The sequence below is a fragment of the Pseudomonas sp. SZ40 genome, assembly GCF_052958135.1.
In genome coordinates, this window is record NZ_JBQWIF010000035.1 from 1 (window position 1) to 56079 (window position 56079).

The 56079-nt window shown below is 62.6% G+C and carries 53 protein-coding genes, 5 tRNA genes and 1 pseudogene (1 of these 59 only partly in view); 17 read left to right on the forward strand and 42 right to left on the reverse strand.

All coding sequences use genetic code 11. The features are described from left to right. The 13 genes from ACT9T4_RS21455 to ACT9T4_RS21515 form a co-directional block, all read right to left on the reverse strand. Window positions 1–73, reverse strand: a tRNA-Arg gene (locus ACT9T4_RS21455). Window positions 74–143: 70 nt separating this feature from the next. Then, window positions 144–234, reverse strand: a tRNA-Ser gene (locus ACT9T4_RS21460). 61 nt (window positions 235–295) lie between these two features. Further along, window positions 296–481: a carbon storage regulator CsrA gene (csrA, locus tag ACT9T4_RS21465; RefSeq protein WP_013792214.1), complete on the reverse strand. Its 186-nt coding sequence runs from the start codon at window positions 479–481 to the stop codon at window positions 296–298. Between the two features lie 181 nt (window positions 482–662). Continuing rightward, window positions 663–1901, reverse strand: coding sequence for an aspartate kinase (locus ACT9T4_RS21470; protein WP_042553122.1), 1239 nt, complete (start codon window positions 1899–1901; stop codon window positions 663–665). A gap of 111 nt (window positions 1902–2012) precedes the next feature. Then, complete coding sequence (alaS, locus tag ACT9T4_RS21475; protein ID WP_499118847.1) at window positions 2013–4637, reverse strand: alanine--tRNA ligase; 2625 nt, start codon at window positions 4635–4637, stop codon at window positions 2013–2015. A gap of 221 nt (window positions 4638–4858) precedes the next feature. Further along, the gene (gene ltaE, locus ACT9T4_RS21480) at window positions 4859–5860 is read right to left on the reverse strand and encodes a low-specificity L-threonine aldolase (RefSeq protein WP_499118849.1); all 1002 of its coding nucleotides are present in this window, start codon (window positions 5858–5860) and stop codon (window positions 4859–4861) included. Window positions 5861–5903: 43 nt separating this feature from the next. Continuing rightward, the gene (gene astE, locus ACT9T4_RS21485; protein ID WP_042553125.1) at window positions 5904–6914 is read right to left on the reverse strand and encodes a succinylglutamate desuccinylase; all 1011 of its coding nucleotides are present in this window, start codon (window positions 6912–6914) and stop codon (window positions 5904–5906) included. Between the two features lie 9 nt (window positions 6915–6923). After that, window positions 6924–7208 (reverse strand): hypothetical protein, encoded by a 285-nt coding sequence (locus ACT9T4_RS21490; RefSeq protein ID WP_042553126.1) that lies wholly within the window; start codon window positions 7206–7208, stop codon window positions 6924–6926. Window positions 7209–7249: 41 nt separating this feature from the next. Beyond that, window positions 7250–8611, reverse strand: coding sequence for an N-succinylarginine dihydrolase (gene astB, locus ACT9T4_RS21495; RefSeq protein WP_499118851.1), 1362 nt, complete (start codon window positions 8609–8611; stop codon window positions 7250–7252). Next, a complete protein-coding gene (gene astD, locus ACT9T4_RS21500) occupies window positions 8608–10062 on the reverse strand; it encodes a succinylglutamate-semialdehyde dehydrogenase (RefSeq protein ID WP_499118853.1) in 1455 nt (484 codons plus the stop codon). The genes astB and astD overlap by 4 nt, the downstream gene beginning before the upstream one ends. Before the next feature lie 139 nt (window positions 10063–10201). Then, a complete protein-coding gene (gene astA / locus ACT9T4_RS21505; protein ID WP_499118855.1) occupies window positions 10202–11218 on the reverse strand; it encodes an arginine N-succinyltransferase in 1017 nt (338 codons plus the stop codon). A 52-nt stretch (window positions 11219–11270) separates the two neighbouring features. Next, entirely contained in the window at window positions 11271–12287 is a 1017-nt protein-coding gene (gene aruF, locus ACT9T4_RS21510) for an arginine/ornithine succinyltransferase subunit alpha (RefSeq protein WP_179538709.1), read from the reverse strand. Window positions 12288–12413: 126 nt separating this feature from the next. Beyond that, on the reverse strand, window positions 12414–13637 hold the full coding sequence (locus tag ACT9T4_RS21515; protein ID WP_042553131.1) for an aspartate aminotransferase family protein: 1224 nt from the start codon (window positions 13635–13637) through the stop codon (window positions 12414–12416). Window positions 13638–14115: 478 nt separating this feature from the next. Between ACT9T4_RS21515 and plzR the strand changes: the two genes are divergently transcribed. Together plzR and ACT9T4_RS21525 are read left to right on the forward strand one after the other, a co-directional pair. Beyond that, complete coding sequence (gene plzR, locus ACT9T4_RS21520) at window positions 14116–14385, forward strand: PlzR type 4 pili assembly inhibitor (protein ID WP_042553132.1); 270 nt, start codon at window positions 14116–14118, stop codon at window positions 14383–14385. Between the two features lie 135 nt (window positions 14386–14520). Continuing rightward, entirely contained in the window at window positions 14521–14883 is a 363-nt protein-coding gene (locus ACT9T4_RS21525) for a VOC family protein (protein ID WP_042553133.1), read from the forward strand. A 6-nt stretch (window positions 14884–14889) separates the two neighbouring features. Here the strand turns inward: ACT9T4_RS21525 and ACT9T4_RS21530 are convergent, their stop codons facing one another. Then, window positions 14890–15945, reverse strand: a complete 1056-nt coding sequence (locus tag ACT9T4_RS21530; RefSeq protein WP_499118858.1) for an NAD(P)H-dependent flavin oxidoreductase — start codon at window positions 15943–15945, stop codon at window positions 14890–14892. A 50-nt stretch (window positions 15946–15995) separates the two neighbouring features. Further along, complete coding sequence (locus ACT9T4_RS21535; RefSeq protein WP_499118860.1) at window positions 15996–16862, reverse strand: LysR family transcriptional regulator; 867 nt, start codon at window positions 16860–16862, stop codon at window positions 15996–15998. Between the two features lie 110 nt (window positions 16863–16972). Here ACT9T4_RS21535 and ACT9T4_RS21540 point away from each other — a divergent pair, with 110 nt between their 5' ends. Beyond that, window positions 16973–17827, forward strand: coding sequence for a DMT family transporter (locus tag ACT9T4_RS21540; RefSeq protein ID WP_499118861.1), 855 nt, complete (start codon window positions 16973–16975; stop codon window positions 17825–17827). A 351-nt stretch (window positions 17828–18178) separates the two neighbouring features. Further along, on the forward strand, window positions 18179–18418 hold the full coding sequence (locus ACT9T4_RS21545; RefSeq protein WP_156152677.1) for a hypothetical protein: 240 nt from the start codon (window positions 18179–18181) through the stop codon (window positions 18416–18418). Window positions 18419–18433: 15 nt separating this feature from the next. Here the strand turns inward: ACT9T4_RS21545 and ACT9T4_RS21550 are convergent, their stop codons facing one another. From ACT9T4_RS21550 to ACT9T4_RS21560, 3 genes are all read right to left on the reverse strand, one after another. Continuing rightward, a complete protein-coding gene (locus ACT9T4_RS21550; protein WP_179538711.1) occupies window positions 18434–20245 on the reverse strand; it encodes a glycoside hydrolase family 15 protein in 1812 nt (603 codons plus the stop codon). Beyond that, window positions 20238–21038, reverse strand: a complete 801-nt coding sequence (locus ACT9T4_RS21555; protein WP_042553139.1) for a glucose 1-dehydrogenase — start codon at window positions 21036–21038, stop codon at window positions 20238–20240. The genes ACT9T4_RS21550 and ACT9T4_RS21555 overlap by 8 nt, the downstream gene beginning before the upstream one ends. 257 nt (window positions 21039–21295) lie before the next feature. Then, on the reverse strand, window positions 21296–23089 hold the full coding sequence (locus tag ACT9T4_RS21560; protein ID WP_499118863.1) for a thiamine pyrophosphate-requiring protein: 1794 nt from the start codon (window positions 23087–23089) through the stop codon (window positions 21296–21298). 285 nt (window positions 23090–23374) lie between these two features. Here ACT9T4_RS21560 and ACT9T4_RS21565 point away from each other — a divergent pair, with 285 nt between their 5' ends. Genes ACT9T4_RS21565 through ACT9T4_RS21585 form a run of 5 tightly spaced genes read left to right on the forward strand, consistent with a single transcriptional unit; the run spans window position 23375 to window position 25487 of the window. Next, on the forward strand, window positions 23375–23512 hold the full coding sequence (locus ACT9T4_RS21565; RefSeq protein ID WP_156152678.1) for a hypothetical protein: 138 nt from the start codon (window positions 23375–23377) through the stop codon (window positions 23510–23512). 45 nt (window positions 23513–23557) lie between these two features. Next, on the forward strand, window positions 23558–23983 hold the full coding sequence (locus ACT9T4_RS21570) for a YgaP-like transmembrane domain (RefSeq protein ID WP_052493766.1): 426 nt from the start codon (window positions 23558–23560) through the stop codon (window positions 23981–23983). 42 nt (window positions 23984–24025) lie between these two features. Further along, window positions 24026–24439: a transcriptional regulator gene (locus tag ACT9T4_RS21575; protein ID WP_042553141.1), complete on the forward strand. Its 414-nt coding sequence runs from the start codon at window positions 24026–24028 to the stop codon at window positions 24437–24439. Further along, complete coding sequence (locus ACT9T4_RS21580; RefSeq protein ID WP_042553142.1) at window positions 24436–24840, forward strand: phage holin family protein; 405 nt, start codon at window positions 24436–24438, stop codon at window positions 24838–24840. The genes ACT9T4_RS21575 and ACT9T4_RS21580 overlap by 4 nt, the downstream gene beginning before the upstream one ends. Beyond that, window positions 24837–25487: a DUF3618 domain-containing protein gene (locus ACT9T4_RS21585; protein ID WP_052493767.1), complete on the forward strand. Its 651-nt coding sequence runs from the start codon at window positions 24837–24839 to the stop codon at window positions 25485–25487. The genes ACT9T4_RS21580 and ACT9T4_RS21585 overlap by 4 nt, the downstream gene beginning before the upstream one ends. Before the next feature lie 144 nt (window positions 25488–25631). Here ACT9T4_RS21585 and ACT9T4_RS21590 read toward each other — a convergent pair. Then, a tRNA-Asp gene (locus ACT9T4_RS21590) sits at window positions 25632–25708 on the reverse strand. Between the two features lie 12 nt (window positions 25709–25720). After that, window positions 25721–25796 (reverse strand) — tRNA-Val (locus tag ACT9T4_RS21595). A 320-nt stretch (window positions 25797–26116) separates the two neighbouring features. Here ACT9T4_RS21595 and rdgC point away from each other — a divergent pair. From rdgC to sugE, 3 genes are all read left to right on the forward strand, one after another. Continuing rightward, entirely contained in the window at window positions 26117–27037 is a 921-nt protein-coding gene (gene rdgC / locus ACT9T4_RS21600; RefSeq protein ID WP_179538714.1) for a recombination-associated protein RdgC, read from the forward strand. Window positions 27038–27229: 192 nt separating this feature from the next. Further along, entirely contained in the window at window positions 27230–28168 is a 939-nt protein-coding gene (locus ACT9T4_RS21605; protein WP_042553144.1) for a bile acid:sodium symporter family protein, read from the forward strand. 223 nt (window positions 28169–28391) lie between these two features. Beyond that, entirely contained in the window at window positions 28392–28709 is a 318-nt protein-coding gene (gene sugE / locus ACT9T4_RS21610) for a quaternary ammonium compound efflux SMR transporter SugE (RefSeq protein ID WP_042553145.1), read from the forward strand. A 58-nt stretch (window positions 28710–28767) separates the two neighbouring features. On the opposite strand, the gene ACT9T4_RS21615 is transcribed toward sugE, so the two are convergent. The 5 genes from ACT9T4_RS21615 to putA form a co-directional block, all read right to left on the reverse strand. Continuing rightward, on the reverse strand, window positions 28768–30642 hold the full coding sequence (locus ACT9T4_RS21615) for an MFS transporter (protein ID WP_042553146.1): 1875 nt from the start codon (window positions 30640–30642) through the stop codon (window positions 28768–28770). Window positions 30643–30754: 112 nt separating this feature from the next. Further along, window positions 30755–31645: a LysR family transcriptional regulator gene (locus ACT9T4_RS21620; protein ID WP_042553147.1), complete on the reverse strand. Its 891-nt coding sequence runs from the start codon at window positions 31643–31645 to the stop codon at window positions 30755–30757. Between the two features lie 337 nt (window positions 31646–31982). Continuing rightward, window positions 31983–32195, reverse strand: coding sequence for a VF530 family protein (locus ACT9T4_RS21625; protein ID WP_042553148.1), 213 nt, complete (start codon window positions 32193–32195; stop codon window positions 31983–31985). A gap of 101 nt (window positions 32196–32296) precedes the next feature. After that, the gene (putP, locus tag ACT9T4_RS21630) at window positions 32297–33787 is read right to left on the reverse strand and encodes a sodium/proline symporter PutP (RefSeq protein WP_042553149.1); all 1491 of its coding nucleotides are present in this window, start codon (window positions 33785–33787) and stop codon (window positions 32297–32299) included. Window positions 33788–33978: 191 nt separating this feature from the next. Next, window positions 33979–37155 (reverse strand): bifunctional proline dehydrogenase/L-glutamate gamma-semialdehyde dehydrogenase PutA, encoded by a 3177-nt coding sequence (gene putA, locus ACT9T4_RS21635; protein ID WP_499118867.1) that lies wholly within the window; start codon window positions 37153–37155, stop codon window positions 33979–33981. A gap of 418 nt (window positions 37156–37573) precedes the next feature. Between putA and ACT9T4_RS21640 the strand changes: the two genes are divergently transcribed. Next, window positions 37574–38299, forward strand: a complete 726-nt coding sequence (locus ACT9T4_RS21640; protein WP_499118869.1) for a leucine-rich repeat domain-containing protein — start codon at window positions 37574–37576, stop codon at window positions 38297–38299. Window positions 38300–38342: 43 nt separating this feature from the next. Here the strand turns inward: ACT9T4_RS21640 and ACT9T4_RS21645 are convergent, their stop codons facing one another. From ACT9T4_RS21645 to dapA, 4 genes are all read right to left on the reverse strand, one after another. Continuing rightward, window positions 38343–38960 carry a recombinase family protein gene (locus tag ACT9T4_RS21645; protein ID WP_042553151.1) on the reverse strand — a complete coding sequence of 206 codons (618 nt, stop codon included), beginning with the start codon at window positions 38958–38960 and terminating at the stop codon, window positions 38343–38345. Between the two features lie 393 nt (window positions 38961–39353). Further along, complete coding sequence (locus ACT9T4_RS21650) at window positions 39354–40220, reverse strand: phosphoribosylaminoimidazolesuccinocarboxamide synthase (protein WP_499118872.1); 867 nt, start codon at window positions 40218–40220, stop codon at window positions 39354–39356. Window positions 40221–40521: 301 nt separating this feature from the next. Continuing rightward, complete coding sequence (gene bamC, locus ACT9T4_RS21655) at window positions 40522–41640, reverse strand: NlpB/DapX family lipoprotein (protein WP_042553153.1); 1119 nt, start codon at window positions 41638–41640, stop codon at window positions 40522–40524. A 17-nt stretch (window positions 41641–41657) separates the two neighbouring features. Further along, window positions 41658–42536, reverse strand: coding sequence for a 4-hydroxy-tetrahydrodipicolinate synthase (gene dapA, locus ACT9T4_RS21660; protein ID WP_042553154.1), 879 nt, complete (start codon window positions 42534–42536; stop codon window positions 41658–41660). A 226-nt stretch (window positions 42537–42762) separates the two neighbouring features. Here dapA and ACT9T4_RS21665 point away from each other — a divergent pair, with 226 nt between their 5' ends. After that, a complete protein-coding gene (locus ACT9T4_RS21665) occupies window positions 42763–43320 on the forward strand; it encodes a glycine cleavage system transcriptional repressor (RefSeq protein ID WP_042553155.1) in 558 nt (185 codons plus the stop codon). A gap of 10 nt (window positions 43321–43330) precedes the next feature. After that, a complete protein-coding gene (locus ACT9T4_RS21670; protein WP_042553156.1) occupies window positions 43331–43801 on the forward strand; it encodes a peroxiredoxin in 471 nt (156 codons plus the stop codon). A gap of 60 nt (window positions 43802–43861) precedes the next feature. Here ACT9T4_RS21670 and ACT9T4_RS21675 read toward each other — a convergent pair whose 3' ends face one another. Beyond that, on the reverse strand, window positions 43862–44113 hold the full coding sequence (locus ACT9T4_RS21675) for a sulfurtransferase TusA family protein (protein WP_179538717.1): 252 nt from the start codon (window positions 44111–44113) through the stop codon (window positions 43862–43864). Window positions 44114–44222: 109 nt separating this feature from the next. On the opposite strand from ACT9T4_RS21675, the gene ACT9T4_RS21680 reads away from it, so the two are divergent. Continuing rightward, window positions 44223–45656, forward strand: coding sequence for a M48 family metalloprotease (locus tag ACT9T4_RS21680; protein ID WP_042553158.1), 1434 nt, complete (start codon window positions 44223–44225; stop codon window positions 45654–45656). Between the two features lie 82 nt (window positions 45657–45738). On the opposite strand, the gene nadA is transcribed toward ACT9T4_RS21680, so the two are convergent. Beyond that, on the reverse strand, window positions 45739–46797 hold the full coding sequence (nadA, locus tag ACT9T4_RS21685; RefSeq protein WP_042553159.1) for a quinolinate synthase NadA: 1059 nt from the start codon (window positions 46795–46797) through the stop codon (window positions 45739–45741). A 403-nt stretch (window positions 46798–47200) separates the two neighbouring features. Between nadA and ACT9T4_RS21690 the strand changes: the two genes are divergently transcribed. Then, window positions 47201–48220 carry a branched-chain amino acid aminotransferase gene (locus tag ACT9T4_RS21690; protein ID WP_042553160.1) on the forward strand — a complete coding sequence of 340 codons (1020 nt, stop codon included), beginning with the start codon at window positions 47201–47203 and terminating at the stop codon, window positions 48218–48220. Between the two features lie 122 nt (window positions 48221–48342). On the opposite strand, the gene ACT9T4_RS21695 is transcribed toward ACT9T4_RS21690, so the two are convergent. The 11 genes and pseudogenes from ACT9T4_RS21695 to ruvB form a co-directional block, all read right to left on the reverse strand. Beyond that, window positions 48343–48418 (reverse strand) — tRNA-Lys (locus tag ACT9T4_RS21695). 60 nt (window positions 48419–48478) lie between these two features. Next, the gene (gene queC, locus ACT9T4_RS21700; protein ID WP_179538718.1) at window positions 48479–49153 is read right to left on the reverse strand and encodes a 7-cyano-7-deazaguanine synthase QueC; all 675 of its coding nucleotides are present in this window, start codon (window positions 49151–49153) and stop codon (window positions 48479–48481) included. A gap of 1 nt (window position 49154) precedes the next feature. Next, window positions 49155–49802: a 7-carboxy-7-deazaguanine synthase QueE gene (gene queE, locus ACT9T4_RS21705; protein WP_042553178.1), complete on the reverse strand. Its 648-nt coding sequence runs from the start codon at window positions 49800–49802 to the stop codon at window positions 49155–49157. A 187-nt stretch (window positions 49803–49989) separates the two neighbouring features. Continuing rightward, window positions 49990–50808 (reverse strand): tol-pal system protein YbgF, encoded by an 819-nt coding sequence (gene ybgF, locus ACT9T4_RS21710; protein WP_499118877.1) that lies wholly within the window; start codon window positions 50806–50808, stop codon window positions 49990–49992. Between the two features lie 6 nt (window positions 50809–50814). Beyond that, a complete protein-coding gene (gene pal, locus ACT9T4_RS21715; protein ID WP_042553163.1) occupies window positions 50815–51312 on the reverse strand; it encodes a peptidoglycan-associated lipoprotein Pal in 498 nt (165 codons plus the stop codon). Between the two features lie 58 nt (window positions 51313–51370). Further along, window positions 51371–52669, reverse strand: a complete 1299-nt coding sequence (gene tolB / locus ACT9T4_RS21720) for a Tol-Pal system beta propeller repeat protein TolB (RefSeq protein WP_179538720.1) — start codon at window positions 52667–52669, stop codon at window positions 51371–51373. Then, window positions 52666–53682, reverse strand: coding sequence for a cell envelope integrity protein TolA (gene tolA, locus ACT9T4_RS21725; protein WP_156152679.1), 1017 nt, complete (start codon window positions 53680–53682; stop codon window positions 52666–52668). Before tolA ends, tolB begins: the two co-directional genes overlap by 4 nt. Beyond that, window positions 53679–54131, reverse strand: coding sequence for a protein TolR (gene tolR, locus ACT9T4_RS21730; protein ID WP_042553166.1), 453 nt, complete (start codon window positions 54129–54131; stop codon window positions 53679–53681). The genes tolA and tolR overlap by 4 nt, the downstream gene beginning before the upstream one ends. A 34-nt stretch (window positions 54132–54165) precedes the next feature. Next, window positions 54166–54861 (reverse strand): protein TolQ, encoded by a 696-nt coding sequence (gene tolQ / locus ACT9T4_RS21735; RefSeq protein ID WP_042553167.1) that lies wholly within the window; start codon window positions 54859–54861, stop codon window positions 54166–54168. Further along, window positions 54842–55316: pseudogene (gene ybgC / locus ACT9T4_RS21740) on the reverse strand (tol-pal system-associated acyl-CoA thioesterase). Before ybgC ends, tolQ begins: the two are co-directional and overlap by 20 nt. Window positions 55317–55366: 50 nt before the next feature. Next, a protein-coding gene (ruvB, locus tag ACT9T4_RS21745; RefSeq protein ID WP_042553169.1) for a Holliday junction branch migration DNA helicase RuvB crosses the window boundary here: on the reverse strand, window positions 55367–56079 show its 3' portion. The gene runs 343 nt beyond the window's last position; the window shows 713 of its 1056 coding nt (coding positions 344–1056); the start codon falls outside the window, past its right edge; the stop codon is at window positions 55367–55369.

Genomic DNA, 56079 nt, shown 5'->3' on the forward strand with positions numbered 1-56079 from the left:
GGACTCAGGAGGATTCGAACCTCCGACCGCTCGGTTCGTAGCCGAGTACTCTATCCAGCTGAGCTATGAGTCCGTTGGTGTTTTTAGACCAGATCACCTCTGGTTTGTTTGCCAATCCGGCCTGAGCCCGATTTGCCAAATAATGGCGGAGAAGGGGGGATTCGAACCCCCGACACCCTTTTGAGGTGTACTCCCTTAGCAGGGGAGCGCCTTCGGCCACTCGGCCACCTCTCCGCAACACGGGGCGCATGATAAACATGTTTTCCCCGTTTGCAAACCAAAATTTCGATAAAAATTAGTGGTTTGGTTCTTCGCCCTTCTCTTTCTGGATGCGCTGGTAAATCTCTTCACGGTGAACGGCGACTTCCTTAGGCGCATTGACGCCAATCCGCACCTGATTACCTTTAACGCCCAACACGGTGACAGTGACTTCGTCACCCACCATCAGGGTCTCTCCGACCCGGCGAGTCAGAATCAGCATTCCTTTCTCCTTACGGATTCAATTTCGGACAACAAGTCTTTAAGCGGTTGCAAAGCACCGGCCAGAATCAAGACGAAACCGCCAGCACCCGAGTTTTGACCAGCGCGGACGGAAAGAAAGTTCCACCAACACCGACCAAAAGAGCAAAAGGCGCGGAATGACCGCGCCTCTTGCAGATGCCTCAGTCGCCTTGACGGGCCGGAGCATCGAGTTCGAACGCAGTGTGCAGGGCACGCACCGCCAATTCCAGATATTTCTCTTCGATGACCACCGAGACCTTGATCTCGGAGGTGGAGATCATCTGGATATTGATGTTTTCCTTGGCCAGCGCCTCGAACATACGGCTGGCCACACCGGCGTGGGAGCGCATGCCGACGCCGACGATGGACACCTTGGCGATGTTGACGTCACCGACCACCTCACGGGCCCCCAGCTCGCGCGCAGTGGCTTCCAGCACCTGTTGGGCGCTCTGGTAGTCGTTGCGGTGCACGGTGAAGGTGAAATCGGTGGTGTTATCGTGCGCGACATTCTGCACGATCATGTCCACTTCGATATTGGCGGAGCTGATCGGGCCAAGGATCTTGAACGCAACGCCCGGCAAATCAGGTACGCCACGGATGGTCAGCTTGGCTTCGTCGCGATTGAAAGCGATGCCGGAGATGATCGGCTGTTCCATGGATTCCTCTTCATCAAGGGTAATGAGGGTGCCCGGGCCCTCCTGGAAGCTGTGCAGAACGCGCAGCGGGACGTTGTATTTACCGGCGAATTCCACCGAGCGAATTTGCAAGACTTTCGAGCCCAGGCTGGCCATTTCCAGCATCTCTTCGAAGGTGATCTTCTCGAGGCGCTGGGCTTTCGGCACCACCCGCGGGTCGGTGGTGTAGACACCATCGACATCGGTGTAAATCTGGCACTCATCGGCCTTCAGGGCCGCCGCCAGAGCGACGCCAGTGGTGTCGGAACCACCACGCCCGAGGGTGGTGATGTTGCCCTGCTCGTCGACGCCCTGGAAGCCGGCCACCACCACCACGCGACCCGCTTTCAGGTCGGCACGGATATTGGTGTCGTCGATGCTCAGGATGCGCGCCTTGGTATGCGCGCTGTCGGTCAGGATGCGTACCTGGCTGCCGGTGTAGGACACCGCCGGCACGCCACGCTTGATCAGGGCCATGGCCAGCAGCGCGATGGTCACCTGCTCGCCGGTGGACACCATCACGTCCAGCTCGCGGGCTATCGGCTGGTCATCGCTGATCTGCCTGGCCAGTTCGATAAGGCGATTGGTCTCGCCGCTCATGGCCGATACCACGACGACGATGTCGTCACCCTTTTCGCGGAATTTCTTCACCTTCTCGGCGACCTGCGCGATACGCTCGACGGTGCCGACGGAAGTACCGCCGAATTTCTGTACGATCAAAGCCATTTCAAAGCTGCCTCAGCCCATGAAGGGCGCCCATTAAACAGACAACACCGCACACCACCAGACCGCTCGCCGGGCACGGCGGGCGATCTGGCCACGCTTGCGTTACGGGCCTTAGAGGCCCTGCTCGACGAACGGGCCGATCAGCGCCAGAGCGCCGTCCAGTGCGGCCGCATCGACCCCACCACCCTGCGCCATGTCCGGCCGACCACCACCTTTGCCGCCGACGGCAGCAGCGGCCTGTTTCATCAGGTCACCGGCCTTCAGCTTGCCAGTCAGATCCTGCGTCACACCGGCCACCAGAACGACCTTGTCGTCCTGCACGCCGCCGAGCAGGATCACTGCGCTGCCGAGCTTGTTCTTCAGTTGATCGACCAGCGCCAGCAAGCCCTTGCCATCCAGGCCATCGATGCGCGCGCTGAGCGTCTTGACGCCCTTGATCTCCACGGCCGAACCGGCCAGGTCGCTGCCTGCTGCACTGGCAGCCTTGGCCTTGAGCTGGTCCAGCTCCTTTTCCAGCTGGCGATTGCGATCGATCACCGCAGCGAGCTTGTCGAGAAGGTTGTCGCGACTGCCCTTGACCAGCGACGCGGCCTCCTTCAATTGCTCTTCCGCACCATTGAGGTAGGCGAACGCGGCAGCACCGGTAACCGCTTCGATACGCCGTACACCCGCCGCCACACCGCCTTCGCTGACGATTTTGAACACACCGATATCACCGGTGCGGTTGGCGTGGATGCCGCCACACAGCTCGACCGAGAAGCCATCGCCCATGGTCAGCACGCGCACGTTGTCGCCGTACTTCTCACCGAACAGCGCCATGGCACCCTTGGCCTTGGCACTTTCGATATCCATCTCTTCGGTCTGCACGGGCGTATTGCGGCGCACTTCGCGGTTGACGATTTCTTCCAGCTCCCTGAGCTGCTCCGGCTTGATCGCCTCGAAGTGACTGAAGTCGAAGCGCAGGCGCTGACTGTCCACCAGCGAGCCTTTCTGCTGCACGTGCTCACCAAGGACCTGACGCAACGCGGCATGCAACAGGTGAGTCGCCGAGTGATTGAGCCCGGTTGCAGTACGCACCGAGGCATCCACTTCGGCATTGATGGTGGCGCCCACGCTCAGGCTGCCCTTGCTGACCACGCCATGGTGCAACCAGGCACCACCGACCTTGGTGGTGTCGCGCACGTCGAAACGCACGCCCGGGCCTTCGAGGAAACCACAGTCACCGATCTGGCCACCGGATTCAGCATAGAACGGCGTCTGGTCGAGAACCACCACGCCCTCCTCGCCTTCGTTCAGGGTGTCGACGGATTGACCGTCGCGCAGCAGCACCAGCAGCTCGCCACTGGCAACGGTGGCGGTGTAACCGAGGAAGCGGGTATCGGCGTCGACCTTGACCAGGCTGTTGTAGTCCACCCCGAAGGAACTGGCGGAGCGCGCACGCACGCGCTGAGCTTCCATCTCGCGCTCGAAGCCGGCCTCGTCGAGGGTCAGCTCGCGCTCACGGGCGATGTCACCGGTCAGGTCCATCGGGAAGCCGTAGGTATCGTACAGTTTGAAGATCACTTCGCCCGGAATCACCGTGCCGCTGAGTTCGGCCAGGTCCTGCTCGAGGATTTTCAGGCCCTGCTCCAGGGTCTTGGCGAACTGCTCTTCTTCGGTTCTCAGCACGCGCTCGATATGCGCCTGCTGCTGCTTGAGCTCCGGGAAGGCTTCGCCCATCTCGCTGGCCAATGCCGCGACGATCTTGTGGAAGAAACTGCCCCTGGCGCCCAGCTTGTTGCCGTGACGGCAGGCGCGGCGGACGATGCGACGCAGCACGTAGCCGCGGCCCTCGTTGGACGGGGTGACGCCGTCGGCGATCAGGAAGCTGCAGGAGCGGATGTGGTCAGCCACCACTTTCAGCGACGCGTCGCCGTTGTTGGCGCAGCCGATAGCCTGGGCGCTGGAATCGAGCAGGCTCTGGAACAGGTCGATCTCGTAGTTCGAGTTGACATGTTGCAGGACGGCGCTGACGCGCTCCAGGCCCATGCCGGTGTCCACGCTCGGCGCCGGCAGCGGGTGCAGAACACCGTCAGCCGTGCGATTGAACTGCATGAACACGTTGTTCCAGATTTCGATGTAACGGTCGCCGTCTTCTTCCGCAGAGCCGGGTGGGCCGCCCCAGATGTGGTCGCCGTGGTCGAAGAAGATCTCGGTGCACGGGCCGCACGGGCCGGTGTCACCCATGGTCCAGAAGTTGTCGGACGCGTATGGCGCGCCCTTGTTGTCGCCGATGCGGATCATCCGCTCGGCCGGCACACCGACTTCCTTGTTCCAGATGTCGTAAGCCTCGTCATCGGTGGCGTAGACCGTTACCCAGAGTTTTTCCTTGGGCAGGTTCAGCCACTTCTCACCGGTGAGGAATTCCCAGGCGAAGTGGATGGCATCACGCTTGAAATAGTCGCCAAAGCTGAAATTGCCGAGCATTTCGAAGAAGGTGTGGTGACGCGCGGTATAGCCGACGTTTTCCAGGTCATTGTGCTTGCCACCGGCACGCACGCATTTCTGGCTGGTCGCGGCGCGGGTATAGGCGCGCTTTTCCAGGCCCAGGAAACAGTCCTTGAACTGGTTCATGCCTGCGTTGGTGAACAGCAACGTCGGGTCGTTGTTCGGAATCAGGGAGCTGGAAGCGACACGGGTGTGCCCCTTCTCTTCGAAGAAGCTCAGGAAAGCTTCACGGATTTCTGCGCTTTTCATTGGCATTTTCCAGGAAAACAGGCGGCCACGGCGAAGCCGGCAAAAGCCCGCATTATATCGGGCTTGTCCGTGGCGGCTAGGGCATAGCCTGAATTATTTCCCGCAGGCTCGATGGCCGGAAATCAGCGGCCTGCACCACTGGCCGGCAAACCGGAAGTGGGCTGCATGATACGGCCCGCAGGCCAGGTCGGCATGGCAGGAGCCTGGCCCATGGGGCAGCCTCAGGCGCGAAACGCGGCGAAGGCCTCGATCACCTGCCCCACAGCATCGGCCCCCACATCCAGATGGGTGACCATACGCAGACGTGGTGCAGCGCTGAGGCGAATGCCGCGCTCGGCGCAGAAGGCTTTCAGTTCGCCGGCACGCTCACCGATCTGCACGTAGACCATGTTGGTCTGCACCGGCTCGACCGAGTAACCCAGCTCACGCAGGCCTGCCGCCAGGCAATCGGCATTGGCGTGATCCTCGACCAGCCGCTCGACCTGATGATCCAGCGCGTACAGCCCAGCGGCCGCCAGCACGCCAGCCTGACGCATGCCGCCACCGACCATCTTGCGCAGGCGCCGGGCCTTGCCGATCAGCGCCTCACTGCCGCACAGCACGGACCCTACCGGCGCCCCCAGGCCCTTGGACAGGCACACGGAAACGGAGTCGAAATGCCGAGTGATTTCACTCGCCTCGACATTCTGCCTGACGGCCGCATTGAACAGGCGAGCACCGTCGAGGTGCAGCGCCAGGCCCTTGTCGCGGGTAAAGGCGCGGGCGGCAGCCAGATACTCCAGCGGCAGTACCTTGCCCTGCATGGTGTTCTCCAGCGCCAGCAGACGGGTGCGGGCGAAATGGAAGTCGTCCTGCTTGATCGCCGCTTCGACACGGGCCAGATCCAGCGAGCCATCGAGCTCCATGTCCAGCGGTTGGGGCTGAATCGAGCCGAGCACGGCAGCGCCGCCGCCCTCGTACTTGTAGGTATGCGCCTGCTGGCCGACGATGTATTCGTCGCCGCGCTCGCAGTGGGCCATCAGGCCCAGCAGGTTGCTCATGGTGCCGGTCGGTACGAACAGCGCCGCGGCGAACCCCAGTTGCTGCGCCAGGCGCTGTTCCAGGCGGTTGACGGTCGGATCCTCGCCATACACGTCGTCGCCCAGCTCGGCGGCCAGCATCGCTTCTCGCATGCCGGCGGTGGGCTGGGTGACGGTGTCGCTACGCAGATCGATGATAGGCATGGGCACTCCTGTGCGAGCAGGTGAACGGAGGATGGCAATGCCATCACCCCAGTAGAGAGGCGTCGGCCGGGACGATGAGGATGCCGGCGCGCTGGCCATTATGCACTTTGGGGTTGGGGAAAATGATGCGTGCGCCCTGCTCCTCCACCACCCAGCGGCTGCTGGCCAGGTCTTCCGCCAGCAGGTAACCGGGCGCCAGTTCGGTGAAATTCTCCACGTCGGCGGGCAGGTGCAAGGTAAAGGCGTCGCTGTGCTTGATCACCTCACGGGCGAAGGCGAACAGTTGAAGGTGCTCGGTAGCGGCCTCGTCCACCGGCGGTTCGCAGCCTTCGATGAGCGCTTGCAGACGGAGCTCCAGGCGGTCCAGATTGACCAGTTCGTTGTGCCCGAACGGTCTGGCCTTGCCCAGCTCGAGGGTGAATGCCTCGGCCCCCAGCCCGGCGTAGGTGTAGGCACTGAAGGTGGTAGATGGCTGACTTTGCAGGAGCACCGCGTCGATGCCGGCAGCCTGCAGGCGTGCACACTCGTGCCGCGACTGACGACGCCCCTCGACCCAGGGATACAGGGCGAACTGCTCGATCCGCGACGCGCGGATGGCCGTATGCAAGTCGTAATGCAGGCGGGTACGTCCGGCATCGGCGAAGAACGAAGCCGCCAGGTGCTCCAGCTCACAGGCGCGCATCGCCTCGGCACCACTGCTCAGCTCATGCCGACCACTGAACAGGCGATTGATGTCCTGCTCGATGAAGCGTTCACCACGACGCATCGCCGGTGGGTTGCCGAACAGCAGCAGCAAACGCGCGTGCGGCTGCAGCTCGTTACGGGCGATGCGCCGCAGCAACCTGTCGAGCAGCTCGATCGGCGCCGTCTCGTTGCCATGGATACCCGCCGAGAGCAGCAGGTCCATGCCATTGTCGCGACCACCAGCCGGTGTCACTTCGAGTGCCCCCTCGGCCAGCCATCGCAGGCGCGTACCCTCCGGCGTCAGCTGGATCTTCGAGGCCGGCTCGTGGCCGGCCAGGGTCAGTTCGAGCAGTTTGCCGAGGGCGAGCATGGGCGTTCCTCAGTGATTGCAATCCGGACCATGGACATGATCGTCATCGGCGCCGTCATCGGCCGGCTCCATCTCCAACTCCAGGCTCACCAGGTTGGTCGCCAGCGGGCGCAGCAGCAGGTTGGCGTATTCGGTATCACCCTCGGCGACATCCACGCCAATCATCAACTGGCCGTTGCCGACCTGCTGAATCCACACTTCCTTGCCCTGCCAGAGCACGGCGAAACGGGTGCACGACGTTTCCAGTTGGGTGCCGTCGCTGTCTTCGAGAATCAGTTGCAGGGCGTCGCTCATAGGTACTCCAGGGTCAATGGCGGCTCATGGTGCGAGCCGACTCAATTCAATTGAAAGGGATATACGGCGCCAAGTCCAAGAATTCGGGTCAACTCGTCCAGCGCGGTTCGGCATTCGTTCAGCAGCTGTGGATCGGCCAGATCACTTTCGCTCAGGCGATCCCGGTAATGGTGATCGACCCACTGCAACAGCCGTTCGTAAAGCCCCGAGGTGAGCATCACGCCGGGGTTCATCGCCGCCTGCTCCCGAGCGGTCAATGCCACCCGCAAGCGCAAACACGCCGGACCGCCACCGTTCTGCATGCTCTGTTTGAGGTCGAAGGCGCGCACTTCGGCAATCGGCCCATCGCTGCCCAGCAGCGTCTGCAGATAGGCCCAGACCCGCTGGTTGCCGCGGCATTCTTCCGGCACGACCAGCAGCATACGCCCGTCGGCGCGGGTCAACAGCTGGCTGTTGAACAGATAGGAGCGCACCGCATCCTCGACGCCCACCGCATGGCGCGGCACGCAAACCGTCTGCAATCGGCCGCCCTGACGCGCGAGCTTGTCACCGAGTTCGCCGATGACCCGTTCACTGTCGAGGAAGGCATCTTCATGGTGGAACAGCACCTCGCCATTACCCACCGCAATCACATCGTTGTGGAACACGCCCTGATCGACCACCGCAGGGTTCTGCTGAGCGAACACCACTGCAGCGTCACGCAGACCATGCAGACGCGCCACCGCCTGGGAAGCTTCCAGCGTCTGTCGCGCCGGATAGCGCTGCGGTGCCGGCAGGCGCAGGTCGAAGGCACTGCGGCCGAAGACGAAGAACTCCACACCCGGCTCGCCGTAGTCACGGCAGAAACGGGTGTGATTGGCCGCTCCCTCATCGCCGAACTGGCTGACCGCAGGCAAGGCGGCATGGTGGGCGAAGTAGCGCTCGTCGGCGAACATCGCCGCCAGCACACGGCTGGTGGTCGGGTGTTCGATGGAGCGATGGAACTTGCAGTTGAGATTGGCCGCGGTGAAATGCACGCGCCCGTCGGCGGTATCGGCACCCGGGCTGACGGTGGCGGCGTTGGCCGTCCACATGCTCGACGCCGAGCAACTGGCGACCAGCAGCGGCATGGCCTCGCGTGCCGCCCTCTCGATCACCTGAGCGTCGCTACCACTGAAACCGCAGCGCCTCAGCGCCTGCACATCGGGCCGTTCCTGAGGCGCCAGCACGGCCTGGGCAAAGCCCATGTCCATCAGCGCCTTCATCTTGGCCAGCCCCTGGCGGGCGGCTTCCCGAGGGTTGGAGGCGACCTGGCCGTTGTTCTGCGAGGCGACGTTGCCGTAGGACAGGCCACCATAGTTGTGCGTGGGGCCAACCAGCCCGTCGATGTTCAGCTCGCAGGCCGAAGCGCTTGGACGACTCATAGGCTGACTCCCGGCGCCAGGCTGTCGGGCAGCACCAGACGCTCGCTTTCCAGCGAGGCGACCGGATAGGCGCAGTAGTCCGCCGCATAGTAGGCGCTGGGGCGGTGGTTGCCCGAAGCGCCGATGCCGCCGAACGGCGCGCTGCTGGCGGCGCCGGTCAGCGGCTTGTTCCAGTTGACGATGCCGGCGCGGCTGCGCAGCCAGAACTGCTCGTAACGTTCGCGGGAATCGGATAGCAAACCGGCCGCGAGACCGAAACGGGTGGCATTGGCCTCCTCGATGGCGGAATCGAAGTCGGCATAGCGAATCACCTGCAGCAGCGGCCCGAAAATCTCCTCGTCGCTGCGCGGCTGCACGGCGGTCACGTCGATGATCCCGGGCGTCAGCAGGGCGGCGCCTTCCAGCGGCTGGCTCATGTCCAGCATCGGTCGCGCGCCCTTGTCGACCAGACGCATCTGCACCTTGAGCAGGTGTTGAGCCGCATCGAGGGAGATCACCGCCCCCATGAACGGCGCCGGCTGGGCGTTGAACGCACCGACCTTGAGGCTTGCCGCCACGCTGACCAGACGCGCCAACAGCGCGTCGCCCCAGGCCCCTTCCGGGACCAGCAGGCGCCTGGCGCAGGTACAGCGCTGACCGGCGGAGAGGAAAGCGGACTGGATGATGCAGTAAACCGCCGCGTCGATGTCGGCGACCTCTTCTACGATCAACGGATTGTTGCCGCCCATCTCCAGCGCCAGGATGGTCTCCGGGTGGCCGCCGAACTGAGCGTGCAACAGATTGCCGGTGCGACTGGAGCCGGTGAAGAACAGCCCGTCGATACCCGGATGAGCCGCCAGCGCGGCGCCGGTTTCCCGCGCCCCTTGCAGCAGATTCAGCACGCCCGCCGGCAAGCCCGCCTCGATCCAGCACTCGAGCGTCAACTCGGCCACTTTCGGCGTCTGCTCGCTGGGTTTGAATACCACGCAGTTACCAGCGAGCAAGGCCGGCACGATATGCCCATTGGGCAGGTGGCCTGGAAAATTGTAGGGGCCGAACACGGCGATCACGCCGTGTGGCTTGTGGCGCAGCACGCTGCCCTGCACGCCTTGTTTGTGCCCCGTGCGCTCTGCGTGGCTCTGAACCGAAATGGCCACTTTGCCGATCATGCTGGCGACTTCGGTAGCAGCCTCCCACAACGGTTTGCCGGTCTCTTCGCCGATAGCCTGCGCAAGCTCATCCTGCCGGGCCTGGAGGACCGCAGCAAAACGCTCGAGCAGCGCGATTCGCTCGTTCGATGGCACACGGGCCCATTCAGGAAATGCATCGCGAGCGGCCTGCACAGCAGCCTCGACCTGCTCGGCATCAGCTTCACGGCCGACCCAGAGCACCTGCTGGCTGACCGGGTCGAGGGATTCCAGGGTATTGCCCTGTCCTATCTGCCAGAGACCTGCAATGTAATGCGTGCTCATGGTCTATCACTCCAGGCTTCACGGTTCGACAGGCCACCGCAGGCGATGGCCTTGTACCTGTAACGGCTGCCGCTCTCATGGCGGCATCACCGGTCGGAGCAGACGGTACGTCGCCCCCGATCACATCGAAAACACGGCGTCAGGCCTGCGCGGCCAACATCACTGCGCGCACCTGATCCCCCACGCTCAGGCGCAGGCGCCTGGCGGTCAGCGGGTCGACCACCAGAGTGCCAGCGGCCATGCGCGCCCTTGCCGCGGTAATTCGGCAATCCTCGCGCTTGCGGTTGTGCACCAGATACACCGGCGCATCGTCCCCTGGCGTACCGATGGCGAGAACCAGCAACTGGCTGTCGCGAATCGCGCGTATCTTCGCGGTCTCCGCCTCTATGGCCGGGCCGGCATCGAAGATGTCGACGTACCCCTGATAGCTGAACCCTTCCGATTTGAGCATCGCCAGGGCCGGCTCGGTGTCCGGGTGCACGCGGCCGATCACGTCCCGTGCGGCCTCGGACAGGAAGCAGGTGTACAGCGGGAACCTGGGCATCAGCTCGGCGATGAACGCCTTGTTGCCGACGCCGGTGAGGTAGTCCGCCTGGGAGAACTCCATGCGGAAGAAGTGCCGGCCGAGGCATTCCCAGAACGGTGAACGGCCCTGCTCATCGGACACGCCGCGCATCTCGGCGATGATCTTTTCGCCGAACTGCTCGCGAAACTCGGCGATGAACAGCAGGCGCGACTTGGACAGCAGGCGCCCATTCAGGCCGTTGCGGTGATCGGCGTGCAGGAACAGCGAGCACAGCTCCGAATGACCGGTCAGGTCATTGGCCAGGAACAGGGTCGGCACCTGGCGGTGGATATTCAGTTCCTGAGAGGCGCAGACCGTGAGGCCGACCCGGTAGTTGTACCAAGACTCCCGCAAGCCGACGCCACCCGCGATCGCGGAAATACCCAGCACGCGGCCGTCGTCGTCCTCGAGCACGAACATGTAATCGCAATCGCCGCGCTCGGCTTCACCGCGAAAGGTCTTCTCGGCACGACCGACGCGGTAGGCCAGGCGTGCCTCGTTGGCCGGCAGGGTAGTCAACCCGGTGCCGGTACTGCGCGCCAGGTCAATCAGCGCCGGCAGGTCACCGGCACGTACGGAGCGAACGATCATGATGCCTCCGAAAAACTGCGAGCCAGCCAGGTGGCATTCATTGCTGACACCTTCATACCGCCACCAGCCTTACCTGACCGCCTTCGACGACGCCAAGCGTCTGCGCGGTGAGCGGGTCGAGCACAGCGGGCTGGCCGGGCGCCCAGTTCATCTCGGCGATCACCGCACGAAAGCCCTGCAACTGCTCGTTGCTGACCAGATAGGGGCGGCCGCTGCCGTCGGCTTCGCCGAACACCACAGGCGCCAGCACGCTCTGGGCGATGGAGCGAATGCCCGAGGTCCGCGCATGCAGGGTCGGCCCGCCATCGAAGATATCGATGTAGTGATCGGTCTCGAAACCGTCACGCATGAGGATGTCGAAGGACACCTGCGCACGCGGATGCACCAGGCCCATGGACTCCTGCGCGGTATCCGGCAGCAGTGGCACGTAGATCGGGTAGTGGGGCATCAGCTCGGCGAGGTAGGCCCGGCTGCGCAGGCCGCACAGTCGCTCGGCCTCGCCATAGCTCATGCCGAAGAAATGCCGCCCCACCGCATCCCAGAACGGCGACTCGCCCGCGTCGTCGCTCTCGCCGACGATCTCCACCACCATGGCATCGGCGAACCGCTCCGGGTGGCAGGCCGCGAACAACAGACGAGCACGGGAGTTGAGCTCGGACCAGACACTGTCGACCAGCGAGCGCTCGACGTAGAAACTGGTCAGCAGGCTGTTGCCGGTCAGATCGTGGCACAGCGAAAGCACGTGAATCTTGTTGTGGATCTTCAGCTCACGGGAGTTGTGAACGAAGGTCTCGTTGCGAAAGCTGTAGAACGGCTCGGAATAGCCTGCCGAGGCGACGATGCCGGAGCAGCCGACCAGGCGCCCGGACTCGCTGTCCTCGAGCACGAAGAAATAGCGTTCCTCGCCATTGAAGCTCACTTCGGCCGCGAACGAGGCCTCGGAGGCAGCGATCTTGTCGCGCAGCCGCTCGGCGTTGTCCGGCAGCGAGGTGACCCCTACCGGGCTGTCGGCAGCCAGGCGCTGCACTTCAGCGAGGTCGGTCATTCGCGCGGGGCGCATAACCAGCATGGTGTCACTCCTTAAGCAGAGCCCGGGCACAGCAGTCCCGGTAGCGAGAACCATCATCCATGGGGCCGGCCGGAACATCCGGGCGGACGGGCAAGAGCACTGGCGGCACTCGGGCCGCCAGGCAAATCAGGCAGCGGCAACCACCTTGGCCACCGCGCGCTCGAAGCGCTGCAGACCTTCGTCGATATCGGCGTCCTCGACCACCAGGCTCGGTGCGAAACGCACCACGTCCGGCCCGGCCTGAAGGATCATCAGATTCTCTTCGGCCGCGGCGTCGAAGAACGCGCGCGCCTTGCCCTTCCAGGCCTCGGACAACACAGCACCAATCAACAGGCCCATGCCGCGCACACCGGAGAACACCCCGTACTGCTCGCCGATCTGCTCGAGGCGCGCCTTGAAGCGCTGGTGCTTGGCTTTCACGCCGTCCAGCACCTCGGGGGTATTGATCACGTCGAGGACCGCGCCGGCCACCGCACACCCGAGCGGGTTGCCGCCATAGGTGGTGCCGTGGGTGCCGACCGCCAGATGGCTGGCGAGCGCCTCGGTGGTCAGCATCGCGGCGATCGGGAAGCCGCCGCCCAGGCTCTTGGCGCTGGACAGCACATCTGGCGTCACGCCGTAGTGCTGGTAGGCGAACAGATGACCGCTGCGGCCCAGGCCGCTCTGTACCTCGTCGAACACCAGCAGCGCATTGTGCTGATCGCACAGCTCGCGGGCGCCCTGCAGGTAGGCCTGATCGGCTGGCAGTACGCCGCCCTCGCCCTGAATGGGCTCCAGCACTACGGCGCAGGTCTTGTCGCTGATCGCCGCCTTGAGCGCGTCGAGATCGTTGTACGGCACATGGGTGATGCCCTGGATCTTCGGTCCGAAGCCATCGGAGTACTTCGGCTGGCCACCCACGCTCACGGTGAACAGGGTGCGCCCGTGAAAGCTGTTGGTGGCGGCGATGATTTCGTACTTGTCAGCGCCAAACCGGTCATGAGCCACACGACGCGCCAGCTTGAAGGCCGCCTCGTTGGCTTCCGCGCCCGAGTTGCAGAGGAACACGCGCTCGGCGAAGGTGGCATCGACCAGCTTCTTGGCCAGGCGCAGCGCCGGCTCGTTGGTGAATACGTTGGACACGTGCCACAGGGTGTTGGCCTGCTCGGTCAGCGCCTTGACCAGCGCCGGGTGCGCATGGCCCAGCACGTTGACGGCGATGCCGCCCGAGAAGTCGATCAGCTCACGACCACTCTGATCCCAGACGCGCGAACCGGCACCACGCACCGGCACGAAGGCCGCGGGCGCGTAGCTGGGCACCATCACCTGGTCGAAATCGGCGCGTTGCACCGGGTCGTGCTGAACGGACATCGGAACTCTCCTGACGAGACACGCAAGCCCCGGCGGGCCAGCGATGCGAAAGATTGTAGGGGGTGCTCGAGGGGCAGCATTGCCGGCATGCGACAACTTCTTACAGCGCCAACCCAGGCTCCAGACGCTCGCGACAAGAGCCGCACGACGCGTCGGTGAGGCGCAGTTTAAACGCTGCCGCTATCCAGACGCACGGGGTGGCAGCTATTTAACCTTTCAAGGGCTGCGAACGGCCACTGCCAGTTGCGTCAGAGCGCATGAAAAAGCGGTCCGGGTTTAAAACGCACATATGAAAATTATTTGCATCCAACCCTCTGCAGCATATTGCCAGCGCCAGGTGTGACGGTGATATCATTTTGCTCGCATCACGACGCTCGTTCGTGAACGGCGTCCTGCAATGTGCTGATCAAGGATATGACAGCCAAGTGCAGTTCAACCCAACGCAATGCATCGACTCGTCCAGTCAAGGAAGCGCGAGATGACCGCTAAAGAACAACAACTCACCGAACTGCTCACCCTCACTTCACGCACGATCACTCACATGACAGCCGCGATGACCGCGTTGTCGTTCGATCTGCTGCGCAGCGATGACAGCGGTGTTCGCTCCGCCGCCTCGAAGATGATCACCCGCCTTGGTGCGGTCAGCCAGGAACTCGATCAGCAATGGGCGCTGATCAGTGAACTGACCGGCGTGGAAGCCCCTGACCGACACGACACCATCGAAGAAGTCCAGCTGCATACCGCCTGAATCAGGCCGCTTCGCCCTGGCCGACCGCTTGGCACTGTCGGCCCGTGAGCGTCTTGGCCCATACTCAGCGCTCATGTGCGCCGTATGCAGGTCATCGCGGCTGCGTCTGCCCACCCCGTTACAGGAACACCGCCGATGAGCGCCCCCAGCACCCGAGTCATGTTGTATGCCAGTGATCCGGGCAGGACCTGCGCCTTTTACGAGCGCCATTTCGGCTTCGTGAGCAGCGCGCAAGATCAGGGCGTGATCGAGCTGCACCACCCTCGTGGCGGCCTCATTCTGCTGATACACCGCGCCGCGGTATCGCTGAAAGGCAACCAGGCCCGCGTCAAGCTGGTGTTCGACGTGGAGAACCTGGAGGCCTTCCGCGGCCGCGCGCTGAGCAATGGCCTGGAGTTCGGCCCGATCCATCAGGGCGAGGGCTACGGCTTCGCCAACAGCAAGGACCCGGATGGCAATGGCGTGAGCATCTCCAGCCGGGCGTTCCGCTCGCGTTAACCTGCCTCAGGTACGCGCAGCCAGGTACTCACGCTGCAGGACCGCCACCAGCTCGGCTGCCGGCATGGCCCGTGCCAGGGCGGCACCCTGCCCCGCCCAATGAGCAGCGAACTCGGCATTACCGGCTTTCGCCGCTGCGGCGATGAGCTGCTTGCCGGCATCGTAGGCGATACCGAAACCCGGCACCGGCGGATGCCCGGCCGCGCCCACCTCGGCCATGAAGCGGTTGAGAATGCCGCGCGCCGGACGCCCGGAGATCACCGTGGTCACCTGCGTGACCTGCGCGCGCGCGCTGCCCAGCATGGCTCGGTAAGCATCGTTGGCCGCCGACTCCGGACAGAGTATGAATGCCGTACCCAACTGGGCCGCGCAGGCGCCCAGGGTCATGGCAGCGGCGATACCGGCGCCGTCCATGATGCCGCCTGCGGCGATCACCGGTCGCGACAGATGGCGCACCAGCACACGCACCAGCGCCAGGGTGCCGATCCCCTGATCGCCACGCAGCGGGTCGAAGACGCCACGGTGGCCACCCGCCTCGATACCCTGGGCGACGATCACATCGATACCGGCCTCTTCCAGCTGGTACCCCTCCTCCAGCGTGGTCGCCGACGCCAGCAGCGTAATGCCGGCCTTCTTCAACGCATCGATACGATCCTGGGCAGGTAGCCCAAGGTGAAAGCTGACGATCGGCGGGCGCTCTTCCAGCAGTACCTCGAGCTGACCGTCATCGTTCTGAAAGCTGCTGTAGATGTCACCGATGGCTCGTGGAGTCGGCACATCGAACTCGGCGAAGTAAGGCTGCAGGTGATCCAGCCAGGCTTGCTCCGCGGCCCGATCGACAACGCTGGGGCGATGACAGAAGACGTTGACGTTGAACGGCCTGCGGCTGCCGGCACGGGTCTCGATGATCATCTGCCGCCCGGCCTCGGCCTTTACCGCAGCGATGGAGATGGAACCCAGGCCACCGGCATTGCTGACCGCTGCGGCCAATGCCGGTGTGGCGGTGCCAGCCATCGGCGCCTGAATGATCGGATACTCGATACCCAGTGCTGCACAGTTCATACGGTCCTCGGTGATGTCCGTTGCAGAGGCCTGCGACTATAGCCCACCGATCATTCGAAATCCCGACGCAGGGTCTGCAGCACCTGCTCATGCAGGGCATCGACCAGTGCCGGCAGTGCAGGCGCACGGCTGCGTATCACCACCACATCGAGCAATGGCAGGCCCGGCAGCCCCTGGGCAGCGCCAAGCACCTGCAAGCTGGACGGTACGCAACACCGGGTCAATACACCGAGCGCTGCGCCGCTTTGCGCCACCGCCAGTTGCCCGGCCACGCTGGGGCTGTTGTAGACCACCCGGTAATCGCGCCCCAGCACCTCGAGGCTCTTGAGCACGCGGCTGCGCGCCTGGCTGCCCAACTCGTACACGGCAATGGGCAGCGGGGTTAGCCGCCAGGTTTCCTGTCGCGCATTGCCGACCCACACCAGCTCCTCGCGAAACAGCAGCTCGCCGCGCTGCGGCTTGTCACGCGTGACAATGGCCACATCCAGCTCGCCGCTTTCGACCTTGGGAATCAGCTGCGTGGAAGGCTCGCACACCAGATTCACCTGCACAGCGGGCTGAGCGCTGGCGAAGTCGTTGAGCAACGGGGTCAGATAACCCAGCGCGTAGTCATCGGGGATACCAAGCGAGATCCTGCCCTCCAGCCGCACGCCACCCAAGGCCAGCAGCGCTTCACGGTGCACCCGCAGCAGCTTGCGGGCATACCCGAGCAACTCTTCGCCTGCCGGCGTCAGGCTCAGGTGCCGTGGCCCACGCAGTAGCAAGGGACGCCCCACCGCTGCTTCGAGTTTCTTGATCTGCATGCTTACCGCCGACTGCGAACGTGCCAGCCCCGCGGCCGCGGCCGTCAGCGAACCACTGCCGACCACGGCGACGAATGCCTGCAACCAATCGATCTGCAAATCCTGTCTGGCCATGGCTTACCATTCGATTATCGAATAACAAGCCACACTATAATCCGTTTTACGGGATCATCCGCTCTTGGCACCCTGCTCGCTATCCGACGAACAGACCTGCAAGGCACACCATGAGTCAGCGCATCGCCCACCTTCAATTGCATTGCGCCGCCCTGCTGGTGGGCGTATCCGCGCTGTTCGGCGAATCGCTGAACGTCAGCGCGAGCATGATCGTGCTCGGCCGTGCCGCGTTCGCCCTGCTGGCCTTGAGCATGCTCTGCCTGTGCTTGAATCTGCGACCCTGGCGCGGCATCAGCGGTGGCACCATCGCCAGGCTGCTGACCACCGGGGTGGCGCTGGGTGGCCACTGGATTCTGTTTTTCCTGGCGGTAAAGACCGGTGGCGTGGCGGTGGCCACCCTGGGCTTCGCGTCGTTTCCGGCCTTTACAGCACTGCTCGAGCGCCTGCTGTTCGGTCAGCGCCTGGGACGTAGCGACCGGCTGATTCTGTTGCTGGTATCGGCAGGCCTGGTTCTGGTCACACCCTCCTTCGACCTGCGCGATGGTGCTACCGAGGGCCTGCTCTGGGGCGTGCTGTCCGGCGCCAGCTATGCTGCCATCGCGGTCGCCAACAAACACGTTTCCAGCAAGGTCGATGGTTTGTCGTCGTGCTGGTGGCAATGCCTGGCCATCAGCGTGGCGCTGCTGCCCTGGTGCTTGTGGGAGCTCCCCGCGATCGGCCGCCACGACTGGTGGCAACTGGCGGCCCTGGGCGTGCTCTGCACGGCGCTGGCCTACAGCCTGTTCATCGCCTCGCTGCGCCATGTCCATACGCATACCGCAGCGGTGGTGATCGCCATGGAGCCGATCTACGCCATCGCCGGGGCCTGGCTGCTCTTCGGCTCGGTACCGAGCGTCGGCATGGTGCTGGGCGGCCTGCTGATTCTCGGCGCAGTCGCCTGGGCGGGGCTGAAGAGCAAAACCTGACTTACCGGCCAACATCTGTGCGCCTGCAACGGGTCATACGAAACCCAGGCAGGACCTGGGCATCGGTCGAGCCATTCGTCGTTCGCCGAGTCGAGCTCATGCCCTCACGCTAGCTTTCGCCCAGGGGTTTTATCGCCTATGCTGCGGCTTCGGGCATCAGACCCGTACCGCGCAGACCTGCATTCCCGCGCGGAACAACATTCACTGCCCTGCGCAGTGAAACCGGCATCCGGCCTGATCGCATGATCATCGACACGACGGCCATGACCGGTGCCCGCCTTGCCTTCTGGGGCAGCCACATAGCCTGCACTGCATATCAACGGACTTCAGGGCATTGTGACCATGGATTGTTTGATCATCTATTCGCGCGACGGCGAAAGGCGATTCCAGACCCTCACCACCCGCTTCATCCCCAACATGAAAGCGGTGGAATTCACCGTACTCAGCGCCGAGCTGCCTGCCGGCCATCTCTCGCAAGGTGCGAACCAGGCGAGCGGCTCGGTGCGAGAGCTGATTCGGCAGCTAGGCATCGAGATCATCGACGTGCTGCCGGTGCGCAAATCCGTGCCGCCGGATGAGAAACGAGCGTGACCCGGCGCACGTCGCTCAGGGCTGCCAGGTGGTACGTTCGCCACTGAGCTTGTGGTCGAGAAAGCTGGCAGCACTGATCAGCGCCAGATGACTCAGCGCCTGCGGCGTATTGCCCAGATGATGGGCTCGCCGATCGAGCTCCTCGGCGTACAGCCCCACCGGGTTGGCGTAGCGCAGTAGCTGCTCGAACTCCAGATGCGCCTGATCGACACGCCCGGCGCGTGCCAGACACTCCACGTACCAGAACGAGCAGGCGACGAACGAGCCCTCCTCGCCTTTCAGGCCGTCGTCGGTGCGGTAGCGATAGACCATGCCGTCGCGCACCAGTTGCTGCTCGATGGCTTCCAGCGTCGCCAGCCAGCGTGGGTCGCTGGCGCCGACGAAACGCATGAGCGGCATCAACAGCATCGAACCGTCGACGTCCTGACAGCCGATGCGCTGAATGAAGTGCCCGCAGTCCTCATCCCAGAAGTTGCTCCAGATGTCGTCATGAATGGCCTGACGCTGGTCGTTCCAGCGCGCGAAAGGCGCCGGCAGCGAGCGCTTCTCCGCCAGACGGATGGCTCGATCCAGCGCTACCCAGCACATCAGCCGCGAATGCAGAAAGTGCTGCTCCTCGCCGCGTATCTCCCAGATGCCGACATCCTTCTGCTGCCAGCTGTCGCAGACCTGATCGACGATGCCCACCACATGGTGCCAGCCGTCGTGGGAGATCGCCTCACCGTACTTGTTGGCGAGGTACACCGCGTCCAGCAACTCGCCGAAGATATCCAGCTGAACCTGATCATGGGCCTCGTTGCCGATCCGTACCGGCTGCGCCCCACCATGCCCGGAAAGATGATCGAGAGAGGTCTCCGGCAATTCGTGCTGGCCACGAAGGCTGTAGAGGATACGCAGGTGAGCCGGGGTTTCCGAGCAGTCGTCGACGCGCTCGCGCACCCAGCGCATGAAGGCATTGGCCTCCTCGGTAAAGCCCAGGCGCATGAATGCGTAGACGGTGAACGAGGCATCGCGAATCCAGGTGTAGCGGTAATCCCAGTTGCGCTCGCCCCCCGCTGCCTCGGGCAGTCCGTAGGTGGCCGCAGCGAGAATGCCACCGTGCTTGCGTGAGGTCAGCAGCTTCAGTGCCAGGGCCGAGCGGTGCACCATCTCGCGCCAACGCCCGCGGTAGTTGGACTGCTTGATCCAGCGCCGCCAGTAGGCAACGGTGGCCTCCAGACAATGCTCGCAGGCACCGGCAGCGACCAGCGGATCGTCTGGCGCACCCAGCACGAACTCGGCATGTTCGCCTTCCTGCAACTCGAACTCGGCAACCCCACAATGCCGATCGATCTTCAGTGACTGGCTGGCGGAGAGGCGCAGGCTCGGCTGATCGGGTGCGTGGAAGAGCACATCGTCGCCCGCCATCTCCGCGACCGTGTCAGCGCGGCTGTAATCGTGACGAACACGGCAGCGCATGCGGATTCGTGCATGGCCGGAAACCACCTGAATCCGGCGAATCAGCCGCGGATGGTCGTCCACATCGGCATTGATCGGCATGACATCGGTGCACTCGACCACGGCAGACTCGGCCAGCCAGCGTGTCTGCAGCACGTTGGTGTCGGGCAGATAAAGCTGCTGCCGACGCGCGCCGGGCAGATCCGGCGCCAGCTGAAAAACTCCAGCCTCGGGGCTGTCGAGCAAGGCGCTGAAGATCGACGGGCTGTCGAAATCCGGCCAGCAGAAAAAGTCCACGCAACCGCTGTCAGCGACCAGTGCTGCACTGCGCATGTCACCAATGATGCCGTGGGCTTCGATGGGCATCTGACGCCCCTGAATCTCAACCATTGTCGCGAAACTCCGGGTAAAGGCTCATACCACCGTCGATGAACAGGGTCGTGCCGTGGACATAATCGGCCGCATCGGAAGCCAGCCAGACCACCGCATTGGCGATATCTTCGGCATCGCCGATACGGCCGTAGGGAATCAGCTCGAGCAACGACTTGGCGGCTTCGCCTTCGGTGGCCTCGCGGTTGATCGCGGTGCGGATCGCCCCAGGCGCGATGGCATTGACGCGAATGCGCTGCTCGCCCACCTCCTGGGCCACGCTGCGCATCAACAGATCGAGGCCACCCTTGGACGCCGCGTAGTTGGCGCGCCCTGCCCACGGGATCAATTGATGTACCGAACTCATCTGAATGATCTTGCCAGCCGCCCGCGACACCGCCTCGCGAATCTCCTGCTGACGGAACTGCCGCAGGGCCGCACGCACGCAGAGAAACTGACCGGTGAGGTTGACCTGCAGCACCTGGTTCCAGTCCTCCAGGCTCATGTCCACCGTTGGCGCATCACGCTGCATGCCCGAGTTGGCCAGCAGAATGTCCAGCCGCCCAAAAGCCGAGACGGTCTCGGCGAACAATGCCTCGACCTCCTTCTCACTGGACACGTCCGCACCCACGGCAATCGCCTCGCCGCCGGCGCTACGTATCTCCTCGACCAGTCGCTGCGCCGCCTCGCGCCCGGATCGATAATTCACCACCACCGCGGCACCGGCCTGCGCCAGCGCTTTCGCCGATGCCGCGCCAATGCCTGAACTGCCACCGGTAACCAGTGCGACCTGCTTGTGCAGAGAAATGAGCATGGGTTTTCACTCCTGAACCTGTAACACCTGACTGACCGGCAAGCGGCAGAGTTCAGGGAAAAGCCCGGCGCCGTCGATCCGATCACCAGCACCTGGCCGTCCCCTTGCGTAGCGAATGCCGGCAAGGTGAAACCACGCAAAACCACCATTGGGCGACATCGAATCGCTGCCTGATCAGCTGACGCGTCAGCGGCTGTAGCTGAATACTGCCGACTCCTGCCGCACTGACACGCGCAACTGCTGGCCGAAGCCAGCCGTTAGCGCCGCCCCTTGCCCGGCAGGATCGAACCCAGCACCTGCTTGGTGGCCTGTCGAATGATCCCGCCCTGATTCGGGTCGCCTTGCCACAGCGCGGAAGCGAACGCCTTGGCCTGAGCCAGGGTGATGTGCGGCGGCAGCGGCGGTACGTCTGGATCGGTCTTGAATTCGATCAGCACCGGCCGGTCCGAAGCGAAGGCTTGCTCCCAGGCCTGGGCGACATCCTCTTCGCGGTCGACGTAGATACCTTTCAGGCCGATGGATTCGGCGAACTGGTAATAGGGCACGTTGGGAATGTCCTGAGACGCTGAAAACTTCGCATCCCCCTCCATCGCCCGCTGCTCCCAGGTCACCTGGTTGAGGTCTTCATTGTTGAAAACCGCGCAGATCCAGCGTTTGTCCTGCCACTGCTGCCAATACTTGGCGACGGTGATCAACTCGGCCATGTTGTTCATCTGCATCGCGCCGTCGCCCACCAGCGCGACAACCGGTCGATCCGGGTGGGCGAACTTGGCGGCGATCGCATAGGGCACCGCCGCCCCCATCGACGCCAGGCCGCCGGACAGGGAACAGAGCATGTCTTCGCGGATCTTCACGTCACGGGCGAACCAGTTGGCACAGGAGCCAGAGTCGCAGGTGACCACCGCGCGATCCGGCAGGCACGGCGACAACTCGTAGGCGACCCGCTGCGGGTTGATCGGCGATGCAGAAGCCATGGCGCGGCGCTGCAGGGTGGTTTCCCACTGCGCCGTCCAGCGCTCGATGCGCTTGCGCCAGGTGCGCAGTTTCTTGCGCTCGAGTAACGGCAACAGAGCCCGTAGGGTATCGGCTGAATCCCCCTGCAGGTTGACCTCCATGGGGTAACGCAAGCCGAGCATGTCCGCCTGAATATCGATCTGCACCCCTCGGGCCTGGCCTTCCTTGGGCAGGAACTCGGCGTAGGGAAAGCCGGAGCCGATCATCAGCAGGGTGTCGCACTCGTTCATCATCTGGTAGCTGGGCTTGGTGCCCAGCAGGCCGATGGAGCCAGTCACCCAGGGCAGTTCATCGGGCAGCACCGCCTTGCCCAGCAGTGCCTTGGCGACACCGGCACCGAGCAATTCAGCGATCTGCGCCACTTCCCTGCTCGCCCCCAACGCGCCAGCACCGACCAGAATGGCCACTTTCTTGCCCGCGTTGAGCACCTCGGCGGCACGCTGCAAGTCAGCGTCGTAAGGCACCACCCGTGGACGGCTGTAGCCAACCCCGGAATGCAGGGTGCCATGCTCGCGAGCCGGCTCCTCGTAGGGCAGCGTTTGCAGGTCGTTGGGCAGGATGATAGCGGTTACCCGACGATCGCCCAGCGCCGTGCGGATGCTGCGGTCCACCAGATGACGGACCTGCGCCGGCGAGCTGGCCTGCTGCACGAAGGCGCCGGCCACGTCCTTGAACATCGACAGCAGATCGACTTCCTGCTGGTAATGCCCACCCAACGCATTGCGGGCCTGCTGGCCGACGATGGCCAGTACCGGCATATGGTCCATGCGCGCGTCGTACAGACCGGTGAGCAGGTGGGTGGCACCCGGGCCGGAGGTGGCGATGCACACGCCCAGGTCGCCAGAGAACTTGGCATCGGCCGAGGCCATGAAAGCGGCCATCTCTTCGTGGCGGGCCTGGATGAAACGGATCTTGCCGTCGGCTCTGGCCAGGGCGCCGAACACACCGTTGATGCCGTCACCCGGGTAACCGTAAATACGTCGCACGCCCCACTCATGGAGGCGTTCGACGATGAAATCTGCGACTGTCATGCTCATGGAAAACTCGCTCGAAGTTCAGGCCCATAAAGGGCCGACATGGATGGAGTTGCCACGCGGCGTTCAGCGTGCGCGACGGATCGCCCGGACAGCTTCACTGCCGGGCGCAGGGATCTTGACCGGGCCCGCAGCGCAGAGGTTTAAGGTTTCTGCCGGAGGCCGCTGCGCCTGTGCCAGGCTGGGGCCTGGCGATGGCGGCATGCGCATGTCTCTTGGCAAAAAGATCGAACATGCAGCGCGTGCGACCCTCAAACCACCAAGAGCATCGAGAGCGGAGGGAAGGTAATGACCCAGCGACTACCAGAGGACCCTACCCAGGCCCCAGGCACACTGGACACGCCAGGCGAGCAGCCTCCCCTCGGCCATCCCCAGGAACCGGACAACGATGTACTGCCGGACAAGCCTCAGCCCGATCCGGTTTGAGCGCGCTGATCCAGCTTCCATCAACTACCAGGCAGGAGTGAACCCATGGTCGCCTTCGAACCGCAGTCGCAACCCACCCGAGAGGGCCCGGCACGCCAGAACGTGAGAGGCTGGGAGCGCTTGCTGTCGATCGGTGGCGGTCTGTTGCTGGCTGCCCTGGGCGCCAGCAAGCAGGGCCAGCAGGGTAATCGCCAATTGAGTGCCGGCGGCCTGCTGTTGCTGCGTGGTCTGAGCGGTCATTGCAGCGTGAAGAGTGCAGCGCGAGATCCCCTCGAAGAAATCCGCTACCTGCGTGCCCGGGTCCAGCGTCTGCAGGAGCTGGTACTGATGGCCGAAGAGCTGGCAGACCGAACGCGCTCACCCGCGGTGACACCAGTGTCCCCTGCACCGGTTACGCCAGTCACGCCCGCGCCCGTGAATATCGATACGCCCCTTGCAGACGAACTCGCCGGTCGCGAGCACAGCCGATAACGACGACGTACAGCCCTTTCAAGCACGAACAGGTGTAGCCACATGGATAACGACAGCAAAGAACGGCCTCACAAGCGCCCAGGCAAGATCATTTCCGGGCACTGGCAACAGGATGCTCAGGAGCAGCTGCGCGCACGCATCCAGGCCGATCAGTCGCACACCGACGAACTCGAAGCACTGGCCCAGGTCGCCCGCTCGACCATCGCCGACCTGGAAAATCTCGATGCAGCGCCATCTGCCGACCGCCTGCAAGAGGCGGCACGGCAGCTCGCCGCCCTGCGCGATGCCCTGAACAACGCCAGTGGGCACGCCGTACACACCGTCGACCGCTTCGCCCATACCCACCCGTTCTGGCTGGCAGCTGCCGGTCTGGCCGCAGGTTTCCTGGCCAGCCGCGTGCTGCTCAAGCGCGAGCGTCGGCTGGAACGTCACGTAGGAAAAGGAGTTCTGCAATGACCGAAGACCCGCGGCAACCTCCGGTAGAGCCTTCCCTGCTCGGCCTGCTGCGCCAGCTGACCCGTGAAGTGCAGACGCTCTTCACCAAGGAACTGGCGCTGGCCAAGGTCGAGCTCAATGCCTCCCTGCAAGCCACCAAGACCGGCATCGCTGCCGTGGCTGGCGGTGCCATCGTGCTGCTCTGTGGCGTGCTGATGCTGCTGCTTTCGGCCGTGTACGGATTGAGCACCGTGGTGGCGCCCTGGCTGGCTGCGCTGATCGTCGGGGTGGTGGTCATCATTATCGGCCTGGTCATGCTCAAGGTCGGCCAGCAAAAATTCACGCCCTCTCAACTCACCCCCGAACGCACCCTGGACTCCTTGCAGAAAGACAAGGAAGCCGTGCAGAGGCAAATGTCATGAGTACCCACAGCACCATCGCAGCCGAATCGCTCAAGTCTCCGGAAGTGCTCGAGCAGGAAATCGATCAGCAGCGCAGCCGCATCGACGCATTGATCGATAATGTGGAAGCACGCCTGACGCCCCAGCGCCTGATCGATCAGGCGCTCGCCTACGGCCGTGAAAGCGGTGGGCTGGAAATGGCCGAACGGCTGGGGCAGACCCTCAAGGCCAACCCAGTTCCAGTGGCCATGACCGCCATCGGCCTGGCCTGGCTGGCCGTGGAACAGACCCGCGGTCGTCCGCAGCCAGCTGAGCGATTCGCCGAACCGGCCGACCACGAGTCACTTGCCGACGCACTGCGCGAAGCCCGGCAGTCCCTGGACCAGGGCACTCACGCAGCCAGGCAGAAGCTGCACGACCTCGCGGACAGCGCCGAGGCGGTTAAGAATCAGGTGAAACAGGGTGCCGACACATTGAACGTGGCGTTGCATCGCCACCCATGGAAATTCGCCGCGGCCGGTTTGGCCCTGGGCGCGGTGGTCGGCCTTCTCGGCACGAGCCGCAAGAAAGAAGTGGAAATTGAAGTCGAGCGCTACGACGTGCCGGACATCATCGACGGCTTCGACGATCTGGACGACGAACCGCCCTTTCGCCCTGGCGCGATCTGACCGCTACGGTCTCTTGCGGCCCAGGTGAAAGCCTGGCGTCCCAAGAGCAGGAATGCATCGATACACAACGCAGAAACGAAAAAAGCGCCCTAGGGCGCTTTTCGCGTTGCTTCCGGGTGTTCAGTGGGCCCTGGAAGCTATATATGGCGCAGCGGACGGGACTCGAACCCGCGACCCCCGGCGTGACAGGCCGGTATTCTAACCGACTGAACTACCGCTGCGCATACCTCGATTGGTGGGTGATGACGGGATCGAACCGCCGACCCTCTGCTTGTAAGGCAGATGCTCTCCCGGCTGAGCTAATCACCCTTCACTCTCGAAGTGGGGCGCATTCTAGAGAGCGACCCGCACCTTGGCAACCCCCTTTGTGAAAAAAATTTATTGGCGTTCCAAAGGCTTAGGAATCATCACGGTTTCAGCGCACAAACCTGAGCCTGCCTCGATACAGGGTTGGCCTAATCCGCCGCTGGAAGGAATAATGCGCCCTCGCGCTGGTCTGATCGTCGCGCGGCGTATCGAACATCTGCCGCCAGACTGCCCACGCTCTGCACCGATGCAGAAGCCTTGCGCACGGACTCATGATTTTTTGCGCGCCAAGCGCGCGCCCGCAAACTGGAGACACACCGCTCATGTGGTTTCGCAACCTGCTGGTCTACCGCCTCACCCAAGACGTTTCCTTCGAAACCGAAGCACTTGAAAAAGCCCTGTCCGCCAAGCCTGCCCGCCCCTGCGCCAGCCAGGAACTGGCGACCTATGGTTTCGTCGCCCCATTCGGCAAGGGCGCCGATGCGCCGCTGGTGCACGAGAGCCAGGGCTTCCTGCTGATTTCCGCACGCAAGGAAGAACGCATTCTGCCGGGTAGCGTGGTCAAGGACGCCGTGAAGGAAAAGGTCGACGAGATCGAAAGCGAGCAGATGCGCAAGGTCTACAAGAAGGAGCGCGAGCAGATCAAGGACGAAATCGTCCAGGCCTTCCTGCCGCGCGCCTTCATTCGCAAGTCGGCCACCTTCGCCGCCATCGCGCCAGCTCAGGGCCTGATCATCGTCAACGCCTCCAGCCCGAAGCGCGCCGAAGACCTGCTCTCCACCCTGCGTGAAGCCATCGGTTCTTTGCCAGTTCGCCCGCTGACCGTGAAGATCGCCCCAAGCGCGACCCTGACCGACTGGGTCAAGGCCCAGCAGGCAGCCGCCGACTTCCACGTGCTGGACGAGTGCGAGCTGCGCGACACCCACGAAGACGGCGGCATCGTGCGCTGCAAGCGTCAGGATCTGACCGGCGAAGAAGTCCAGCTGCACATGAGCTCGGGCAAGCAGGTCACGCAACTGTCGCTGGCCTGGCAGGACAAGCTGTCCTTCGTGCTCGACGACAAGCTGGTGGTCAAGCGCCTGAAGTTCGAAGACCTGCTGCAGGAACAGGCCGAGCAGGATGGCGGCGATGATGACCTGAGCCAGCAGGACGCCAGCTTCACGCTGATGATGCTGACCCTGATCGAGTTCCTGCCAGCGCTGTTCGAAGCCCTGGGCGGCGAAGACACCCCGCAAGGCCTCTGAGATAGCGCCAATCAGTCAGGTGGACGGCGCCTTGTCCGTCCACCGCGCTACGCTCACATGGCGCACGTCAAAAGCGCCCCGCGTCACTGCGCTGCCGTCACCTCTGACACCCGCGGCAGCATCCAACAATAACCAGCTCCGCACGCTCTTCCGGCCGCGGAGCCCGCTACACGTCATTACGGAATCTCCGCCATGTCTGCGCTGATCGCTCTGAGCCGCTTCGTCGGTAACACCTTCGCCATTTGGGTCCTGCTCTTCGCCGTTCTGGCGTTCGTGATCCCCAGTGCGTTTCTGCCGCTGACCTCGTGGATCGTGCCACTGCTCGGGCTGATCATGTTCGGCATGGGCCTGACCCTCAAGGCCGAAGATTTTCGTGAAGTGGCCCGGCGACCGGGGCGCGTGCTGGTCGGCGTGCTGGCCCAGTTCATCATCATGCCGGGCCTGGCCTGGCTGCTGTGCAAACTGTTCGCCTTGCCTGCGGAAATCGCCGTGGGCGTGATTCTGGTCGGCTGCTGCCCTGGTGGTACGGCGTCCAACGTGATCACCTGGTTCGCCCGTGGTGACGTCGCCCTGTCGGTATCGATCACCTCGGTGACCACGCTGATGGCACCCGTGGTGACACCGGCACTGATCTGGCTGCTGGCTTCGGAATGGCTGCCGGTGTCTTTCTGGGCGATGTTCGTGTCGATCCTCCAGGTAGTACTGTTGCCGATCATCATTGGTCTGGTGGTACAGCGCGTGCTGGGTGATCGGGTCAAGGTTGCGGTGGATATTCTGCCGCTGGTTTCGGTGCTGTCCATCGTCGCCATCGTCGCTGCTGTTGTCGCCGCCAGTCAGGCGAAAATCGCCGAATCCGGCCTGCTGATCATGGCCGTCGTGGTCCTGCACAACAGCCTGGGCCTGGGCCTGGGCTACCTGGCTGGCGTACTGACCGGCATGCCGCTGGCGCAGCGCAAGACGCTGTCCATCGAAGTCGGCATGCAGAACTCCGGGCTCGGCGCTGCCCTGGCAAGCGCCCACTTCTCGCCGTTGGCGGCGGTTCCCAGCGCGTTGTTCAGCGTGTGGCACAACCTCTCCGGTGCACTGCTGGCGACCTTCCTGCGCCGCATGAAGGACGACCGGGACAAGTGACCGACGCACCTGCAGGGTGGGCCGGGCGGCGATCCGCTTCGGCCCACCAAATTCGCATGCCCAGTTCCTAACGGCATTGCCCACGCGGCATAGGAGGCGATCGGACCCCCTCTGCGTTTTGCCCCGCCAGACACTTCATGCACAATAGTGGGGCACGCCGGGGACGACCCTGGGTTCGAGTGCCTTACTGCCGGGGACGACCCCACCACACGGGAGTCGCTTTATGTCCTGGATCATTCTGTTCTTCGCTGGCCTGTTCGAGGTCGGCTGGGCTGTCGGCCTGAAATACACGGACGGCTTCACTCGCCCCCTGCCCACTCTCCTCACCGTTGCGGCGATGGTCGTCAGCCTGGGCCTGCTCGGTCTGGCCATGAAGGAGCTGCCCCTGGGCACCGCCTACGCCATCTGGACCGGCGTCGGCGCGGTGGGCACGGTGATCGCCGGCATCATCCTGTTTGGCGAGTCCATGGCGCTGATCCGCCTGGCCAGCGTGGCACTGATCATCTGCGGCCTGGTCGGGCTGAAGATGAGCCACGGTTGAAATGAAAGAGCACGCCGATTGGCGGGCTCCTTCGTTCAGTGCGCAGAGAAATCGCAGCTCAGCGCCTGTCGCCACGCAACGCGGCAACCTCTGCCTGCAACACCTGGCGTGTGGCCGCGGTTGCCTCGATTGGCGTACCGGCGACCAGATCGACCCGCGACCAGAAGCGGCGGAACAGGCGCTTCTGCGGATCACGACTGAAGAAGCTGCCCCACAACCCGCCCAGCGCCATGGGAATCACCGGCACCGGGTTGTCCTGCAGAATGCGCTCGACACCTGCCTTGAACTCGTCGATCTCGCCGTCAGCGGTCAGCTTGCCTTCGGGAAAGATGCATACCACCTCGCCGTCACGCAGGTACTCGCCAATGCGCTTGAACGCCGCATCGAAGACCAGCAGATCCTCGCTACGCCCGGCGATCGGCACGGTACCCGCGGTGCGGAAAATGAAGTTGAGCACTGGCAGGTTGTAGATCTTGTAGTACATGACGAAGCGTATCGGCCGGCGTACCGCGCCGCCGATCAGCAGTGCATCGACGAACGACACGTGGTTGCAAACCAGCACCGCCGGCCCCTCGTCCGGAATGGCATCCAGCCCCTTGTGCGACACCCGGTACATCGAATGGCCGAGCAGCCAGATGAGGAAGCGCATGGTGAATTCGGGGACGATCTTGAAGATGTAGCTGTTGACCGCCACGTTCATCAGCGAAATGACCAGGAACAGCTGCGGGATCGACAGGCCGGCAACGCTGAGAAAGAGGATCGACACCAGTGCCGATACCACCATGAACAACGCATTGAGAATGTTGTTGGCGGCAATCACCCGGGCCCGCTCGTTCTCGGCGGTACGCGACTGGATCAGGGCGTACAGCGGCACGATGTAGAAACCGCCGAACACCCCGATGCCGAGGATCGAGCCCAGCACCCACCAGGCATGGCCATAGCCGAGCAGCGCCAGCCAGTTGTGCGGCTGTGCCGCCTCCGGCACACCACCCGAACCCCACCACAGCAGAATGCCGAACACCGACAGGCCGATGGAGCCGAACGGCACCAGGCCGATCTCCACCTTGTGCCCGCTCATCCGCTCACAGAGCATCGACCCCAGGGCGATGCCCACCGAAAACACGGTGAGAATCAGCGTGACCACGCTCTCGTCACCGTGCAGCCACTCCTTCGAATAGGCCGGAATCTGCGTCAGGTACACCGCGCCGAGAAACCAGAACCAGGAGTTGCCGACCAGCGAGCGGGAGACCGCCTTGGGCTGGGTCAGGCCCATGCGCAGGGTCAGCCAGGTCTGGCGCAGGATGTTCCAGTCCAGGGCAAGATTCGGCAACGCGGCGTCTGCACGCGGAATGGCGCGGCTGGTCAGGTAACCGATCACCGCCACCAGCACCACCGAGACGGCGACGATCACCCCGTAATGGGCACTGGTGAGCATGATGCCGGCGCCAATGGTGCCAGCCAGAATCGCCAGAAAGGTGCCCATTTCCACCAGCGCGTTGCCACCGACCAGCTCCTCGGGCTTCAACGCCTGGGGCAGGATCGAATACTTGACCGGGCCGAACAGCGCCGACTGCAGGCCCATGGCGAACAGCACCGCGAGCATCAGCGCGAGGTTACCGAGCAGCACACCGGCCGCCCCGATCAGCATGATGAATATCTCGAAGAACTTGAGCCGGCGAATCAGCCAGTCCTTGGCGAACTTCTCGCCGAACTGCCCACCGAGTGCGGAGAACAGGAAAAACGGCAGGATGAACAGCATCGCCGCCACGTTGACCATCAGGTCCCTGTCCGTGTCGAGGCTGAGCTTGAAGAGGATCGCCAGGATCAACGACTGCTTGAAGATGTTGTCGTTGAATGCGCCAAGCAACTGGGTGATGAAGAACGGCAGGAAGCGCCTGCTCTTGAGCAGGGCGAATTGAGATTGCTGGCTCATCGATACCTTCCCTATTGGTGATTCGCTGAACATTGGACTGCAACTGCCCGAGCAAAGCCACAGCCCCGGCACTTTTGTTTCCGTGAAAGGCCACTTCCACGTCGTGGTGCGCTCAATTGAACAAGGGATTACCGCGCAGCCGCGCCACGGCCAGATCGACGAACGCGCGCACCTTGGCGGGCGCTTGGCGCCCCTCGGGATACAGCACGTGAATCGGCAACGGCGGCTCCTCGAAGGCGTCGAGCACGATCTGCAGCGCGCCTTCCTGCAGGGCCGGGCCAACCTGATAACTCAGTACGCGGGTCAGCCCCCACCCGGCGCTCGCGGTGGCGATCGCCGACTCGTTGGTGTTGCAGTGCAGAACCGGGTCGACAACCACCCGCTGCCCCTCGGCGAAGCGCCATTCCGGCGAGGCCCAGGCACTTTGCGACACGACGATACGGTGATGTTTGAGATCGGCGGGCGTGGATGGCAGGCCATATTTCTGCAGATAGCACGGTGCCGCACAGATCACCCGCCGCACCGACCCGACCTGAATGGCGGTGAAGCCGGAGTCGGCCAGATGACCGATACGCACCGCCACATCGATGCCCTCGTCGACGATGTTCACCGGCCGGTCGACGAAGAAGGTACGCGCATGCATGCCCGGGTAGGCATCCAGGTAATCCAGCACCAGCGGCAGCACGTGCAGGTGGCCGAACATCGACGCCGCGGTGACGGCCAGGCTGCCGGAGGGCTCGGCGTAATGGCCAGCGGCGGCCAGTTCCGCTTCGGCGATATCGCCGAGAATCCGCCGGCAATCCTGCAGATAACGGTTGCCTGCATCGGTGGTTTTCACCGAGCGCGTGGTGCGCACCAGCAGCCGGGCGCCGATCAGATCCTCGAGGCCCGCGACGATGCGCGTTACCGCTGGCGCACTCATGTGCATCTGCCGCGCGGTACTGGCGAAGCTGCCGGTTTCCGCGACCTTCACAAATACCCGCATCGCCTGCCAACGATCCATCTGCCTGCCATTCCTCTGGTTTCAGCGTTGACTACGCACCAAGCGCAGCGGAGCAGTATGCCGTATATAGGCGAGTATTGTGGAAGCGCGCCACGCGCGCGAAATCACGGGCATGGCCCGTTCCCACAGGTAGTGCATCGACGCGTCTACAGAGCCTGCTCGCAACCGTAGATACAAGGGTGGGCTGAAGCCCACCCTACGGGACGGGGTCGGCCAGGTCATGGACGCTGCCATTTCTCAAACGCCATTCACCTTCTGCTCCTGTGCTCCGCATCAGGGGTCATGCCTGGGTTCGATGGGTATCGCTGTGCTCGACACCATCCTGCGAGGGTATCAATCAGCGCTTGAGCTTCAGGTACAGCGCTTCGACCTTTTCCCGCGCCCAGGGCGTCTTGCGCAGGAAGGTGAGGCTCGACTTGATGCTCGGGTCGCTCTTGAAACAGCGGATATCGATGCGCTGTGCCAGGCCGTCCCAACCCAACTGCTCGACCAGTTCGGCAAGAATGGCCTGCAATGTGATGCCGTGCAGCGGATCTTTGGACGTACTCATATCGGGCTCCTGATTCCTGGCCCGTCAGCTTACCAGCAGGCCGCAACGAAAAGGCCCGGACAATGCCCGGGCCTCTGGTCAATCGAGTTACGGAAGCGCGATCAGATGTGCGCGTCCTGATACTCCTTCTCGGCCTCGTCGAAGCGCTTGACCATCGCTGGCGTTGCCGGGCGACCGATCTTGCTGAAAATGACGATGGCCAGGGTGGCGAGGATGAAGCCCGGGATGATCTCGTACAGACCCAGCCCGACGAAGTTCTTCCACAGCACCACGGTCAATGCACCGACCACCATACCGGCCAACGCGCCGTTACGGGTCATGCCTTTCCACACCAAGGAGAGGATCACCACAGGGCCGAAGGCGGCACCGAAACCAGCCCAGGCGTAGGACACCAGGCCCAGCACCTTGCTGTCGGGATTGGAGGCGATAATGATCGCGACGATGGCGATCAGCAGCACCATGCCACGACCGACCCATACCAGTTCCTTCTCGCTAGCGCCCTTGCGCAGGAAGGCTTTGTAGAAGTCTTCGGTCAGGGCACTGGAGCACACCAGCAACTGACAGCTCAGGGTACTCATCACCGCAGCCAGAATGGCAGACAGCACCAGGCCGGCAATCCATGGGTTGAAGAGGATCTTGGTCAGTTCGATGAACACACGCTCGCTGTTATCGGTGACCGGGCCGGCCAGCGCCGGGTTGTTGGCGAAGTAGGCGATGCCGAAAAAGCCGACTGCCACAGCGCCGCCCAGGCACAGGATCATCCAGATCATGCCGATACGGCGTGCGGCCGGAATCGACTTGACCGAATCGGCCGCCATGAAGCGCACCAGAATGTGCGGCTGGCCGAAATAGCCCAGGCCCCAGCCCAGTAGGGAAACGATGGCGACGAAGGACAGGCCGCGGAACATGTCGAAGTTGGCCGGGTTGGCCTGTTCGATGGTAGCCATGGCCGCGTCGAAATCACCCAGGGCGAGAATCACGAACACCGGGGTGATCAACAACGCGAAGATCATCATGGTGGCCTGCACCGTATCGGTCCAGCTCACTGCCAGGAAGCCGCCAACGAACACGTAGACGATGGTGGCTGCTGCGCCGACCCACAGGGCGGTGTCGTAGCTCATGCCAAAGGTCGATTCGAACAGGCGGGCGCCGGCCACCACGCCCGAGGCGCAGTAGATGGTGAAGAACACCAGGATGATCACTGCCGAGAAAATTCGCAGCACCTTGCTGGTGTCTTCGAAGCGGTGGGTGAAGAAGTCTGGCAGGGTCAACGCATTGTTGTTGTGCTCGGTATGCACACGCAGGCGACCGGCAACGAACAGCCAGTTCAACCAGGCGCCGAGGATCAGGCCGATGGCGATCCAGCTTTCCGAGATACCGGCGATGAAGATCGCGCCTGGTAAGCCCATCAGCAACCAGCCACTCATGTCCGAGGCGCCAGCCGACAGAGCGGTAACGAAGCTGCCGAGGCTGCGCCCACCGAGGATGTAGTCGGAGAAGTTCTTGGTCGCGCGGTAGGCAACGAAGCCAATCAGCACCATGGCCAGGATATAGACCACGAAGGTGACCAGCATGGGAGTACTTGCAGTCATTTGGGGAATGCCCCTCTCGTTTGTTTTTATTCGAACCGGGGATTACCCGGTCCAGTTGGCACATCACGACCATCGGTCACGGTCGTGCTCCAGATAAGCCATTCTTCTAACCGCAGATGGCGTTACCGATTCGGGGCATACGCCCCCAATAGCAAAACGGGCAGAAACCTGATGATTTCTGCCCGTTGGTATCACTCGTCGCCCAGCGACAGCAGTGAGGCGTTTCCGCCCACCGCCGTGGTATTCACAGACGTGGTGCGCTCGTTGACGAAGCGCAACAGGTAGCTCGGGCCACCGGCTTTCGGGCCGGTACCGGACAGGCCGCAGCCGCCGAACGGCTGTACGCCGACCACCGCACCGATCTGGTTGCGGTTCACGTACAGGTTGCCGACCCGCGCCAGGGCTTCGATGCGGGCGGCAGTTTCCTCGTTTCGGCTGTGGATGCCAAGGGTCAATCCGTACCCGGTGGCGTTGATCGCCGCGACAACCTTCTCCAGATCGCTGGCGTCGAAGCGAACCACGTGCAGAACCGGACCGAATTGTTCCTTCTTCAGTTCGTCAATGCCACCAATCTCGAACGCCACCGGTGCGATGAAGTGGCCGTTCAGATCGGCACGCAGCGAGGCCTCGGCAATCAGCTTGCCTTCGCCCTTGAGCTGGTTGATGTGCGCCAGCAAGCCTTCACGGGCTTCGGCGTCGATCACCGGGCCGATATCGTTCTCGCGCAGGTGGGTCGGGCCGATCTTCAGCTCGGCCATGGCCCCCTTGAGCAGGTCGATCACCCGCTCGGCGATATCGCGCTGCACGTACAGCACGCGCAGTGCCGAGCAGCGCTGGCCCGCACTGGTGAAGGCCGAACCGACGGCATCCTTGACCACCTGCTCAGGCAGCGCAGTGGAGTCGACGATCATGGCGTTCTGGCCGCCGGTCTCGGCGATCAGAGTGGCGATCATGCCGTCCTTTTCGGCCAACTGACGGTTGATGATGCGCGCCGTGTCGGTGGAACCGGTGAAGCACACGCCGGCAACGCGCGGGTCGCGGCAGAACACGCCGCCCAGGGTGGCACCGTCGCCTGGCAGGAAGGCGATCACATCCTCTGGCAGGCCGGCTTCGAACATCAGTTCCAGGGCGCGTGCGGCGATCAGGCTGGTCTGCTCGGCCGGTTTGGCCAGCACCACGTTGCCGGCCACCAGCGCGGCGCTGATCTGGCCGAGGTAAATGGCCAGCGGGAAGTTCCACGGGCTGACGCAGACGAAAATGCCACGGCCTTCATGGAACAGTTCGTTGCGCTCGCCGGTCGGGCCCTTGAGCTCTTCGCGGCCCAGCTTGAGGCGCGCCTGCTGCGCGTAGTAGCGGCAGAAATCCACGGCTTCGCGGACTTCGTCGATGCCGTCCTGCATGGACTTGCCGGCTTCCACGGTGCACAGCGCCATCAGCTCGGCACGGTTGCGCTCCAGCAGGTCAGCGAGGCGCTCGAGAATGCTTGCCCGCTCATCGATAGCGACCGCATTCCAACGCGGCCAGGCGGCACTCAGACCATCCAGCGCTTGGGCGGCCTGGGCGGCGGTGGCGAACTGGGCAGTGCCGACCACCTTGTCCAGGTCGAAGGGGCAGCGCACTTGCTGGGCGGTGCCGCTCAGGGTCTGGCCGTTTATCACAGGGGCAGCCTGCCATTGACGGTCGAGTTGCGGCTTGTAGGCGTTTTCGAGCTCGGTCAAAGAATTCTGGATATTCATGTTGATGCCCTGGGAGTTTTTTCGTGTAGCCCCGTACAGCGCAGGTGGCAGCGGGATTTTGTTATTACCGAGGCTGGCGAATCTGCTCAGCTGGGTGACCGGGTGATCGATCAGCGATTCGACCGGCACGCTCGGGTCGACCAGTTGGTGAACGAACGACGAGTTGGCACCGTTCTCCAGCAGGCGGCGCACCAGGTAAGGCAGCAGATCCTTGTGAGCCCCCACTGGCGCATAGATGCGCACGGTCTTGCGATGCGTCTCCAGCACCGTGTCGTACAGCGCATCGCCCATGCCGTGCAGGCGCTGGAACTCGAACTCGCGCGGTGACGTCTGCTCGGCGGCCATGGCCAGGATGCAGCTGACGGTGTGCGCGTTGTGGCTGGCGAACTGCGGGTAGATGACGCCACGGGTGAACTCGCTGAGCAGGTAGCGGGCGCAAGCCAGGTAGGAGGTATCGGTGCCTTCCTTGCGGGTGAACACCGGGTAGCCGTCGAGGCCCCAGACCTGGCACTGCTTGATCTCGCTGTCCCAGTAGGCCCCCTTGACCAGGCGCAGCGGCATCTTCTCGCCGAGTTCCCTGCCCAGCAGGGTCAGCCAGACCAGCACCGGCAGGCAGCGCTTGGAATAGGCCTGGATCACCAGACCGAACTCGCCCCAGCCGGCGACGGCGGGGTCACGCAGCAGCTTCTCGTAGAGTTCCAGGGACAGCTCGAGGCGATCCGCCTCCTCCGCGTCCACGGAAATCCCGACGTTCAGCTTGCGCGCGCGGATCACCAACTCGCGCACGTTGGCGAACAGCTCGCTCAGCACGCGCTCGCGCTGGGCCACCTCGTAACGGGGGTGCAGTGCCGAGAGCTTGATCGAGATCGACGGCTTCGGGCCCGGGCCGACCTGCGGCTCGGCGCCGACGGTGTCGATGGCCTTGCGGTAGTCGGCCATGTACTTCTCGGCGTCTTCGGCGGTCAGCGCCGCTTCACCGAGCATGTCGAAGGAATAGGTGTAGCCCTTTTCACGCTCCGGGCGGCCGTTCTTCAGCGCTTCGCTGATGGTACGGCCGAGCACGAACTGCTTGCCCATGAGCTTCATGGCCTGGTTCATGGCCGCGCGGATCACCGGCTCGCCGGAACGCTGGATCAGACGACCGAGTACGTTCTTCGGACGGCCATCGCGGGTCTGCGGATCGACCACCTTGCCGGTCATCACCAGCCCCCAGGCGGCGAAATTGACCAGCACGCTGTCGCTCTTGCCGAGGTGACGCTCCCACTCGGCGGCGCTGAGCTTGTCGCGGATCAAGGCATCGGCGGTGGCGGCATCCGGCACCCGCAGCAGGGCTTCGGCCAGGCACATCAGCATCAGGCCTTCCTGGGTATCCAGGCTGTACTGACGCAGCAGCGCATCGAGGGTGTCGACCGCGTTGTCGCGACCACGCACGTCCTGGATCAGGCTGCGCGCCTGCTGGCGAACGGCCTCGATACCGGCAGCACCAGGATCGGCCAGCTGCAGCAGTTCGCCGAGATAGGCTGCCTCGTCAACGTTGTAGTTGGCGCTGATGACAGGGAAAAAATCGGCGGCCTTGGCAGCGGAGATCCGGTCAAGGAACTCCTGGTGCAAGACGTGACTGGCTTTGAACATCACGCCCATCCTCTTGTTATGGAGATTATCTGTGGGATACCCCTGCTTTGGGTCTAGCTCAGATACGGGTATCTGGCGATCGCACGACGCAGAAGTGGATGGCGGAATGTAGAGGCAGATTGGTGACGGCTTCTTGCGAAAACCTCTGGAGTTTTTGCAGAAAACTCCGAAGAGTTGGTGAGATCTCTGGGTATGCATGGCAGACAGGATGCGTCGATGGGGGCGCATCGCCGGTAGCCAGACTGCTATGACCTAAATGGGCAATAGAGGACAGCACGAGAACAGCGAAATCCGCTATATACCAAGTGGACCCAACAGAAGCTGCTGGAGCCACGAATCACTAAAAAGACACAGGATACCTTCCCCCTATGAGCCAAGAAAACCGCAGGCACCACAACACGGCAGGTATAGAAAGACAATGATTTTACTACTGGATAGCGCATTTCCTGCGAAGCAACTTGAAGGCAGTGCTGAACTCGATCTTCGCAACATATCGATTAAAGTCTGGCCAACGTTGCTATCCAAGTGCACTGCTACAAATCTACGCCTCTATCACCTGAAACTAAGCTCGCTTGAAGGGATTGATTCACTCATCAACACTCGAGAACTTGCATTGGAATGGGCAACGAAAATTGAAAGCTTAATGCCTGTTTTTAAGCTCCAGAATCTGACACATCTCTCCGTATCAGATTTTCCAAAATTACGGGATATTGATGGTATCCACGAGTTGCATGAGCTGGTCGAATTGAACCTGTCTGGCAACCTTGGGGGCGGCTCCTCCCCTCTTCGCCTCAATTCCATTGAGCCTGTATCGCAACTTCCTAAACTCACCAAGCTTTCTTTGCTTAATATAAAACTTGAAACCAATGACATCACATCCCTTGCTCGCTGCTCTCAGCTTCGCAACCTACGGCTGTCGAATCAGTTTGAGCGAAGCCAAGTCGCATTTCTTGCCAGCCGGCTGAACGAGCAACTCATTGAACCTCTGACCGCTTACACTGGCACCCACATAAACTGCGAAAAATGCAATGGCCTGAAATCAATGTTCACGGGGCGGAGAATGCCATTTCTTTGCCGACTCTGTGATACAGCGCGTTTTGAAAAGCTGACCCGTGAGTTTAAGCAGATGGCGCTCAACTCATAACTACATATATTTAAACATGGCGATAGCTGATAAAAATCGCGCATCAGTCACTAGATTGTTGTTTCTCCACCCGCCGCAACGCCCGGTAGAGCGTGGAGCGGTGAACCTTGAGTACCTTGGCGGCCTGATCGACGGACTGCCCGTCCTCGTTGATCAAGCGGCGCGCCTCGTCGATCTGCTCACTGGACAGCGTGGGTTTTGCGCCGAATTTCACGCCGCGGGCTTTGGCAGCGTCGCGGCCGTCCTTGGTTCGTTCGAGAATCAGCGAGCGCTCGAACTCGACGATACCGGCGAAAACCGCCAGAACCGCCAGACCGTTTTCCGTGGTGGTGTCAGCCCAGGGCTCGGACAGGCTGCGAAGCCCCGCGCCACTGACGTGAATCCGCTCGGCGATCTCCAACAACTCTCGCGTGCTGCGTGCCAGGCGATCGAGCTTGGTCACGGTGAGCACGTCACCTGGGCCCAGCTCGGCGAGCAAGCGGGTCAGCTCGGGGCGGTTGCGCCAGTTGTTCTTGGTCTGCTCCGAAACGAGCCGGGTGCATCCCGCCAGCTCCAGCCCGAACAGCTGGCTGAGCAGGTTTGGCGTTTCACTGGCTCTCGCATAACCGAGGTAACGGGGTCCCGTTTCCTGGAGCGACTCTGATTCCGGCGCAACGCTCATCGGCGGGTAACTCCGGGCAAGGCCACATTGCACCGCATCGCGGCTGCCGAGATGACGCTGATAGATTTGTGTGGCGGCGATGAGGGAAGGTATCGAGGGAAGGATTGGCAAGAAAAGGCTGGAATCATGCTGCATTTACTCTGCGCTGGCGGCCCGACCTGCGCGAAACTGAACCTGCCTTGCCGCGATTGCGGTGGCACCCGTGAAATAACCTACACCAAGCTCTGCAGCGTGGAAACCCTGCGGCGTAGCGCTCGCAAGCGAACGCAGCGCCCTGTACCCCGCTGAAGATGTCACCAAGCGCCGAACCGCTGCCAGGCAAAACCCCTGACCCTCAACGAGAACGCCACCGCCCTTTACGGTAACGGCGGCGCACGGTCTGGCATTGCGCAATCAGGCAGTCAGACGGGTCAGCGCCTCACGGTACTTGTCGGCGGTCTTCTGCGCGACGTCGGCCGGTACTGCCGGCGCTGGCGGCTCCTTGTTCCAGCCGGTGGATTCCAACCAGTTGCGCACGAACTGCTTGTCGAAGCTCGGCGGGTTGGTGCCTTCGGCGTAGCTGTCGGCTGGCCAGAAGCGGCTGGAGTCGGGGGTCAGCACTTCGTCCATCAGGGTCAGGGTGCCGCTTTCGTCGAGGCCGAATTCGAACTTGGTGTCGGCGATGATGATGCCGCGGGTGGCTGCGTACTCGACTGCCGCGATGTACAGCGCGATGGAGGTGTCGCGCACCTTGGCGGCCAGCTCGGCACCGATGATCGCTTCGCACTGCTCGAAGCTGATGTTCTCGTCATGGTCGCCCACGGCGGCCTTGGTCGACGGGGTGAAGATCGGCTGTGGCAGCTTGGCGGCTTCCTTCAGACCGGCGGGGAGCTGGATACCGCATACGGTGCCGCTCTTCTGATACTCCTTCCAGCCCGAACCGACGATGTAACCGCGCACGATGGCCTCGACGGCAACCGGCTTGAGGCGCTTGGCGACCACGGCGCGGCCCTCGACCAGCGACAGCTCGGCGGCCGGCACCACGTCTTCGACGCGATCACCGGTGAAGTGGTTGGGCACCACATGGGCCAGCTTGTCGAACCAGAAGTTGGAGATGGCGGTAAGGATCTTGCCCTTCTCCGGAATTGGCTGCTCGAGGATCACGTCGAAAGCCGACAGGCGATCGGTTGCGACCATCAGCATGCGCTTGTCGTCGATCTCGTAGAGATCGCGGACTTTGCCCGAATAGATCTTTTTCAGGCTCAGGGAAGGTGTGGTCATATCGAGATTCCGCCTTGTCGCGTGAAAGTCGCGCCGCTCTTCGTCAAAGCTGACGACCGACGGCCGGGTAAGTAGCAACAGCGCCGAGGGCACCTCTAAAAACTACCTGCGTTGTCATCGCTGCGTTGAAAACAGGCTCGAGATGCTCATTTACAACTCGTGAACTGCGCTTTTTCGCCTGTTCTCGCCTTGCGCCGACTGCCTCGCCTAGGTTTTTAGAGGCCCCAGTTGGCCTGCCTGTGAAAACAAAAGGCGAAACCCCTGGAGGTTTCGCCTATCGCCAACCACTCGCCAAGAATCCTTAGCCGAGGTTTTCCTGAATCATGTCCAGCACGCGGCGTGCGACATCGGCCGGTGCGATGGTGTTGAGGTCTTTCTCGACCGTCACCTGCACGGTATCGCCAACGGCGGTCAGGCGGACCTGATAGCGCTCGGCGCGGGCTTCGATGTCGTCCTTGTTCTCCGAGCCGCCGAACAGACGGCTGAAGAAGCCAGGCTTCTCGTTGGCACGCTGCGGGCCTTCGGCCAGGTTGACGTAATAGACGCCCAGGGTACGGTTGATGTCGTCGACGCGCAGGTCAGCCATGCGCAGCGAGCGGCCAACGCCGGACCAGGCACGGTCGAAGTCGGTGCTCAGGTTCAGCACCGGGTTGCCATTGCCATCGGCGGAGAGGCTCACGCGGCTCGGTGCGTCGTAGTCACGACCGGCCAGCAGCGATACCGAACCGCCCTGCTCGACGCTGCGCGTCAGGCTGGCCTGCAGGTCGTCGAGCAGCGCGGCATCCAATGCCTTGTTGACGCTACGCTCGGTGAACGGCACATCGCTGGTGCTGCCGGCCGGACGCTGAGCGGTGACCACGAAGATTTCGCTGGTGTTGCGCTGTACGCCTGGCTCGAGGCGCACGTGCACGCGGGTCTCGGTGTTGCTGTCGAGGCCGGCGACACGACCGCCCAGGCGGCTCTGCATGCTGCTGGACAGCGCATCGAAGCGCTGCCAGTCGGTGCTGAATTCGCCGGTCTGTGGACGCTCGTCGACGATGCGGAAGCCGCCGTCCTCGAAGTACTGGCGGGCACCCGGCCAGACTTCAGCGGGAACGCGCTGAGCGACCAGCCAGCTGGAGTCGCCACTGTTCTGCAGGCTGAACTCGCTGACGCTCTCGCTAACGGCGAGTGCTTGCGGGCGCGGCACTTCGTACTCGCCCTCCACGTCGCTGTTGCGGATCTGATTCGGCACCGGCAGCAGCGGATCGAGACGCTTGGCCTCGACATCGGCAGGCAGTTGCATCGGTGCGGTCTGCCGCGCGGTCAGGTAATCGCTACCGCGATCGCGGAAGTAGCCATTTTCGCCCCAGATCCAGCCACAGCCACTGGTGCTGGTGATGATCAGAGCAAGTGCGGAAAGTCCGGCCAGTCGCTTCATGCGTCGTAATTCCTCGATTAGACCAATACACCGGACTGGCGCAGGGCCTGACGCAGCGGTTCGTGACAACGGGGGCTCAGCCAGGTCAGCGGCAAGCGAATGCCGTCGGCCATCATGCCCATTTCGTTCAGCGCCCATTTCACCGGAATCGGGTTGGCTTCGATGAACAGGTTCTTGTGCAGGGGCATCAGGCGGTCGTTGATCGCCCGTGCGATCGCCGCTTCACCGCGCATGGCCGCCGAACACATGTCGCTCATCGCCCGCGGGGCCACGTTGGCGGTCACGGAAATGTTGCCCTTGCCGCCCAGCAGCATCAGCTCGACCGCCGTGGCGTCGTCGCCGGAATAGAGCAGGAAGTTCGAGCTGACACGGTCGAGGATGTCACGGGCACGCTGCAGGTCGCCGGTGGCTTCCTTGATGCCGATGATGTTGTCGACGGCGGACAGGCGCTCGACGGTTTCCGGCAGCATGTCGCAGGCGGTACGCCCCGGCACGTTGTAGAGAATCTGCGGAATGGCCACGGCTTCGGCAATGTGGCGGAAGTGCAGGTACAGGCCTTCCTGGGTCGGCTTGTTGTAGTACGGCGTGACCAGCAGGCAGGCATCGGCGCCGGCGGTCTTGGCGTTCTGGGTCAGCTCGACCGCTTCGCGGGTGGAGTTGGCACCCGTGCCGGCGATCACCGGGATGCGCCCGGCGACCTGATCGACCACGCGGCGGATGACTTCGATGTGCTCGTTGACATCGAGGGTCGCCGACTCACCCGTGGTGCCGACCGCGACGATGGCGTTGGTGCCCTCTTGCAGGTGGAAATCCACCAGCTTGCTCAAGGCATCCCAATCGAGATTACCCTGTGCATCCATGGGCGTGGCCAGTGCCACCATACTGCCCGCAATCATGCAACCGCTCCTGCTGAAAAAGAGAGCCGTAATGGTACTGGCGCCACCAGCCTTGCACAAGCTAAGTAGCAGGTGGCGTGAACGACCGTCATTGCATGCCTCTGGCGCCGCGCTTCGCTTGCCGATAGCGGTATCTGGTCATTCCCCTGGCGGGCGCTTTTCGCTACCCTGCGAGTTTGTTTGGCACTGTCTATAGAGCCGAGCGTTCAACGTTTAGGAAGGCTGCATGTCCACCCCCCCAGTTCGCGAACAATTCCTCGTCATCAGTGCACTCGGCACCAACGCCATGGAGCTGACCAACGTACTGTGCCGAGCCAGCCATGAAAACCGCTGCGCGGTCGTCAGCACGCGCCTGAGCCGCCACGGCGAGTTCAGCGCGCTGGTGCTGCAGGTGTCTGGCAACTGGGATGCCCTGGCGCGCCTGGAAACGGGCCTGCCGGCACTCTCCAAGAAGCATGAGTTCACCGCCAACGTGATCCGTAGCGCAGCGTCGGAGGTCCGCCCCCAGGCGCTGCCCTACGTGGCCTACGTCAGCTCGGTGTACCGCCCGGACATCCTCAACGAGCTGTGCCAGTTCTTCATCGATCACCGCGTCGAACTGGAGGCCCTGACCTGCGACACCTATCAGGCGCCGCAGACCGGCGGCACCATGCTCAACGCCACGCTGACCGTCACCCTGCCAGCCGGCACCCAGATCAGTTGGCTGCGCGACCAGTTCCTGGATTTCGCCGACGCGCTGAATCTGGATGCGCTGATCGAACCCTGGCGCCCACAGAACCCATAAGGAGCCCTTCATGGCCATCGCTATCGACGCCCCTGTCCCCGACTTCAGCGCCCCCGCGACGGGCGGCGAGTTCAACCTGGCCGCCTACAAGGGCAAGCAGTTGGTGATCTACTTCTACCCGAAGGACAATACTCCGGGCTGCACCACCCAAGGCCAGGGCTTTCGGGATGGCCACGCGGCCTTCGCTGCGGCCAACACGGTCGTCGTCGGCGTGTCGCGCGACAGCCTGAAGACCCATGAGAACTTCAAGGCCAAGCAGGGCTTCGCCTTCGAACTGATTTCGGACAAGGACGAAAGCGTCTGCCAGCTGTTCGACGTGATCAAGCTGAAGAAGCTCTACGGCAAGGAGTACCTGGGCGTCGACCGCAGCACCTTCCTGATCGACAAGAACGGCGTACTGCGCCAGGAATGGCGAGGGGTCAAGGTGCCCGGCCATGTCGATGAGGTACTGGCCGCAGCCCAGGCCCTCAACAAAGCCTGATACATATGAAAAATGCCGCTCTCGAGCGGCATTTTTCATGGCGACCTCTTCACCCTGGCATCACGCCTTGCGCAGCCAGTAACGGAACACGTCACCCTCGGTTTCCTCACGCAGCAGCTCATGGCCAGCCAGCCGGGCGAAGGCCCGGAAATCGCGCTGCGACCCGGCATCCGTGGCCAACACCTTGAGCACCTCGCCACTGGCCAGGCCATTGAGCGCCATCTTGGCCTTGAGCAAAGGCAGCGGGCAATTCAAGCCACACGCATCCAGCTCGGCCTGATGCTCGCCCCGCCACACCGCTACATCCCCCATAACGCCCTCCGTTTTTCCAGGCCGACAGCATAACCCAAGGCCCGCCGACGCTGGTCAGGCAAGTGCCTCCCGGCTACAGTACGGCACTGATCCGACAAGAGCTCCATGCATGAATGTTTTGCGCCCTACCCTGCTGACGCTCGCCTGCCTGCTGGCACAACCGACGATGGCCAACGACCTGCCATCACTTGGCGATGCCAGCTCGTCGATGGTTTCTCCGCAACAGGAGTATCAACTGGGCCGGGCCTGGCTGAGCATCGTCCGCGGCCAGGTCAGCCAACTGTCGGATCCGCAGCTCAAGGACTTCGTCGAAAGCAGCGTCTACCGCCTGGCGGAAACCAGCCAGGTTCAGGACCGGCGCCTCGAGTTCGTCCTGCTCAACAGCCCGCAGATCAACGCCTTTGCAGCGCCAGGCGGGATCATCGGCGTCAACGGCGGGCTGTTCCTCTACGCGCAGACCGAAGGCGAATACGCCTCGGTACTGGCCCACGAACTGGCCCACTTGTCGCAGCGCCACTTCGCCCGCGGCCTGGAGGCCCAGCAACGCATGCAGTTGCCGGTCATGGCCGCGATGCTCGCTGGTATCGTCGCAGCGGCAGCGGGTGCCGGCGATGCCGGCATCGCCGCCATCGCCTCGACCCAGGCAGCAGCGATTCAGGAACAGCGGCGCTTCTCCCGGCAGAACGAACAGGAGGCCGACCGCATTGGTCTGGTCAACCTGGAAAAGGCCGGCTACGACCCCCGCTCGATGCCGAGCATGTTCGAACGCTTGATGCGTCAGTACCGCTACGACCGCATGCCACCCGAATTCCTGCTGACCCACCCGGTCTCCGAATCGCGTATCGCCGATACCCGCAACCGCGCCGAGCAGTACCAGGCCGGCGGCACCGAAGACAGCCTGCGCTACCAGCTGATGCGTGCCCGGGTGCAGCTGACCTATGAAGAAACCCCGGGCATCGCTGCCAAACGCTTCCGTGCCCAGCTCGATGAAAACCCGAACATGGACGCCGCCCGCTATGGCCTGACCATCGCCCTGATCAAGGGCAGCCAGTTCGACGAGGCACGCGACACCCTGGCGCCCCTGCTGCAGAAGGCACCGGACGACGTCACCTACAACCTGGCGCAGATCAGCCTGGACAGTGCAGCCAACCGCCTCGCCGCCGCCGATCAGCGCATCAAGCGTCTGCTCGACCTGTACCCTGGCAACTACCCGCTGAACCAGGCGCGCATCGACCTGCTGCTCAAGCAACGCAAAATTCCCGAGGCCGAGCAGGCCCTGAACGATCTGCTCAAGCGCCGCGTGAAGGATCCGGACGTCTGGTATCAGGTTGCGGAAGTGCGCGGCCTCAGCGGCAACACCATCGGCCTGCATCAGGCCCGGGCAGAGTTCTTCGCGCTGGTGGGGGATTTCAACCAGGCCATCGAGCAGCTCGACTTCGCCAAGCGCCGCGCCAGCAACAACTTCCAGCTGGCTTCACGCATCGACGCCCGCCAGAAAGAGCTGATCGAAGAGAAGCGCATGACCGAAGAGATGCTGCGCTGATGAACGAGCGCCAAGTCGGGGCCTGGTAGCTCCTGCAGCCGGCTCTCGCTTGGCGCTTTGCCCTTGCAGCGTGCCGCTGCTGTCAGGCATTGCCAGCGAGCTTCAGGCGTGCCGCCTGGGTGAAGTCGAGCATGCGCTTGAGCGGCTTGATCGCTCTGGGAATCAGCGCCGGATCGACGAACACCTCGTTACTGCCCTCACGCAGGCACTGCAAGGTGCGCTGCAGGGTGTTCATCGCCATCCACGGGCAGTTGGCACAACTGCGGCAGGCGGCGCCATTGCCGGCTGTCGGCGCCGCGACGAACTCCTTGTCGGGACACAGCTGCTGCATCTTGTAGAAGATGCCGCGATCGGTGGCGACGATGAAGGTCTTGTTCGGCATCCGCTGCGCGGCAGCGATCAGTTGGCTGGTCGAGCCAACCGCATCGGCCAGGTCGATCACCGCGGTCGGCGACTCAGGGTGCACCAGCACGGCCGCTTGCGGATACAGCGCCTTCATTTCTTCCAGCTGGCGGGCCTTGAACTCTTCGTGGACGATGCAGGCACCGTCCCAGAGCAGCATGTCGGCACCGGTCTTGTTCTGGATGAAACGCCCCAGATGCTGATCCGGCGCCCAGATGATGCTCTCGCCGTTGTCCATCAGGTGCTCGACGATCTCCACGGCGCAGCTGGACGTCACCACCCAGTCGGCCCGCGCCTTCACCGCTGCCGAGGTATTGGCGTAAACCACCACGGTGCGCTGCGGATGCTGATCGCAGAACGCGGCGAATTCGTCGACCGGGCAACCCAGATCCAGAGAACAGGTGGCTTCCAGCGTCGGCATCAGCACGCGCTTTTCAGGGTTGAGGATTTTCGCCGTCTCGCCCATGAACTTGACGCCGGCGACCAACACGGTCTGCGCCGAATGCTGATTGCCGAAGCGGGCCATCTCCAGCGAGTCGGACACGCAGCCACCGGTTTCTTCGGCAAGCGCCTGCAGCACCGGGTCGCAGTAGTAGTGGGCGACCAGAACGGCATTCTGGCGCTTCAGTTCTTTGCCAATTTCATCACGGTAGAACGCTTCCTGCTCCGCCGTCAGCGTCTCTGGCTGTTTGGCATCGAGATGAGCTTGGACAAGAAGTCGTTCGGCAATCTGCGTCATGTCGTCAGGCCCTATCGAGGTCTATGAGCACGGAACGTTGAGTATACCGCCAGACGCACCGGGCTGGCCGGAACAGGCAGAGGGGCGTCGCAGGTTGCACAGCCGCGGGCTGCGAACCTTGCGCGGGCGCGCATGTTAAGGGCTTTGTCGGACGATTTTCAATCGCCCGGACGACCTCGCATCGATCCACCGGTTGATCGCCAGGATAATCCGCCGCATCATCAGCATCAGGACAACGACTTGGCCGAGCGACAGCCGCCAGGCAGCAGGGCCGCAGGTGGCCAACCAGGTTCAGTCGCGCAGAGGCCGAATGCGACTTCTGCAAGAAGCACCGTTATCACCATTTTGGAAAACATCGACCACGCGCGCGCCCCGCGGTGGTCGTTCAGCGATTGAGGATGTCATGGCTTACGAAAGCATCGAATGGGACAAGCTGGGTTTCGATTACATCAAGACCGACCAGCGCTACCTGTCGCACTGGCGCGACGGTGAATGGGATCAGGGCAACCTGACCGAAGACAACGTACTGCACATCAGCGAGGGCTCCACGGCCCTGCATTATGGCCAGCAGTGCTTCGAAGGCCTCAAGGCCTACCGCTGCAAGGATGGCTCGATCAACCTGTTCCGCCCTGACCAGAACGCTCTGCGCATGCAGCGCAGCTGTGCGCGCCTGCTGATGCCGGCACCGTCGAACGAGCAATTCATCGAGGCCTGCAAGCAGGTGGTACGCGCCAACGAGCGCTTCATCCCGCCATACGGTTCCGGTGGCGCGCTGTATCTGCGCCCGTTCGTGATCGGCGTTGGCGACAACATCGGCGTACGCACCGCGCCGGAGTTCATCTTCTCGGTGTTCTGCATCCCGGTCGGCCCTTACTTCAAGGGCGGCATGAAGCCTAACAACTTCGTGATCTCCGGCTATGACCGCGCCGCCCCCCAGGGCACCGGCGCAGCCAAGGTCGGCGGCAACTACGCCGCCAGCCTGATGCCCGGCTCGCAGGCCAAGAAGAACAACTTCGCCGACTGCATTTACCTCGATCCGCAGACCCACACCAAGATCGAGGAAGTGGGCTCGGCGAACTTCTTCGCGATCACTCACAACGATGAATTCGTCACCCCGAAATCGCCATCGGTACTGCCAGGCATCACCCGCCTGTCGCTGATCGAACTGGCCCAGAGCCGCCTCGGCCTGAAGGTCATCGAAGGCGACGTATTCATCGACCGCCTGGGCGACTTCAAGGAAGCGGGCGCTTGCGGCACCGCTGCCGTGATCACCCCGATCGGCGGTATCGAGTACCAGGGCAAGCTGCACGTGTTCCACAGCGAGACCGAGGTCGGTCCGACCATCAGCCGCCTGTACAGCGAGCTGACCGGCGTGCAGTCCGGTGATGTCGAAGCACCGCAAGGCTGGATCGTCAAAGTCTGATGCGACGCGCTGGCGGGCCTTGACGGCTCGCCAGCACAGACTGACTGCCGGAAACGAAAAAAGCCCGGATCTTTTCAAGAGATCCGGGCTTTTTTCTGCGCCTTCACCTGGAAGGCTTGAGATGGTGGGTCGTGTAGGATTCGAACCTACGACCAATTGGTTAAAAGCCAACTGCTCTACCAACTGAGCTAACGACCCGTGGTGCGAGCGGTATGATACTGATTTAATTCAGGAATTCAACACCCACCGGAAAATAATTTACTGGTAACGGGTGGGATCGGGCACACCGGCGGCGGCGAAGCCGGCCGAGCGCAAACGGCAGCTGTCGCATTTACCACAGGCACGGCCGTCATCGTCGGCCAGATAGCAGGAAACGGTCAGACCGTAATCCACCCCCAGACGCGAACCCTCCTGGACAATTTCAGCCTTGCTCATCATCTGCAACGGCGCCTGGATACGGATGCCCTGCCCTTCCACGCCCATCCGGGTCGCCAGGTTGGCCACCCGCTCGAAGGCCTCGACGAACTCAGGCCGGCAATCGGGATAACCGGAGTAGTCCACCGCATTGACGCCGATGAAGATGTCCTGGGCTTCCAGCACCTCGGCCCAGCCGAGCGCCAGGGCCAGAAAAACGGTATTGCGTGCAGGCACATAGGTGACCGGAATACCCGTGGTCGGGCTCTGCGGCACATCGATGCTCGAGTCGGTCAACGCCGAGCCACCGATACCACCGAGGTTCATGCCGATCACCTTGTGTTCGACCACACCCAACTGCCGGGCGACCCGCTCGGCTGCCTGGAGCTCGGAACGGTGCCGCTGACCGTAGTCGAAGCTCATGCTGTAGCAGCTGTAGCCCTGCTCCCTGGCCATCGCCACCACGGTCGCGGAGTCGAGGCCACCGGATAGCAGGATGACCGCTTTCTTTTCACTCATGTCAGTGCCCCGGCTCATCGTTCCAAAGAATCTTGTGCAGCTGCAGTTGCATGCGCACTGGCAGATTGTCGGCGATCACCCATTCGGCCAGCTCACGCCCACTCACCTGCTGGTGGCTCGGCGAAAACAGCAGCTCGCCGGCACGCTCGGCCAGGCCGTACTGGATGATCTTGCTCACCGACCAGTCGTAGTCCTCACGCGAACAGATCACGAACTTGACCTGATCCCGCGGCTGCAGGTACTCGATATTCTCGTAGCGGTTGCGGGCCACCTCGGCCGAACCCGGCGTTTTCAGGTCGATGACCTTGCTGACCCGAATATCGACAGCGGAAACATCCAGCGCGCCACTGGTTTCCAGAGACACGTCGTAACCGGCGTCACACAGACGCTGGAGCAAGGGAATGCAGTTGGGCTGCGCGAGCGGTTCGCCACCGGTAACGCACACATAGCGCGGACGGTAACTCGCCACCTGCTCGAGGATGGCGTCCAGCGAGAGGATTTCCCCGCCACTGAAGGCGTAGGCGGTATCGCAGTATTGACAGCGCAGGGGGCAGCCGGTCAGGCGCACGAATACCGTCGGCAAGCCGGCAGTACGCGTTTCCCCCTGCAACGAGAAAAAGATCTCGGTAATGCGCAGGGTATCTTTCATAAGGGCCACGGGCGTGACGGCGAAACAGGCCATCCGCCTCCGTTGCGAAAAAGGACGGCGATTCTAAACGAAAAGCATGGCTGGCAGCCATTTTTGACGTCTGCTGGCGACGGCCTGCAGGTCAAGTGCCCGGTTTGCAGGCAAAAAAAACCCGCGACAGGCACGGGTTTCTTTCACAAGCCGAGGCTCACTGAATGCGCTGCAGATCACGCTGGGCCAGCTGGGCAGCCGACGTGCCCGGGTACTGCGCGATGACCTGCTGCAGAATGCCCTTGGCCTTGTCGTTGTTGCCCATGCGGATTTCCACATCGGCCAGCTTGAACAGCGAATCCGGCACCTTGGAGTGCTGCGGATAGGCCTGACTGACCTTGGCGAAGGCCTGACCCGCACCCTGCAGATCGCCCTTGGCGAGGTTCACCTCACCAAGCCAGTACTGGGCATTGCCCGCGTATTGACTGTTCGGATAACGACGCAGGAATGCTGCGAAGGCTTGGCTGGCCTTGTCGAAATCCTTGGCCTTGATCAGGTCGAAAGCTGCATCGTAGAACAGCTTTTCCTTGGCCGGGTCTGCCGGCTCGCCGGAGGCTTGTGCCTGCCCTGCATCACCCGCGGAAGCACCACCGGCACCATTGCTGGCACCCGTGGCTGGAGAATTCTGTGTGGCTGCAGCACCGGCTGCGGCACCACTACTCAGACGCTTATCAAGATCCTGGTATCGCTCCAGGCCTTCCTGCTTCATACGCTGAATATCGTTCTGCTGCTCTTCGAGCATGCCACGCAGTTGCGCGATTTCCTGCTGCATCTGCTGGAGCTGATTGAACAGCATGCCCTGCGCCGAAGACGGGGTTTCCACCCCACCTCCGGCGTAGGCGCCAGACGTGCCGTAACCGGCATTTGGATTACCACCACCGTTACCGGTACTGCCATCCTGTACGGGAACCTGAGCCCAGGCCGCAAGCGGCAGGCTCAGCGCCATTACGGTTACTACACGTCGGCACATTCGCATATCGAATTACTTACGCAGTTCGACGCGACGGTTCTGAGCCCAGGATTGCTCGTCGTTGCCGGTGGCAACAGGACGCTCTTCACCGTAGGAAACCAGTTCCAGCTGAGCTGGGGAAACGCCTTGCAGTACCAGGTAACGCTGAACGGCCTTGGCACGACGCTCGCCCAGAGCCATGTTGTATTCGCGGGTACCGCGCTCGTCAGCGTGGCCTTCCAGGACGACGCGAGCGCCATTGCCTTTCAGGTCTTTGGCATGAACGTCCAGAGCGCGCATGGCTTCCGGCTTCAGGTCAGAGCTGTCGTATTCGAAGTAGAAAGTGGTGATAGCGCGCAGAGCGGCTTCTTCACTCAGGCTGCCGTCGACGGCGCCGGTGTTTGCACCGTAGCCAGCGTTCGGGTCTACAGCGCCTTCGCCAGCGGTGTCACCGCCTTTGGAGGAACAGCCAACAGCCACGGCGAGAGCCAGGCTCAGTGCAGCAAATTTGCCAAATTTCAGCATTTCCATGTGTAACTCCTAATGAACCCCAGTGTGTTAAGCATACAAACAGGTGAAGCACCGCGCATCAGTTCAGGAAGGGGGACCAGGATGGCTCTCGAACTTCGCCTTGAGCGGTAGGTAGAGGGAGCCTAACGCGACCGTTAACGGACGCTAACATCAGGACTCCCCGCCCCTGCTGGCGGGTAGCGTAGATTAGCATGGTGCCATTGGGCGCAACAGTAGGCGACTCATCCAAACTTGTATCTGAAAGAATGCGCAGATTGCCACGCTCGAGGTCCTGTGCCGCTACCTTGAACACGGTGTAACCATCCTGGCGATGAATCATTACCAGGGTTTTCTCGTCGGCAGACAATTTAGGGTTGGCATTGTAGTTGCCGACGAAGGTCACTCGGTCGACCGCACCAGTATTGATGTTGGTCTTGTAAATCTGTGGTTTGCCGGAACGGTCGGAGGTGAAATAGATGGTCTGACCGTCCTTGCCCCAGAAGGGCTCGGTATCGATGGCGTAATGATTGGTGACACGGCGCAGGTTCTTCGAACCAATGTCCATGACATAGATTTCAGGGTTGCCGTCTTTCGACAGGGTGAACGCCAGCTTGCTGCCATCCGGCGACCAGGCAGGGGCGCCGTTGAGGCCTTCGAAGTTGGTGACCTGCTCGCGACGACCGGTATCGATGTGCTGCACGAAGATGCGCGGGCGCTTCTGCTCGAATGAGACATAGGCGATACGCTTGCCATCCGACGCGAACGACGGCGACAGGATCGGCTCACGGGATTGCAGCAGGGTCACTGCACGAGCACCGTCATAGTCCGAACGCTGCAGGGTGTAACGGGTGTTGTTGACACCGAAACGCTCTGCAGTGACATACAGCATGCGGGTGGAGAATGCACCCTTGACGCCGGTGAGCTTCTCGAACGACTGGTCGGCAATATGGTGAGCCATGTCGCGCAGTTGATCGGTGCTCCCCCCCACGTTGCCGGTCAGCACCTGCTGCTCGGTGGCCACGTTGAACAGGGCGAATTGAATCTGCAGACGTGCACCGTTGGGCACGATGTTGCCAACCAGCACGTATTGGGCGCCCAGCGCTTTCCAGTCACGGTAGATGACTTCGCTGCCCTGGGTCGGCAGGCTGATCATGTTCTGCCGCGGGATCGGCTCGAACACACCGGAGTTGCGCAGGTCGTTACCGACGATGGTGGCGATGTCTTCGGGCAGGACGTTGCCGCCTTGCCAGCCGAAAGGCACCACGGCGATCGGGGTGGCCCGATCGGTGCCGGTGCTGATCACCAGTGGATCAGCCGCCTGCACGGAACCGACCAGCATGGCCAGCCCCAGTACAATGATTCGCATCAGGGTATTCACAGACCTAAATCCTCCGGTTTGAAGACGGCACGTCGCTGCCGGTAACGCTGGTCGAACGTAGCCCGATCCAGTTGCTGCATCTCTACAATGCGACCTACGTTGCGCACTGCCTGTACTGCTGAGCTGTCGAACGGCGAGTCGCCGCTGGAACGGCTGACACTGGCATTGGTGATGGTGCCATCGGGCAACATCTCGATCAGCACTTCCACACTCATGCCATTACGCGCCGACGGCGGACGCCGCCACTGCTCGCTCACCAGCTTGACGATCAGATCATCGAGGCTACCCGCAACCTGATCGCCCTGTGTCTCGGCCAGCGCTTGCTGTCGCTCGGTGTCTTCGGACAGCAACTCGGCCAGAGCCGCCGCTTTCTTGTCCTCGACGGCCTTGCGCTCGGCTGCCTGGGCATTGGCCTTTTTCTTGGCATCTTCGGCAGCTTTCTTCTTCGCTGCATCGGCTGCCGCTTTCTTCTTGGCCTCTTCGGCTGCCTTTTTCTTGGCATCCTCAGCGGCTTTTTTCTTCGCTTCCGCTTCAGCGGCCTTCTTCTTGTCGGCCTCCAGCGCAGCTTTCGCCTTGGCGACGTCGGCCAGCTTCTTCTGCTCGGCGGCTTTCGCCGCGGAAGCATCGGCCTCAGCCTTTTTCGCCGCATCGGCCTTTCGAGTTTCCTCGACTTTCTTTTGTTCCGCTGCTTTCGCTGCCTGCTGCTTCTGCTCTTCGGCCTGCGCCTGCTTTTCCTGCTCGGCTTTCTTCTGCTCGAGCTGTTCGGTCTCGAACTGCGGCGCGGCGGTCTTCTTCGCCTCACCCGCAATCTTCTGATTGGTCTGGGTAGTGGCCTGGCTCTGCGACTTCAATTGATACAGGGTAGCCTGCACGATCGGTTTCGCTGGCGGCAGATCGGGCGCGAAGGCAAAACTGACGAACAGCATGCCGAACATCAGCACATGCAGGCCTACGGCCAGGATCACCGGCCAGAAAAGGCTTTCCGAAGGTGAGCGTTCACGCTGCTGCATCAGGGCGCCTCGGTAATCAGACCGACGTTACCCACGCCAGCCTGCTGCAAGCCACCCATGGCTGACATCACGGTGCCGTAATCGACCGACTTGTCGCCACGCACGAACACCTGCACCTTCTTACCCTGGCTACGAGTCTGATTGATGATCGCCGTGACGGCACGGGTCATCTCGTCGAGGGTCAGGGCGCGATCCTGCACGGTATCGGTATCCACCTCAGTGCCCATGTTCCAGTAGTAGGACTTGTCGGACTTGATGGAGATGGTCAGCACCTGTGAATCGTTGTCCTGAGGCAACACTTCACTGCTGACCTGCGGCAGGTCGACCTTGACCCCCTGGTTGAGCATCGGCGCCGTCACCATGAAGATGACCAGCAGCACCAACATCACATCGATGTAGGGCACTACGTTCATCTCGGCGACGGGCTTGCGTCTGTTGCGAATTCTGGCCATGGCTCTGAAAACCTATCTATTGATCGCCTGAGGCTTAGTCTTCACTACTGTGCACTTTGCGGTGCAGGATCGCCTGGAACTCATCGGCGAAGGTGTAGTAGCGCGAGATCAGCATTTCACCGCGGGCAGCGAAGCGGTTGTAGGCAATAACGGCGGGAATCGCAGCGAACAGGCCGATCGCCGTGGCGATCAGCGCCTCGGCGATGCCGGGCGCTACGGTCGCCAGGGTGGCCTGCTGCACCTGAGCCAGGCCACGGAAGGAGTTCATGATCCCCCAGACGGTACCGAACAGACCGATGTACGGGCTGGTGGAGCCGACGGTGGCGAGGAACGGCAGGCTCTGCTCGAGCTTCTCTTCCTCGCGGGAGATGGCAACGCGCATGGAGCGGGCAACGCCATCCATGACTGCATCCGGGTCCATGCCGGGCTGCTGACGCAGGCGGGAGAATTCCTTGAAACCGGCACGGAAGATCTGCTCCAGGCCCGAATCCGGATCCGGGTTGCTGCCTGCCTGACGATACAGTTTGGACAGGTCGATACCGGACCAGAAGCGCTCCTCGAAATTGTCCAGTGCACGCTTGGCGCCACGCAGCAGGTTGCTGCGTTGGAAAATCATGACCCACGAAGTGACCGAGGCGGCCACCAGGATCAACATCACCAACTGCACCACCAGGCTGGCGTTGCTGATCAGACTCCACATAGACATGTGGTCAACGGCGTTGGCTTCCACGCTTACTCTCCTGCAGTAGATGTACCGGTACCGACCTGCTCGGCGAAGGCTGTTCGCAGAGACGGAGGCATGGCCCGGGGTTTGAAATTGTCGGCGCCCACACAGGCCACCAGAAACTGCCCTTCGCAGAGCAGCGCGTTATCCGTCACTCGCCTCACCTGCTGACGAAAGCGCAGGCTGGCACGGTTCAATTCGGTTACTTCGGCACTCACCAGCACTTCGTCGTCCAGCCGCGCCGGCGCGTGATAGCGCGCCTCGCTGGAGTGCACGACGAACAACAGGCCCTCTCCCGCCAGCGTCGACTGGGCAAAACCCAGTTCGCGCAGCCGCTCGGTTCGAGCCCGCTCCATGAATTTGAGGTAGTTGACGTAATAGACGACACCACCGGCATCGGTGTCTTCGTAGTAAACACGACAGCGATGGGCGAACGGCTGACCAGCGTATTGCGCGCGCATACTCTAGTGCCAGCCTCGAGTCTTGCCAATCGGCCCGACAAGTATTTTTTTCATTGCCCATCTCCATCGCTGAACAGGTCAGGTGTCGGTCGCTCATCCATGCGTTTCGGCGTATTCAGGCCAAAGTGCAAATAAGCATGTCGCGTGACCACTCGCCCTCTCGGCGTACGCATGATGTAACCCTGCTGGATCAGATACGGCTCCAGTACATCCTCGATGGTGTGGCGCTCTTCACTGATCGCCGCTGCCAGGCTGTCGACCCCGACCGGCCCACCGTCGAACTTCTCGATCATGGTCAGCAGCAGGCGACGGTCCTGATGATCGAAGCCGCGCTCGTCCACATCCAACAGGTTCAAGGCCAGATCGGCGATCTGCCGGGTGATCTCGCCCTGCCCGCGCACTTCCGCGAAATCCCGCACGCGGCGCAACAGACGGTTGGCGATACGCGGCGTGCCACGAGCCCGGCGGGCGATCTCGAAGGCCCCCTCGGGCTCGATCGGCAATTCGAGAATGCCCGCCGCGCGCATGATGATGGTCGCCAGGTCCTCGGTGTTATAGAACTCGAGACGCTGCACGATACCGAAGCGGTCACGTAGCGGGTTGGTCAACATGCCCGCCCGAGTGGTCGCGCCGACCAGTGTGAAAGGCGGCAAATCGAGCTTGATCGAACGAGCGGCAGGCCCTTCGCCGATCATGATGTCGAGCTGGAAATCCTCCATCGCCGGGTACAGCACTTCTTCGACGATGGGCGAAAGACGGTGAA

Bases quoted from the DNA above. Each gene is read 5' to 3' on its own strand.
- ACT9T4_RS21625 (WP_042553148.1), bottom strand. From the start codon at position 32,195: ATGAGTACGTCCAAAGATCCGCTGCACGGCATCACATTGCAGGCCATT.
- alaS (WP_499118847.1), bottom strand. From the start codon at position 4,637: ATGAAAAGCGCAGAAATCCGTGAAGCTTTCCTGAGCTTCTTCGAAGAG.
- ltaE (WP_499118849.1), bottom strand. From the start codon at position 5,860: ATGCCTATCATCGATCTGCGTAGCGACACCGTCACCCAGCCCACCGCC.
- nadA (WP_042553159.1), bottom strand. From the start codon at position 46,797: ATGACGCAGATTGCCGAACGACTTCTTGTCCAAGCTCATCTCGATGCC.
- ACT9T4_RS21580 (WP_042553142.1), top strand. From the start codon at position 24,436: ATGACCGAAGACCCGCGGCAACCTCCGGTAGAGCCTTCCCTGCTCGGC.
- ybgF (WP_499118877.1), bottom strand. From the start codon at position 50,808: ATGCGAATGTGCCGACGTGTAGTAACCGTAATGGCGCTGAGCCTGCCG.
- ACT9T4_RS21680 (WP_042553158.1), top strand. From the start codon at position 44,223: ATGAATGTTTTGCGCCCTACCCTGCTGACGCTCGCCTGCCTGCTGGCA.
- pal (WP_042553163.1), bottom strand. From the start codon at position 51,312: ATGGAAATGCTGAAATTTGGCAAATTTGCTGCACTGAGCCTGGCTCTC.
- ACT9T4_RS21565 (WP_156152678.1), top strand. From the start codon at position 23,375: ATGACCCAGCGACTACCAGAGGACCCTACCCAGGCCCCAGGCACACTG.
- csrA (WP_013792214.1), bottom strand. From the start codon at position 481: ATGCTGATTCTGACTCGCCGGGTCGGAGAGACCCTGATGGTGGGTGAC.
- ACT9T4_RS21525 (WP_042553133.1), top strand. From the start codon at position 14,521: ATGAGCGCCCCCAGCACCCGAGTCATGTTGTATGCCAGTGATCCGGGC.
- astD (WP_499118853.1), bottom strand. From the start codon at position 10,062: ATGAGCACGCATTACATTGCAGGTCTCTGGCAGATAGGACAGGGCAAT.
- ACT9T4_RS21585 (WP_052493767.1), top strand. From the start codon at position 24,837: ATGAGTACCCACAGCACCATCGCAGCCGAATCGCTCAAGTCTCCGGAA.
- ACT9T4_RS21650 (WP_499118872.1), bottom strand. From the start codon at position 40,220: ATGACCACACCTTCCCTGAGCCTGAAAAAGATCTATTCGGGCAAAGTC.
- ACT9T4_RS21615 (WP_042553146.1), bottom strand. From the start codon at position 30,642: ATGAGCCAGCAATCTCAATTCGCCCTGCTCAAGAGCAGGCGCTTCCTG.
- tolR (WP_042553166.1), bottom strand. From the start codon at position 54,131: ATGGCCAGAATTCGCAACAGACGCAAGCCCGTCGCCGAGATGAACGTA.
- dapA (WP_042553154.1), bottom strand. From the start codon at position 42,536: ATGATTGCGGGCAGTATGGTGGCACTGGCCACGCCCATGGATGCACAG.
- ACT9T4_RS21575 (WP_042553141.1), top strand. From the start codon at position 24,026: ATGGATAACGACAGCAAAGAACGGCCTCACAAGCGCCCAGGCAAGATC.
- ACT9T4_RS21690 (WP_042553160.1), top strand. From the start codon at position 47,201: ATGGCTTACGAAAGCATCGAATGGGACAAGCTGGGTTTCGATTACATC.
- astB (WP_499118851.1), bottom strand. From the start codon at position 8,611: ATGAGTCGTCCAAGCGCTTCGGCCTGCGAGCTGAACATCGACGGGCTG.
- astA (WP_499118855.1), bottom strand. From the start codon at position 11,218: ATGATCGTTCGCTCCGTACGTGCCGGTGACCTGCCGGCGCTGATTGAC.
- ACT9T4_RS21490 (WP_042553126.1), bottom strand. From the start codon at position 7,208: ATGAGCGACGCCCTGCAACTGATTCTCGAAGACAGCGACGGCACCCAA.
- putP (WP_042553149.1), bottom strand. From the start codon at position 33,787: ATGACTGCAAGTACTCCCATGCTGGTCACCTTCGTGGTCTATATCCTG.
- bamC (WP_042553153.1), bottom strand. From the start codon at position 41,640: ATGAAGCGACTGGCCGGACTTTCCGCACTTGCTCTGATCATCACCAGC.
- ACT9T4_RS21640 (WP_499118869.1), top strand. From the start codon at position 37,574: ATGATTTTACTACTGGATAGCGCATTTCCTGCGAAGCAACTTGAAGGC.
- queC (WP_179538718.1), bottom strand. From the start codon at position 49,153: ATGAGTGAAAAGAAAGCGGTCATCCTGCTATCCGGTGGCCTCGACTCC.
- ACT9T4_RS21470 (WP_042553122.1), bottom strand. From the start codon at position 1,901: ATGGCTTTGATCGTACAGAAATTCGGCGGTACTTCCGTCGGCACCGTC.
- ACT9T4_RS21670 (WP_042553156.1), top strand. From the start codon at position 43,331: ATGGCCATCGCTATCGACGCCCCTGTCCCCGACTTCAGCGCCCCCGCG.
- putA (WP_499118867.1), bottom strand. From the start codon at position 37,155: ATGTTCAAAGCCAGTCACGTCTTGCACCAGGAGTTCCTTGACCGGATC.
- ACT9T4_RS21530 (WP_499118858.1), bottom strand. From the start codon at position 15,945: ATGAACTGTGCAGCACTGGGTATCGAGTATCCGATCATTCAGGCGCCG.
- rdgC (WP_179538714.1), top strand. From the start codon at position 26,117: ATGTGGTTTCGCAACCTGCTGGTCTACCGCCTCACCCAAGACGTTTCC.
- aruF (WP_179538709.1), bottom strand. From the start codon at position 12,287: ATGCTGGTTATGCGCCCCGCGCGAATGACCGACCTCGCTGAAGTGCAG.
- ACT9T4_RS21515 (WP_042553131.1), bottom strand. From the start codon at position 13,637: ATGTCCGTTCAGCACGACCCGGTGCAACGCGCCGATTTCGACCAGGTG.
- queE (WP_042553178.1), bottom strand. From the start codon at position 49,802: ATGAAAGATACCCTGCGCATTACCGAGATCTTTTTCTCGTTGCAGGGG.
- ACT9T4_RS21550 (WP_179538711.1), bottom strand. From the start codon at position 20,245: ATGGTTGAGATTCAGGGGCGTCAGATGCCCATCGAAGCCCACGGCATC.
- ACT9T4_RS21605 (WP_042553144.1), top strand. From the start codon at position 27,230: ATGTCTGCGCTGATCGCTCTGAGCCGCTTCGTCGGTAACACCTTCGCC.
- ACT9T4_RS21665 (WP_042553155.1), top strand. From the start codon at position 42,763: ATGTCCACCCCCCCAGTTCGCGAACAATTCCTCGTCATCAGTGCACTC.
- sugE (WP_042553145.1), top strand. From the start codon at position 28,392: ATGTCCTGGATCATTCTGTTCTTCGCTGGCCTGTTCGAGGTCGGCTGG.
- ACT9T4_RS21675 (WP_179538717.1), bottom strand. From the start codon at position 44,113: ATGGGGGATGTAGCGGTGTGGCGGGGCGAGCATCAGGCCGAGCTGGAT.
- ACT9T4_RS21570 (WP_052493766.1), top strand. From the start codon at position 23,558: ATGGTCGCCTTCGAACCGCAGTCGCAACCCACCCGAGAGGGCCCGGCA.
- astE (WP_042553125.1), bottom strand. From the start codon at position 6,914: ATGCTCGCCCTCGGCAAACTGCTCGAACTGACCCTGGCCGGCCACGAG.
- ACT9T4_RS21555 (WP_042553139.1), bottom strand. From the start codon at position 21,038: ATGCTCATTTCTCTGCACAAGCAGGTCGCACTGGTTACCGGTGGCAGT.
- ACT9T4_RS21540 (WP_499118861.1), top strand. From the start codon at position 16,973: ATGAGTCAGCGCATCGCCCACCTTCAATTGCATTGCGCCGCCCTGCTG.
- ACT9T4_RS21620 (WP_042553147.1), bottom strand. From the start codon at position 31,645: ATGGATCGTTGGCAGGCGATGCGGGTATTTGTGAAGGTCGCGGAAACC.
- ACT9T4_RS21645 (WP_042553151.1), bottom strand. From the start codon at position 38,960: ATGAGCGTTGCGCCGGAATCAGAGTCGCTCCAGGAAACGGGACCCCGT.
- plzR (WP_042553132.1), top strand. From the start codon at position 14,116: ATGACCGCTAAAGAACAACAACTCACCGAACTGCTCACCCTCACTTCA.
- ACT9T4_RS21535 (WP_499118860.1), bottom strand. From the start codon at position 16,862: ATGGCCAGACAGGATTTGCAGATCGATTGGTTGCAGGCATTCGTCGCC.
- ACT9T4_RS21560 (WP_499118863.1), bottom strand. From the start codon at position 23,089: ATGAGCATGACAGTCGCAGATTTCATCGTCGAACGCCTCCATGAGTGG.